At 74.2% G+C, this 56,643-nt stretch carries 53 protein-coding genes and 1 tRNA gene (2 of these 54 only partly in view); 29 read left to right on the top strand and 25 right to left on the bottom strand.

Translation table 11 applies throughout. The annotated features are described in order from the left end of the window. Nucleotides 1-86, bottom strand: partial view of a BLUF domain-containing protein gene (locus tag ACYX4T_RS21255; protein WP_476011251.1) — the beginning only. 385 nt of this gene lie to the left of the window's left edge; only the first 86 of its 471 coding nucleotides appear in the window; the start codon lies at nt 84-86; the stop codon falls past the left edge of the window. Between the two features lie 81 nt (nt 87-167). On the opposite strand from ACYX4T_RS21255, the gene ACYX4T_RS21250 reads away from it, so the two are divergent. Then, the gene (locus tag ACYX4T_RS21250; RefSeq protein WP_476011250.1) at nt 168-581 is read left to right on the top strand and encodes a hypothetical protein; all 414 of its coding nucleotides are present in this window, start codon (nt 168-170) and stop codon (nt 579-581) included. A 109-nt stretch (nt 582-690) separates the two neighbouring features. Continuing rightward, nucleotides 691-4,113, top strand: a complete 3,423-nt coding sequence (lysX, locus tag ACYX4T_RS21245; RefSeq protein WP_476011249.1) for a bifunctional lysylphosphatidylglycerol synthetase/lysine--tRNA ligase LysX — start codon at nt 691-693, stop codon at nt 4,111-4,113. Between the two features lie 545 nt (nt 4,114-4,658). On the opposite strand, the gene ACYX4T_RS21240 is transcribed toward lysX, so the two are convergent. After that, entirely contained in the window at nt 4,659-5,087 is a 429-nt protein-coding gene (locus ACYX4T_RS21240; protein WP_476011248.1) for a DUF3237 domain-containing protein, read from the bottom strand. Between the two features lie 687 nt (nt 5,088-5,774). On the opposite strand from ACYX4T_RS21240, the gene ACYX4T_RS21235 reads away from it, so the two are divergent. Continuing rightward, entirely contained in the window at nt 5,775-6,809 is a 1,035-nt protein-coding gene (locus ACYX4T_RS21235; protein ID WP_476011247.1) for an NADP-dependent oxidoreductase, read from the top strand. A gap of 385 nt (nt 6,810-7,194) precedes the next feature. Here the strand turns inward: ACYX4T_RS21235 and ACYX4T_RS21230 are convergent. Next, a tRNA-Lys gene (locus ACYX4T_RS21230) sits at nt 7,195-7,271 on the bottom strand. A 523-nt stretch (nt 7,272-7,794) separates the two neighbouring features. Here ACYX4T_RS21230 and ACYX4T_RS21225 point away from each other — a divergent pair. After that, nucleotides 7,795-8,352, top strand: coding sequence for a hypothetical protein (locus tag ACYX4T_RS21225; protein WP_476011246.1), 558 nt, complete (start codon nt 7,795-7,797; stop codon nt 8,350-8,352). A gap of 356 nt (nt 8,353-8,708) precedes the next feature. Further along, nucleotides 8,709-9,497, top strand: a complete 789-nt coding sequence (locus ACYX4T_RS21220; protein ID WP_476011245.1) for an ArsR/SmtB family transcription factor — start codon at nt 8,709-8,711, stop codon at nt 9,495-9,497. A gap of 3 nt (nt 9,498-9,500) precedes the next feature. Here the strand turns inward: ACYX4T_RS21220 and ACYX4T_RS21215 are convergent, their stop codons facing one another. Further along, nucleotides 9,501-10,535 (bottom strand): PHP domain-containing protein, encoded by a 1,035-nt coding sequence (locus tag ACYX4T_RS21215; RefSeq protein WP_476011244.1) that lies wholly within the window; start codon nt 10,533-10,535, stop codon nt 9,501-9,503. An 88-nt stretch (nt 10,536-10,623) separates the two neighbouring features. Between ACYX4T_RS21215 and ACYX4T_RS21210 the strand changes: the two genes are divergently transcribed. The 5 genes from ACYX4T_RS21210 (at nt 10,624) to phoU (ending at nt 17,975) form a co-directional block, all read left to right on the top strand. After that, nucleotides 10,624-12,222: a Rieske 2Fe-2S domain-containing protein gene (locus tag ACYX4T_RS21210; RefSeq protein WP_476011243.1), complete on the top strand. Its 1,599-nt coding sequence runs from the start codon at nt 10,624-10,626 to the stop codon at nt 12,220-12,222. An 18-nt stretch (nt 12,223-12,240) separates the two neighbouring features. Then, the gene (gene dusB, locus ACYX4T_RS21205) at nt 12,241-13,359 is read left to right on the top strand and encodes a tRNA dihydrouridine synthase DusB (RefSeq protein WP_476011242.1); all 1,119 of its coding nucleotides are present in this window, start codon (nt 12,241-12,243) and stop codon (nt 13,357-13,359) included. A 240-nt stretch (nt 13,360-13,599) separates the two neighbouring features. Next, complete coding sequence (locus tag ACYX4T_RS21200) at nt 13,600-14,577, top strand: GGDEF domain-containing protein (protein WP_476011241.1); 978 nt, start codon at nt 13,600-13,602, stop codon at nt 14,575-14,577. Nucleotides 14,578-14,811: 234 nt separating this feature from the next. Beyond that, on the top strand, nt 14,812-17,217 hold the full coding sequence (locus ACYX4T_RS21195; protein ID WP_476011240.1) for an LCP family protein: 2,406 nt from the start codon (nt 14,812-14,814) through the stop codon (nt 17,215-17,217). Between the two features lie 101 nt (nt 17,218-17,318). Beyond that, nucleotides 17,319-17,975, top strand: coding sequence for a phosphate signaling complex protein PhoU (gene phoU / locus ACYX4T_RS21190; RefSeq protein WP_476011239.1), 657 nt, complete (start codon nt 17,319-17,321; stop codon nt 17,973-17,975). 132 nt (nt 17,976-18,107) lie between these two features. Here phoU and pstB read toward each other — a convergent pair whose 3' ends face one another. The 6 genes from pstB to ACYX4T_RS21160 form a co-directional block, all read right to left on the bottom strand. Beyond that, entirely contained in the window at nt 18,108-18,884 is a 777-nt protein-coding gene (pstB, locus tag ACYX4T_RS21185; protein WP_476011238.1) for a phosphate ABC transporter ATP-binding protein PstB, read from the bottom strand. A 21-nt stretch (nt 18,885-18,905) separates the two neighbouring features. Beyond that, entirely contained in the window at nt 18,906-19,817 is a 912-nt protein-coding gene (gene pstA / locus ACYX4T_RS21180; RefSeq protein ID WP_476011237.1) for a phosphate ABC transporter permease PstA, read from the bottom strand. Then, nucleotides 19,817-20,788, bottom strand: a complete 972-nt coding sequence (gene pstC / locus ACYX4T_RS21175; protein ID WP_476015334.1) for a phosphate ABC transporter permease subunit PstC — start codon at nt 20,786-20,788, stop codon at nt 19,817-19,819. The genes pstA and pstC overlap by 1 nt, the downstream gene beginning before the upstream one ends. 134 nt (nt 20,789-20,922) lie before the next feature. After that, on the bottom strand, nt 20,923-22,029 hold the full coding sequence (gene pstS, locus ACYX4T_RS21170) for a phosphate ABC transporter substrate-binding protein PstS (RefSeq protein ID WP_476011236.1): 1,107 nt from the start codon (nt 22,027-22,029) through the stop codon (nt 20,923-20,925). 184 nt (nt 22,030-22,213) lie between these two features. After that, the gene (gene mshD, locus ACYX4T_RS21165) at nt 22,214-23,143 is read right to left on the bottom strand and encodes a mycothiol synthase (RefSeq protein WP_476011235.1); all 930 of its coding nucleotides are present in this window, start codon (nt 23,141-23,143) and stop codon (nt 22,214-22,216) included. Nucleotides 23,144-23,211: 68 nt separating this feature from the next. Next, nucleotides 23,212-24,084 carry a winged helix-turn-helix transcriptional regulator gene (locus ACYX4T_RS21160; RefSeq protein WP_476011234.1) on the bottom strand — a complete coding sequence of 291 codons (873 nt, stop codon included), beginning with the start codon at nt 24,082-24,084 and terminating at the stop codon, nt 23,212-23,214. Nucleotides 24,085-24,265: 181 nt separating this feature from the next. Between ACYX4T_RS21160 and ACYX4T_RS21155 the strand changes: the two genes are divergently transcribed. The 6 genes from ACYX4T_RS21155 to ACYX4T_RS21130 all read left to right on the top strand — a co-directional run bounded on the left by ACYX4T_RS21155 (nt 24,266) and on the right by ACYX4T_RS21130 (nt 28,673). Further along, complete coding sequence (locus tag ACYX4T_RS21155; protein WP_476011233.1) at nt 24,266-24,772, top strand: TlpA family protein disulfide reductase; 507 nt, start codon at nt 24,266-24,268, stop codon at nt 24,770-24,772. Nucleotides 24,773-25,059: 287 nt separating this feature from the next. Further along, the gene (locus tag ACYX4T_RS21150; RefSeq protein WP_476011232.1) at nt 25,060-25,902 is read left to right on the top strand and encodes a sulfurtransferase; all 843 of its coding nucleotides are present in this window, start codon (nt 25,060-25,062) and stop codon (nt 25,900-25,902) included. Further along, nucleotides 25,902-26,201, top strand: coding sequence for a DUF1416 domain-containing protein (locus ACYX4T_RS21145; RefSeq protein ID WP_476011231.1), 300 nt, complete (start codon nt 25,902-25,904; stop codon nt 26,199-26,201). Before ACYX4T_RS21150 ends, ACYX4T_RS21145 begins: the two co-directional genes overlap by 1 nt. Before the next feature lie 246 nt (nt 26,202-26,447). Next, on the top strand, nt 26,448-27,110 hold the full coding sequence (locus tag ACYX4T_RS21140) for a heme-binding beta-barrel domain-containing protein (protein WP_476011230.1): 663 nt from the start codon (nt 26,448-26,450) through the stop codon (nt 27,108-27,110). Nucleotides 27,111-27,126: 16 nt separating this feature from the next. After that, nucleotides 27,127-27,762: a 5-oxoprolinase subunit B family protein gene (locus tag ACYX4T_RS21135; protein WP_476011229.1), complete on the top strand. Its 636-nt coding sequence runs from the start codon at nt 27,127-27,129 to the stop codon at nt 27,760-27,762. Continuing rightward, the gene (locus ACYX4T_RS21130; RefSeq protein ID WP_476011228.1) at nt 27,759-28,673 is read left to right on the top strand and encodes a 5-oxoprolinase subunit C family protein; all 915 of its coding nucleotides are present in this window, start codon (nt 27,759-27,761) and stop codon (nt 28,671-28,673) included. Before ACYX4T_RS21135 ends, ACYX4T_RS21130 begins: the two co-directional genes overlap by 4 nt. Nucleotides 28,674-29,573: 900 nt before the next feature. Here the strand turns inward: ACYX4T_RS21130 and ACYX4T_RS21125 are convergent. Beyond that, nucleotides 29,574-30,581, bottom strand: coding sequence for a hypothetical protein (locus tag ACYX4T_RS21125; protein WP_476011227.1), 1,008 nt, complete (start codon nt 30,579-30,581; stop codon nt 29,574-29,576). Nucleotides 30,582-30,710: 129 nt separating this feature from the next. On the opposite strand from ACYX4T_RS21125, the gene ACYX4T_RS21120 reads away from it, so the two are divergent. The 4 genes from ACYX4T_RS21120 (at nt 30,711) to ACYX4T_RS21105 (ending at nt 33,958) form a co-directional block, all read left to right on the top strand. Continuing rightward, nucleotides 30,711-31,163: a Fur family transcriptional regulator gene (locus ACYX4T_RS21120; RefSeq protein ID WP_476011226.1), complete on the top strand. Its 453-nt coding sequence runs from the start codon at nt 30,711-30,713 to the stop codon at nt 31,161-31,163. Next, nucleotides 31,160-32,308 carry a CAF17-like 4Fe-4S cluster assembly/insertion protein YgfZ gene (gene ygfZ, locus ACYX4T_RS21115; protein ID WP_476011225.1) on the top strand — a complete coding sequence of 383 codons (1,149 nt, stop codon included), beginning with the start codon at nt 31,160-31,162 and terminating at the stop codon, nt 32,306-32,308. Before ACYX4T_RS21120 ends, ygfZ begins: the two co-directional genes overlap by 4 nt. Further along, nucleotides 32,305-33,291 carry a threonine ammonia-lyase gene (locus tag ACYX4T_RS21110; protein WP_476011224.1) on the top strand — a complete coding sequence of 329 codons (987 nt, stop codon included), beginning with the start codon at nt 32,305-32,307 and terminating at the stop codon, nt 33,289-33,291. The genes ygfZ and ACYX4T_RS21110 overlap by 4 nt, the downstream gene beginning before the upstream one ends. 94 nt (nt 33,292-33,385) lie before the next feature. Beyond that, nucleotides 33,386-33,958 (top strand): RsiG family protein, encoded by a 573-nt coding sequence (locus ACYX4T_RS21105; RefSeq protein ID WP_476011223.1) that lies wholly within the window; start codon nt 33,386-33,388, stop codon nt 33,956-33,958. A gap of 63 nt (nt 33,959-34,021) precedes the next feature. Here ACYX4T_RS21105 and ACYX4T_RS21100 read toward each other — a convergent pair whose 3' ends face one another. After that, entirely contained in the window at nt 34,022-34,927 is a 906-nt protein-coding gene (locus ACYX4T_RS21100; protein ID WP_476011222.1) for a DUF8083 family protein, read from the bottom strand. A 137-nt stretch (nt 34,928-35,064) separates the two neighbouring features. Between ACYX4T_RS21100 and ACYX4T_RS21095 the strand changes: the two genes are divergently transcribed. Then, nucleotides 35,065-35,253 carry a DUF3073 domain-containing protein gene (locus ACYX4T_RS21095; protein ID WP_476011221.1) on the top strand — a complete coding sequence of 63 codons (189 nt, stop codon included), beginning with the start codon at nt 35,065-35,067 and terminating at the stop codon, nt 35,251-35,253. A 131-nt stretch (nt 35,254-35,384) separates the two neighbouring features. Further along, nucleotides 35,385-35,603, top strand: a complete 219-nt coding sequence (locus ACYX4T_RS21090) for a hypervirulence associated TUDOR domain-containing protein (RefSeq protein ID WP_274235282.1) — start codon at nt 35,385-35,387, stop codon at nt 35,601-35,603. On the opposite strand, the gene ACYX4T_RS21085 is transcribed toward ACYX4T_RS21090, so the two are convergent. From ACYX4T_RS21085 to ACYX4T_RS21060, 6 genes are all read right to left on the bottom strand, one after another. Beyond that, a protein-coding gene (locus tag ACYX4T_RS21085; protein ID WP_476015333.1) for an IS5 family transposase occupies nt 35,600-36,486 on the bottom strand; the annotation gives its coding sequence in 2 pieces (ribosomal slippage) (nt 35,600-36,117 and nt 36,117-36,486; 888 coding nt in all). The two genes, ACYX4T_RS21090 and ACYX4T_RS21085, sit on opposite strands and share 4 nt — an antisense overlap. Before the next feature lie 66 nt (nt 36,487-36,552). Continuing rightward, nucleotides 36,553-37,656 (bottom strand): phosphoribosylformylglycinamidine cyclo-ligase, encoded by a 1,104-nt coding sequence (purM, locus tag ACYX4T_RS21080; RefSeq protein WP_476011220.1) that lies wholly within the window; start codon nt 37,654-37,656, stop codon nt 36,553-36,555. 46 nt (nt 37,657-37,702) lie between these two features. Next, a complete protein-coding gene (gene purF, locus ACYX4T_RS21075) occupies nt 37,703-39,373 on the bottom strand; it encodes an amidophosphoribosyltransferase (RefSeq protein ID WP_476011219.1) in 1,671 nt (556 codons plus the stop codon). A gap of 162 nt (nt 39,374-39,535) precedes the next feature. After that, on the bottom strand, nt 39,536-41,707 hold the full coding sequence (locus ACYX4T_RS21070; RefSeq protein ID WP_476011218.1) for a putative bifunctional diguanylate cyclase/phosphodiesterase: 2,172 nt from the start codon (nt 41,705-41,707) through the stop codon (nt 39,536-39,538). After that, nucleotides 41,700-42,506, bottom strand: a complete 807-nt coding sequence (locus ACYX4T_RS21065) for an SAM-dependent methyltransferase (RefSeq protein ID WP_476011217.1) — start codon at nt 42,504-42,506, stop codon at nt 41,700-41,702. Before ACYX4T_RS21065 ends, ACYX4T_RS21070 begins: the two co-directional genes overlap by 8 nt. Before the next feature lie 76 nt (nt 42,507-42,582). Next, nucleotides 42,583-42,984, bottom strand: coding sequence for a sterol carrier family protein (locus ACYX4T_RS21060; RefSeq protein ID WP_476011216.1), 402 nt, complete (start codon nt 42,982-42,984; stop codon nt 42,583-42,585). Nucleotides 42,985-43,038: 54 nt separating this feature from the next. On the opposite strand from ACYX4T_RS21060, the gene ACYX4T_RS21055 reads away from it, so the two are divergent. Continuing rightward, nucleotides 43,039-43,737 (top strand): SGNH/GDSL hydrolase family protein, encoded by a 699-nt coding sequence (locus tag ACYX4T_RS21055; RefSeq protein ID WP_476011215.1) that lies wholly within the window; start codon nt 43,039-43,041, stop codon nt 43,735-43,737. Between the two features lie 60 nt (nt 43,738-43,797). Here the strand turns inward: ACYX4T_RS21055 and purL are convergent, their stop codons facing one another. Then, nucleotides 43,798-46,113 (bottom strand): phosphoribosylformylglycinamidine synthase subunit PurL, encoded by a 2,316-nt coding sequence (purL, locus tag ACYX4T_RS21050; RefSeq protein WP_476015332.1) that lies wholly within the window; start codon nt 46,111-46,113, stop codon nt 43,798-43,800. A gap of 396 nt (nt 46,114-46,509) precedes the next feature. Here purL and ACYX4T_RS21045 point away from each other — a divergent pair, with 396 nt between their 5' ends. After that, nucleotides 46,510-47,019, top strand: coding sequence for a hypothetical protein (locus tag ACYX4T_RS21045; protein WP_476011214.1), 510 nt, complete (start codon nt 46,510-46,512; stop codon nt 47,017-47,019). Here ACYX4T_RS21045 and purQ read toward each other — a convergent pair. Together purQ and purS are read right to left on the bottom strand one after the other, a co-directional pair. Then, a complete protein-coding gene (gene purQ / locus ACYX4T_RS21040; protein WP_476011213.1) occupies nt 47,003-47,677 on the bottom strand; it encodes a phosphoribosylformylglycinamidine synthase subunit PurQ in 675 nt (224 codons plus the stop codon). The two genes, ACYX4T_RS21045 and purQ, sit on opposite strands and share 17 nt — an antisense overlap. After that, nucleotides 47,674-47,913 carry a phosphoribosylformylglycinamidine synthase subunit PurS gene (gene purS / locus ACYX4T_RS21035; RefSeq protein WP_274235149.1) on the bottom strand — a complete coding sequence of 80 codons (240 nt, stop codon included), beginning with the start codon at nt 47,911-47,913 and terminating at the stop codon, nt 47,674-47,676. Before purS ends, purQ begins: the two co-directional genes overlap by 4 nt. Nucleotides 47,914-47,955: 42 nt before the next feature. Here purS and ACYX4T_RS21030 point away from each other — a divergent pair, with 42 nt between their 5' ends. Further along, complete coding sequence (locus ACYX4T_RS21030) at nt 47,956-48,588, top strand: MBL fold metallo-hydrolase (protein WP_476011212.1); 633 nt, start codon at nt 47,956-47,958, stop codon at nt 48,586-48,588. A 51-nt stretch (nt 48,589-48,639) separates the two neighbouring features. On the opposite strand, the gene ACYX4T_RS21025 is transcribed toward ACYX4T_RS21030, so the two are convergent. From ACYX4T_RS21025 to purB, 3 genes are all read right to left on the bottom strand, one after another. Then, nucleotides 48,640-49,320, bottom strand: coding sequence for a DUF2334 domain-containing protein (locus ACYX4T_RS21025; RefSeq protein WP_476011211.1), 681 nt, complete (start codon nt 49,318-49,320; stop codon nt 48,640-48,642). Nucleotides 49,321-49,415: 95 nt separating this feature from the next. Then, a complete protein-coding gene (locus tag ACYX4T_RS21020) occupies nt 49,416-50,315 on the bottom strand; it encodes a phosphoribosylaminoimidazolesuccinocarboxamide synthase (RefSeq protein ID WP_476011210.1) in 900 nt (299 codons plus the stop codon). An 11-nt stretch (nt 50,316-50,326) separates the two neighbouring features. Further along, nucleotides 50,327-51,757 carry an adenylosuccinate lyase gene (gene purB / locus ACYX4T_RS21015; RefSeq protein WP_476011209.1) on the bottom strand — a complete coding sequence of 477 codons (1,431 nt, stop codon included), beginning with the start codon at nt 51,755-51,757 and terminating at the stop codon, nt 50,327-50,329. Between the two features lie 106 nt (nt 51,758-51,863). Here purB and ACYX4T_RS21010 point away from each other — a divergent pair, with 106 nt between their 5' ends. From ACYX4T_RS21010 to ACYX4T_RS20995, 4 genes are read left to right on the top strand one after another with little or no spacing between them, the layout of a single operon-like run. Further along, nucleotides 51,864-53,069 (top strand): PP2C family protein-serine/threonine phosphatase, encoded by a 1,206-nt coding sequence (locus tag ACYX4T_RS21010; RefSeq protein WP_476011208.1) that lies wholly within the window; start codon nt 51,864-51,866, stop codon nt 53,067-53,069. A 29-nt stretch (nt 53,070-53,098) separates the two neighbouring features. Continuing rightward, a complete protein-coding gene (locus ACYX4T_RS21005; protein ID WP_476011207.1) occupies nt 53,099-54,787 on the top strand; it encodes a sensor histidine kinase in 1,689 nt (562 codons plus the stop codon). Further along, nucleotides 54,784-55,221, top strand: a complete 438-nt coding sequence (locus tag ACYX4T_RS21000) for a response regulator (RefSeq protein WP_274235142.1) — start codon at nt 54,784-54,786, stop codon at nt 55,219-55,221. Before ACYX4T_RS21005 ends, ACYX4T_RS21000 begins: the two co-directional genes overlap by 4 nt. Nucleotides 55,222-55,262: 41 nt before the next feature. Further along, a complete protein-coding gene (locus ACYX4T_RS20995) occupies nt 55,263-56,234 on the top strand; it encodes a threonine aldolase family protein (protein ID WP_476015331.1) in 972 nt (323 codons plus the stop codon). 75 nt (nt 56,235-56,309) lie between these two features. On the opposite strand, the gene ACYX4T_RS20990 is transcribed toward ACYX4T_RS20995, so the two are convergent. Then, a protein-coding gene (locus ACYX4T_RS20990) for a potassium channel family protein (RefSeq protein ID WP_476011206.1) crosses the window boundary here: on the bottom strand, nt 56,310-56,643 show its 3' portion. Its footprint extends 458 nt past the window's final position; the window shows 334 of its 792 coding nt (coding positions 459-792); the start codon falls outside the window, past its right edge — the gene reads right to left on this strand; it ends in the stop codon at nt 56,310-56,312.

The raw sequence follows: 56,643 nt of genomic DNA, 5'->3' as shown, positions 1-56,643 counted from the left end.
GGCCGGTTCTCACGCTCCATGGTCGGGCTGCTGCGGTAGGCCAGGCGGAAGACGGACGCGCCCCTCGGCGCCGTCGTATCGGTCATGTCGTCGCACTCCTTCGCGGGCTCGGGCTCGCCCGGCGTCGACGGGACGGGCGTCGGGGCGTCGCGGCGCGAGACCCGGGCATGCCCCCGCGCCACGACGCCCACACCTGGAGGCGCGCGAGGTTCGGCGCCCGGTCGCTGCTGCGCGCGCTGCCGTCCCTGCGCACCCTGCCCGGCCTCACCGAGGACATCGCGCTGCAGCTGCGGTCCGGGCTCGTGCGCGTGGAGGTCGAGAAGTTCAGCGCGGCGCGACGGGCCGCGGTGACCGCGTGGGTGGACCAGGTGCTGTTCGCCGCCATCGGCTCGGTCGGGCTGCTCGTGTCGGTGGTCCTGCTCGTCGGCGCGGGCGTGGCGGCTCCCCGCCCGGGCACGAGCGCGCAGGTCACCATCGGCTGGATCGGTCTCGTCCTCGCGACCGTGATGCTCCTGCGCGTCGTCGCCCAGATCGTGCGCCGCCAGTCCTCCGCCGGAGCCGACGACCCCCCGGGTGCGTGAGCACGCTACTCAAATCGCTGTATCCGCTCACCCGATCGATCGCCATGCTGACGGCAGGAGCCCGGCCGGGGACACGCGCCGGGGCGCGCGACACCCTCTCGGAGACGACATGGTCGAGCTGACGGCTGACGAGCACCCCGCGACGGGGTCCCGCACGCCGTTGCCGGCGCCCGTCGCGGCGCGCCGGGACGGCACGACATCGGCGAGCCGGTCGGCGTGGGACCGGTTCGCCGACCGGGTGCCGGATCTCCTCGCCGGCTACCTCGCGTTCGTCGCGGTCTTCTGCGCCGTCACGGCGATCGTGCCTCCCCTGCGCGCCCCCCTGGAGTGGCTGCGGACCGCGATCGAGGTCGTGTCGGTCGGGGCGCCGCCGAGCCTGGCCACCGCGACGTTCCTGGGCATCCTCGCCGCCGCCGTGCGCCGGCGGATGCGCGCGGCGTGGTGGTTCGTCGTGGCCTACGTCGTGCTGAGCCACGTGCTGGGCGGCGTCGAGCTCACGATCGACACCGACGCGGACGACCCGGTCACCCTCCTCGTCGGAGGCACGGGGACGTGGCTGCGGCTGGTGTTCGGCGTCCTGGCGCTCGCGATCCTGCTCGTCGCCCGGACGCGGTTCACCGCGCGGACCCAGCGGCACAGCGGGTGGCGCGCGCTGGGGACCTACCTCGCTCTCGTCCTCCTCGGCACCCTGCTCGGCTGGGGCCTGCTGGCGCTGTTCCCGGGCACGCTGAGCAGCACGTCGGACCGGTGGGGGTGGGCCGTCACCTACGTGCTCGGCGGCCTCGGCGACCCCGGAGCGGTGGGCATCGACGGCGCCGGACCACGGGCGGTCACGTTCCTGTGCGGGCTGTTCGGCGCCCTCGCCGTGCTGGCCGCCGCGTACGTGCTGTTCCGGCCCCGGCCGGACCGCCGCCGACTCGACCCCGCCGACGAGCAGCGCCTGCGGGTGCTGCTCGACCAGTACGGCGACGACGACTCGCTGGGCTACTTCGCCACCCGCCGCGACAAGGCCGCGGTGTTCTCGAGGTCGGGCAAGTCCGCGGTGACCTTCCGCGTCGTCTCCGGCGTCAGCCTCGCCAGTGGCGACCCGATCGGCGATCCGGAGGCGTGGCCGGGCGCCATCGAGGTCTGGCTCGACGAGGCGCGCCGGTACGGCTGGTTGCCGGCGGTGATGGGGGCGAGCGAGCGCGGCGCCCGCGCCTACGCGGGCCTGGGGCTCGGCGTCGTCGAGCTGGGGGACGAGGCGGTCCTCGACGTGCGGGAGTTCTCGATGGAGGGGCGGTCGATGCGGGTGGTCCGCCAGGCCGTGAGCCGGGTGGAGCGGGCGGGCCACACCGTCCGTGTCCGGCGGCACGCCGACCTCTCCGCGGACGAGATGAAGGAGGTCGTCGAGCGTGCCGACGCCTGGCGCGACACCGACGCCGAGCGCGGCTTCTCGATGGCCCTCTCCCGACTGGGCGACCCGGCCGACGGCCGGTGCGTCCTGGTCGAGTGCTTCGACGGCGCCGGGGAGCTCCGGGCGCTGCTGTCGTTCGTGCCCTGGGGCCGCCACGGCCTGTCCCTGGATCTCATGCGCCGCGACCGCACCGCCGAGAACGGCCTGACCGAGTTCATGGTCGCCTCGCTCGTCGAGCAGGCGCGCACCCTCGGGGTGGACCGCCTCTCTCTCAATTTCGCGATGTTCCGCGCCGCGTTCGAGCAGGGCGAGCGGATCGGTGCCGGCCCGGTGGTCCGACTGTGGCGGCGGCTGCTCGTGCTGGGGTCGCGCTGGTGGCAGCTCGAGTCGCTCTACCGCGCGAACGCCAAGTACCAGCCGACCTGGACCCCGCGCTACCTGTGCTTCCGCGCGGCCCGCGACCTGCCGCGGCTCGGTCTGGCCGCCGCGGCCGCGGAAGGGTTCCTGACCACCCCGAGCCTGCGGACGCTGCAGCGTCGCGGCCTGGCCGCCGAGGGCGGCCCGGTCGTCGCGCTCCCGGCGCCGTCGCCGGCCGCGGCGGAGGATCCCGTCGCGGCGGAGCTCGCGGCCCGCCGCGCCCGGCTGCCCGAGCAGGTCCGCGTGCGCCTCGCGAAGTACGACCGGATGCTGGCCGCAGGCGTCGACCCCTACCCCGTCGGCCACCCGCGCACCGCGAACCTCGCCGACGTCCGTGCCCGGTCCGGGCACCTCGCGGCGGACGCGGTGACGGGTGAGCGCGTGGCGGTGACCGGCCGGGTCGTGCGCGTCCGTGACTTCGGCGGGCTGTGCTTCGCCGTGCTGCAGGAGGGCGACACCCAGCTGCAGGTCATCCTCGCGGCCGACAGGCTCGGCCGCGACGGCGTGCGCGACTGGGCCCGGCAGGTCGACCTCGGTGACCACCTGGGCGTCACCGGCGAGGTCGGGACGTCCCGCCGCGGGGAGCTGTCGGTGCTGGCCACCACGTGGTCGATCACCGCGAAGTGCCTCCGTCCGCTGCCCGACAAGCGGGGCGGTCTGGCCGACCCCGAGGCCCGGGTCCGGCAGCGCTACCTCGACCTGGTGGTCAACGGCGCGGCCCGCCGCATGCTGCGCCAGCGGTCGGACGCCGTGCACGCGGTACGCGAGTGCCTCACCGACCGGGGGTACCTCGAGGTCGAGACCCCGATGCTTCAGCCGGTGCACGGCGGGGCCAACGCTCGACCGTTCACCACCCACATCAACGCCTACGACATGCGCCTCTACCTGCGCATCGCTCCCGAGCTGTACCTCAAGCGACTCATGGTCGGCGGCGCGGAGAAGGTGTTCGAGCTCAACCGCAACTTCCGCAACGAGGGGGCGGACGCCACCCACAACCCCGAGTTCACCATGCTCGAGGCGTACGAGGCCTACGGCGACTACGACACCATGCAGACGATGGTGCAGGACATGATCCAGCAGGCCGCCCGGGCCGCGCTGGGCGGCACCGTCGTCGTCCACCAGGGTCGTGAGTACGACCTCGGCGGGACCTGGCGCGCGACGACCGTGAACGCGGCCATCTCCGCCGCGCTGGGCGAGGAGATCACCGCCGACACCGGCGTCGAGGAGCTGCGGCGCCACTGCGACCGCGTCCGGGTCCCCTACGACCCGAACTGGGGTCGCGGCGCCGTCGTCCTGGAGCTCTACGAGCACCTCGTCGAGGACCGCACTCTCGAACCGACCTTCTACCGCGACTTCCCGACCGACGTGTCCCCCCTGACCCGCCAGCACCGCGACGACCCGCGGCTGGCCGAGCGGTGGGACCTCGTCTGCTTCGGCGCCGAGATCGGCACCGCGTACTCGGAGCTGGTCGACCCGGTCGAGCAGCGCAAGCGGCTCACCGAGCAGTCGCTCCTGGCCGCCGGTGGGGACGCCGAGGCGATGGAGCTCGACGAGGACTTCCTGCTCGCCCTCGAGTACGCCATGCCGCCGTCCGGCGGGTTGGGCATGGGCGTCGACCGGATGGTCATGATGCTGACCGGCAGCACCATCCGCGAAAGCGTGCTGTTCCCCATCGTCCGGCCGGGACGCGGCACGAGCCGCCTCGCGACGGACGGTTAGAACACGCTTCGACACCTTCTGGGGCGACCACCCGCTCCACTGGGACCGCGACGCCCGCCTCGTCGAACCCGCCGTCTCGCGGCTCAGCGACGCCTACCACCATCACGACTTCTTGGCACTGGCGGAGACGAGAAGCCGCTGACAGCCCCGACATCTCGCCGCCGCTCCGATAAGTAGGGAGCCACGACCTCGCGCAACGCCCGCGCATTCGGCAAGGCCCCACCTCCAGCACCACTGCCATGATGGAGGTCTACTCGGGGAACCTGATCTACCTGGCGCCCAAGGCACTGCGCGCACTCCTCGTCCTGCTCCCCGCGGCGGCTTCTTCGCGTCGCTCGTCGACGGCACGGCTCCATCAACGCGGCAGCACCAACAGCTTTCTCTCGAAAGCACGCGGTGGTCGTGATGATCCCAGCTTCACACGTTGCGCTCGCCGAGCTCGTACCTGACGCTTCTGACCCTCCACGTTTCAAGGAAGTCCATGTCGATGGTCGCGTCCGACACCGCTCGCGGAGGGGGCGCCATGGGAGAACAGGACGGGTGCCCTAGCGCACCTCGTACCACTCGTAGTCGAGAGACAGGTCCTCGTGGACGACTCCCTTGCCGATAGCCTGTATGCGATTGAGCCAGGCGTAGCGTTCGTCGCCAGTCTCGAACCGGGGGGAGACGTAGATCGTGACGGGAGGCTGCAGGCCGTTGGACACGTCGGCGCGGCCGAAGTACTGGGCGTAGATGACGGTGTCATCGTCGGTACGAAAGGTTGCTCTGATGTCGAGGGTGGCGGTGCCCTCGGGGCCGACGATCAGCCAGTCCCCGCTCATGGAGCCCGTCATCTCGCCGCTAAGCCGGTCTCCCTTGAAGGTGCCGCTCTCGGCCTCGAAGATCACCCGTGTGCCGGCCGGCCCAGTGCCGATCTCGGTCGGCGGCCGCAGTTGGATCCGCATGGTGCAGAGCGGTACCAGCTCGATCGTCATTCTGAACTCCTCCCGTCCACTCAAGACGTTTGGTCGATCGCAAGACTCTGAAGGACACGCGGGTTGGCGGGCCTTAATGTGACCGATTCCCTCGCGCGACGTGCGGACTGAGTGTCCAACCAGCGACTTCAGCAGGTGAAGGAAAGGAGAAGCCTTGTCACCCGTCTGCTGGCCGGCCGCCACTCGGTCGGCGGGAGTATTCGACACCTAGACCGACCACTTGGGCGATGGCAAGTGCCCTCTTGGACTGAGTCTTGGCGCACGTAGTTTGATGACACGCCGCGAGCGGGGCGACACGTGGTGCGACACGCGGCCGCAACAAGCGAGGGGCGGCCCACCAGCGACGGCGCCGCGCGCACCATAGCTAGGACCACTATCCAGCCCATCCGCAGTACCGAGCGCAGCAGGCCGAAGGGCGCCCGTGCTGCCTCAACGCTGAATTGGTCACGTTCTAGGCTGCAAAATCGACACTTGATGTCACCGACCTATCGCGCAAGGTGACTGCAGTGAACGTCTCAGTACTCGATACGAGTGGCAGGGGTCGGCGAGAGCCCGTCGCACTGTCACACTTGGCGCTCTCCAAGACACGACCCGCGCCGTGAAGGCTCTACGCCGTTCGTCCTATGGAACTTCTCCTGATCGAGCTCGGACGCAGGTCCTGTCCCAGACCGATCATGTGGAGACGTCATGTCGGCAACAGTGAACCGCGCTTACCGGCTCAAGGGTCGACCCGAGGGCTCGCCAGACGCAGATGACCTCGAGCTCGTCGAAGAGATCGTGCCCGACCCCGAGCCGGGTCAGGCGCTGGTACGCAACTGCTACCTGTCGGTGGACCCCACCACACGCGTGTGGATGAGCGACTACCGCGGCTACATGCCGCCCGTGCCGTTGGGCGAGGTCATGCGCGGGGTCGGCGTCGGGCAGGTGGAGAAGTCTCGTCGCGACGATCTGTCCGAGGGGGCCGTCGTGCTCGGGTGGCCCGGATGGCAGGAGTACTGCCTCACCAACGAGTCCAGCCTGGTCCCGCTCGAGTTCCCGTTCCTGCCCCTGCCCGACCCGCTGCCCGCTCCGCCCTCGGCCTTCGCCGGCGTCCTCGGGCACACGGGACTCACCGCCTACGTCGGTATGGACATCGGCAAGCCCCGCAACGGCGACACCGTCGTCGTCTCCGCCGCCGCCGGCGCCGTCGGATCGATCGCCGGCCAACTCGCGAAGGCGGCCGGCGCCACCGTGGTGGGCATCGCCGGCGGGCCCCAGAAGTGTCGCCACGTCGTCGACACGCTCGGCTTCGACAGCTGCATCGATCGACACGCCCAGGACTGGCGCGAGGACCTCGCCGCAGCCACGCCCCACGGGATCGACCTCGACTTCGAGAACGTCGGAGGCGAGATCATGGACGCCGTCCTCCTGCGCCTCAACGTCGGAGCCCGCGTCGTGTTGTGTGGCATGATTGCCGCCTACAACCAATTCGGCTCAGTTGGTCAGCACGACATCATCCAGTTCGTCATGCAGAGAGCGAGCCTGCACGGGTTCCTCGTGCTCGACCATCTCGACCGCGTCGCGGAGGCCGGTGCCCACCTCGGCGAACTCATCGCTGCCGGCACGCTGCACTACGACGAGACCATCGTCGACGGCCTCGAGAAGGCACCCGCCGCTTTGTCCCAGATCCTCGACGGTGAGAATCTCGGCAAGATGATCGTTCGCGTCAGCGAAACCCGGTAGGCCGGACGTCGACCTACGCGATCAACGTCTCAGGCCGGCACGGAGTGATCTACCGTCGCCGCGGTCCGGGGACTGCGGCGCTCGTCGAGCTGCGTCCCGAGCCGGCGCGCCGCTCTCTCCGCGTCCCGAGCAGCACGCGGACCGGGCGGAACGACCTCGCGCAGGTACATGCGACGGCCGGTGACGGGTCGACGCCAGCGAAGAGGGACACGCGCAACGAGGCGCTCGGCAGCTCCTCGATCGTTCTTCGCCGGGCGCTACGCCGGGCCCTCCCAGCGGCCACAGCGTGGAGCGTACAGCGGGCCGTGCTCCACGATGTGCTCCACGAGAGCCGCGATGGCCGTAGTGACCGAGGTAAGACCGTTTGATACTCGCAGGTCAGAAGTGGTGGGCCCCGTGGGACTCGAACCCACAACCAACGGATTAAAAGTCCGTAGCTCTGACCGATTGAGCTAGAGGCCCGGCGGCCGTGGTGAGCCGCGGAGGGAAGCGTAGCCGCGGGGCACCCGGCGGCCCGGCGAGCGCCCCGGCCAGGACGAGGATTGGTCCGTTCAGCGCATCCAGGGTGGCGTTCGGCGAGCGACCCGGAACGGCGGGCACCCCCACGCGCTCGGTGGTCGTGACCCCACTCGGCGCAGTCGCCCGTCCCGGACGGGTGAGCCGCGGTGACATCCACGGTCGTTTCCCCTGGTCAGTGGCGGAGCTCCCGCCGAGCACCGGGAGAGGCTCGACACGCCGGAGCGAAGCAGCCGGACCAGCTCTGACACACCGTCACCGGATGTCACGGTCGGGTCACTGTCGTGCTGCGAGCCGGAAACGAGTAGGAACAGGAGACGCCGGAGGTCGGACCTCCGGCACGCACGACCGGAGCAGCGGCCGAGCACTCCCCGATCGCACGCCTCGACCGCCGCCACGGAAGCCCGCGGGCCCCGACGGGGCGCTGGACCACCCGGCGCGCCGGCCGCCAGGAGAGGAGGCCACCGAGATGTCGATGGCCGTGGTCATGTCCGAGATGCCCGACGTCTGGCGCAAGGTGCTCGCCGAGCACGTGCCGGACGAGCGTCAGAGCTGCCGCGAGTGCTTCCACGCCGGGGGTCGCGCGAGCTGGCCGTGCCAGACCTACCGCATCGCGCAGGAGGCCAAGTGGGTCGCCGAGGGCGGTCTGCCGGGCACCGGCCCGCACGGCCCGGGCCCGAGCCGGACGCGCATGGCCCCGCCGGAGCCGGAACGCCGCGATGCGACCCCTGACGCGCGGTCTGCGGCGCCGATCGCGCGGCCGTCGCAGGCGCCCCAGGACGCCCCGCGGACCGGGTCGACCACCCTGCCCACGACCGGCGGCTGGGCCGCGCCGTTCCCCGCCTCCGGCGGCTGGGCCGCCCCGGCCGCACCGAGCGCGCTCGACGACCGGCCCTTCGCGGGCGACCCGCGCGGCGAGTCGGCCGGCGCCGCGGTGACCGGCGAGCGTCCCTACGGCTCGACGTTCGACGCCCCGTACGGCGCGTCGTTCGGCGTCGACGACCAGGTGCACGCCGCACGCTGGTAAGTGCCCCGGAGACGGGACGGCCCCCGGAGCATCTTCCCGGTCGCGCGAGCGACCGGGCCCCGACTGGACGAGGGTCGAGGGCTCCGGGGGCTGGTGTCCTGCCTGGATTCGCTGGCCGCCCTGCCGCGGGATCAGTGCCCGCGGACCGGCCATTCCACGGCCTTCGAGCGACTAGCTGACGGACACCTCACGAGTCCTGTCGTTCATCAACGCTGGACCACCTCCTCTCCCGTGTACCTCCACGCTAAGCGCGCCGCGATCACCCCGCAAACGGGTTCCGTCATACCGTTGACGAGCAACCTATAAGTTGCCTATCGTTGCTCGTGCAACCGGATGGTTGCTCGATCGGAGTGGTGATGGACGAGGTCTTCCGCGCCCTCGCCGACCCGAGCCGGCGGGCGCTGCTCGACGCCCTGCACGACCGCGGCGGCCAGTCGTTGCGGGAGCTGGGCGAGGGCCTGGACATGACGCGGCAGGCCGTCGCCAAGCACCTGGGCGTGCTCGAGGCGGCCGGGCTCGTGGTCACCTCGTGGCACGGGCGGGAGAAGCACCACCACCTCAACGCCGCGCCGATCAACGACGTCGCCGACCGGTGGATCCGGCGGTACGACAGGGCGCGGGCACAGACCCTCGCCGACCTGCGACAGGCGCTCGAGGAGACCGAGATGTCCGACGATTTCGTCTACGTGACCTACATCCGCACGACGCCCGAGAAGCTCTGGCAGGCCCTCACCGACCCGGCGTTCATCACCCGGTACTTCGAGGGCGGCGGGCCGAGCTCGGACTGGCGGGAGGGCTCGAAGGTGCTCTGGTCGATGCAGGGCGAGCCCCACCACGACTGGGACCAGCACGTGCTCGAGGCCGACCCGCCGCGGCGGCTCTCCTACACCTGGCACAACTACCAGCCGGAGATGCAGGAGATGTTCGGCTGGAGCGACGAGCGCCTGGCCGAGCTGCAGCAGGAGAAGCGCTCGAAGGTCACCTTCGACATCGAGCCGGCCGGTCGCGCCGTGAAGCTGACCGTCACCCACGACGACTTCGTGCCCGACAGCGAGATGCTGCGCGGGGTCTTGCAGGGCTGGCCGGGGATCCTGTCGAACCTCAAGTCGGTGCTGGAGACCGGCGAGGTGGTCGGCGCCTCGTGAGCGCTACCCCCGGGAGCGCCAGGCGGCCAGGTCGGCGGCGGAGCGGGTGTTGACGATGCGGTCGATCGGCACCTCGCACTCCTCGGCGCGCTCGCAGCCGTAGGGCTGCCAGTCGAGCTGGCCCGGCGCGTGGGCGTCGGTGTCGACGACGAACTCGCAGCCCGTGGCCAGGGCCTGGCGCAGCAGGTCCCGCGGCGGGTCGAGGCGCTCGGGCCGGGAGTTGATCTCGACCGCCACGCCGTTCTCGATGCAGGCGTCGAAGACGGCCTCGGCGTCGAACGTCGACGGCGGCCGGGTGCCGCGCCCGCCGGTGACCAGCCGCCCGGTGCAGTGCCCGAGCACGTCGACCAGCGGGTGCGACACCCCGGCGACCATGCGGGCGGTCATCAGCTCGCTCGGCGCGCGCAGCTTCGAGTGCACGCTGGCGACGACGAGGTCGAGCTCTTCGAGGAGGTCGTCCGGGGCGTCGATGTCGCCGTCCTCGAGGATGTCGACCTCGATGCCCCGCAGCAGCCGGAACGGCGCGAGCTCGGCGTTGACCTCGTCGATGACGTCGAACTGCCGCCGGCGCCGCTCGGGGGTCAGGCCGTTGGCGACGGTGAGGTTCTCGGAGTGGTCGGTGAGCACCATCCACCCGTGGCCGAGGTCGCGGGCGGTGCGGGCCATCTCGAGGATGTCGCTGCCGCCGTCGGACCAGGTCGAGTGCGTGTGGCAGTCGCCGCGCAGGGCCGCGCGGATGCCCGCGCCACCGGCGATCGGCTCGGCGTGGCGGGCCTCGAGCTCGGCGAGCGTGGCCGAGGTGCCGCCGTCGAGGACCTCGGTGACCACCGCGGCCGTCTTCTTGCCCACACCCTTGAGGTCGGTCAGCGTGCCGTTGCGGGCGCGGGCGGCGACGTCGTCGGGGTCCAGCTCGGCCAGCCGTTCGGCCGCCGAGCGGTAGGCCTTCACCCGGTAGGTCTCGGCCCGCTCACGCTCGAGGTAGAAGGCGACGGCACGCAGTGCGGCGATCGGGTCACCATCGACGGGGAGGGCGGTCACGTGGTCAGGGATACCCCACCCGAGGCGGCCGTGGGCCACGCCACCACGGACAATCGGTGATGAGCGACGTCATGGAGGTGGTCTGCTCGTGCGGGTGACCGGAGTCGGGCACGCGGGAATGCGCTTCGACACCACGGCCGGCAGCGTGCTGTGCGACCCGTGGGTGAACCCGACGTTCTTCGCGTCGTGGGTGCCGTTCCCCGACAACACGCAGCTGGACTGGGACGCGCTGGGCGACTGCGACTACCTCTACGTCTCCCACCTGCACCGCGACCACTTCGACGCGGACAACCTGCGCAACCACGTCTCGAAGGACGCGCGCGTCCTGCTGCCGGACTACCCCACCGACGAGCTCGAGCACGAGCTGCGCGCGCTGGGGTTCCGGCACTTCATCCGCACCGAGACGGGCGTCCCGCAGGAGCTCGACGGCGGGCTGCGGTTCATGATCACGTCGCTGAAGGGTCCCGGCGACGGCCCGATCGGCGACTCCGCGCTCTCGCTGGACGACGGCACCGCGCGCATCGTCAACCAGAACGACGCGCACCCGCTCGACATCCCGAAGCTCTTGGAGTTCGGCGCCTACGACGCCCACTTCACGCAGTTCTCCGGCGCGATCTGGTGGCCGATGGTCTACGACCTGCCGAAGGCCGCCAAGCGCGAGTTCGCCCGCCGCAAGCGCATCGGCCAGGAGGACCGGGCCATGCGCTACATCCGCGAGGTCGGGGCGCCGCACATCTTCCCGACCGCGGGCCCGCCCTGCTTCCTCGACGACGACCTGTTCCGGTGGAACGGCCTGGGCTACGAGGGCGTCGAGGGCGAGTCGATCTTCACCGACCAGTGGGAGTTCCTGGGGCGGATGCGGGAGCTGGGCCACTCAGCCGGGAGCGATCAGCAGGGCCACCTGCTGCTGCCCGGCACCACCGCCGAGATCGGCCACGGGACCGTCGAGGACCTGACGCACCCGATCAGCGACGCCGAGATCGAGACGATCTTCGATGACAAGGAGCGCTACCTGCGCGACTTCGCCGAGCGGGTGCGCCCGGCGATCGAGGCGCAGAAGGCGCGGTGGGCGGCCCCGCAGCCCGACATCCTGCGCCAGCTCAAGGAGTGGATCGAGCCGCTGATGAAGCGCGCCGACCACATGTGCGACGGCATCGGCGGCGTCGTGCGCATGGACCTGCAGGGCATGCCCGACGACACGCCCGGTGTCGACGAGGACGGCACGCTCCCGCTGGCCTTCGACTTCGCCGGCCGGGAGATCCGCGTCTGGAACGGCGAGTCGGCCCGCTACCGCTGGGGCGTCCCCGCGACGCTCGTGCAGACGAACATCGACACCGGCGAGGTCGACTGGTCGAACTCGCTGTTCCTCTCGGTGCGGTTCTCCGCGACGCGCGTCGGCCAGTACAACGAGTACCTCTACACGTTCTTCAAGTGTCTGTCCGAGGAGCGGATGGACTACGTGGAGAACTGGTACGACGCGCAGAACGACGACGGCCGCGACATCGAGCTCGACGGCTGGCGCGTCCAGGCCCGCTGCCCGCACCTGTCGGCCGACCTGTCGAAGTTCGGCGCCGTCGACGGCGACGTGCTGACCTGCACGCTGCACAACTGGAAGTTCAACCTGAAGACCGGTCGCTGCCTGACCTCCGCGGGCCACGAGATCCGGGCCAGCAGGATCGACGACTGAGCTGGGAGAGTTGACGTCGTGCTCCGCATCGGTCCCCTCGAGCTGCCGACGCCGGTCGTGCTCGCGCCGATGGCGGGCATCACCAACGTCGCCTTCCGCCGCCTGTGCCGCGAGCAGGGCGCGGGGCTCTACGTCTGCGAGATGATCACCGCGCGGGCGCTGGTGGAACGCCACCCCGGCACCGCCGAGATGATCGCGTTCGACGCGGACGAGTCCCCCCGCTCGATGCAGCTCTACGGCGTCGACCCGGTGACGATCGGCCGGGCGGTCGACCGCATCGTCGACGAGGACCTCGCCGACCACGTCGACCTCAACTTCGGCTGCCCGGTGCCCAAGGTGACCCGCCGCGGCGGCGGGGCGGCGCTGCCCTACAAGCGGCGGCTGTTCGGCTCGATCGTGCGCGCCGCCGTCGAGGCCACGCGCCGGGGCGGGCTCCCGCTGACGGTGAAGATGCGTGTGGGCATCGACGACGACCACGTGACGTTCCTCGACGCCGGACGGATCGCCGCCGACGAGGGCGCGGCGGCGGTCGCCCTGCACGCGCGCACCGCCTCGCAGCGCTACTCGGGGACCGCCGACTGGGACCGCATCGCCGAGCTCCGCGACGCCCTGCCGGCCGCGACGCCGGTGCTGGGCAACGGCGACATCTTCGCCGCGGCCGACGCCGTCGCGATGATGGAGAAGACCGGCTGCGACGGGGTTGTCGTCGGCCGCGGTTGCCTCGGGCGGCCGTGGTTGTTCGGCGAGCTCGAGGCGGCGCTGGCGGGGCGTCCGATCCCGACGCCGCCGACGCTCGGCGAGGTCGCGGCGGTCATGCGCCGACACGTCGAGCTGCTCATCGCCCACCACGGCCCCCACAAGGGCGTGCGCGACTCGCGCAAGCACATGTCCTGGTACCTGCACGGGTTCGCGGTCGGCTCGGAGCTGCGCCGCGAGCTCGGGATGATCGACGGGCTGGACCGGCTCGACGAGCTGCTCGCCCGCCTCGACCACGATCTCCCTTTCCCCGCCGACGCCGACGGCCCGCGCGGCCGCCAGGGCTCGCCGGCGCACGTCACGCTGCCCGAGGGCTGGCTCGACGACCCCGAGGACGACACCGTCCCCACGGCCGCCGACGTCATGCACTCCGGCGGCTGACACCCGCCCAGGGCGCTACTCTTCGTACTCGGTCCGGCGGATCACGTCGATCTCACATCACCGGCGGCACCCGCCGTCCCCGCAGGACCACCGGCGCGGGCGACTCAAGGTGGGCCGAACGTGTCGAGGCGGGATCCGTCTACGCAGCGTCACCTGCGCCGGACGACTGAAGTTGGCGGCGACGCGGCGAATCACCGTTACACGGCGGCGGTCCGGGGCGACACTGGAGGTGGAACGGAGGTGGTGTGTGTGCGGCTGGCCGGGCTGCGTGCGGGACGCGCGAGCGCCGCGGTGACGAGCGTGGAGTCGGCGCGCGACGGGGACGTCGCGGCGCCCGAGACGCACGCCGTCACGCCCGAGACCGTCGTCACCTGCGGTTTCCCCACCTCCCCGATCGTCGGACTCGAGGCGGTGCCCGCCGGCGGCCTCACGCCCGACGGCCGCGCCGACCAGGCGCGCGCCCACGAGGCGGCCGCCGAGGTCCTCGCCGACCGGGGCGACTGGCGCCGCGCGTACCAGCACATGAAGGCCGCCGTCTCGCTCGTGCGCGACGAGCGGACGCTGCCGGCCGGAGTGCCCGATCAGTTACGCGTCGAGGTCGATCGTCTCCGCCGCGAGCGGGCGGAGGCCCGCGAGCAGAGCCGTCGCGACAGCCTCACGGCGACGTGGAACCGGCGCTACCTCGACGAGCGCCTGAGCACGTTGCGTCACGACTCGTCGAACGCCGGCGCGGTCTGCGTGGCGCTCGCCGACGTCGACCACTTCAAGCAGGTCAACGACACCCACGGCCACGCCCTCGGCGACGAGGTGCTGCGGCGGCTCGTCGACCTCATGAGCGAGGAGCTGCCGCCCGACGGTTTCTGCGCCCGCTACGGCGGCGAGGAGTTCGCGCTCGTCCTGCCCGGGCTCGAGCCCGCGGACGCGGTGCGGGTGTGCGAGGAGGCCCGGGCGCGCGTCGACGCCTACCCGTGGCACGAGGTCGCCGAGGATCTGCGGGTGACGGTCAGCGTCGGCGTCGCCTGCCTCGGCGCCGCCGACAGCGGCCGGCCCGGCTCGCCGGGGCTCGACGCCGCGGACGCCCTGCTGTACGTGGCCAAGCGCGCCGGGCGCAACGCCGTCGCCCACCGGGACGGTGAGGGCACCGTCCGTCTCGCCGGTGCGGCCGCCGCCCGGCGCGGCATCGCGGCCGCCGCCCGGCGCGCGTTCCCGACCGGCTGACCGGTCGATCCCCAGGTGGCCGACCGGGTCGGTCGTGTCGCCCGGTCGTGTGGCGACCATCCTGTCCGTCTTGTGCCCGGGTGTCCGCGTGGCGTAGTGGACCCCGCGCCCGGAGGCCCGGGCTACGCCGTAGTATCCCGCTGCTGACCAGCCCGGACCCTGCCCGGACCCCTGCCCGGACGCCTGCCCGGATCACCGTGGGCGACGGCCGGGGTGCCACCCTCGAGGAGATGCGTGACCGACGACCGCGCCGGTGATCCGGTCCGGGGCTCCCGCCCCGTGACGGCCGGTGGCGACGCGGTCCGTCCCCCCGTCTCCGGGCCGGCCTCGGCGCCCTTCCGCATCCCGGGCGCGGCGCCGCACCACGGCCGTCGCCCGACGATGGTGCCGCTGACGCGCCGACGCGGTCCGCGCCTGGGGCTGCGGCCGCCGGGCGCGGCGCTGGTCACCGCGCCGACGGCCACCGCCGGCTCCGGCTCGCCGCCCCCGGCCCCGAGCACGCCCTCGTCCGGTATCCCGTCGCCGGCGGCCGCCGACCCGCCGTCGACACGGTCGCCGGTCGACGCCGTGACCCTGCCCGCCGGCCGGGTGCCGGTCCGGCGCGTGCCGGCGCAGGTCCGCGAGCCCGGTCCCCGGAGCGGGGAGCACGACGAGCCGGAGCCGACGCCGGCCGTGGCGACGGCCGCGACGCCGACCCTGACGCCGACCGCGGCCGGGGCGGCGGACACGTCGGTGCCCCCGACGCGACCGGTGCCGCCGGTCCCGTCGGTCACCCCGGCTGCGCCCGGGCGACCGGCCGCACCCGGGGCCACGTCGCCGGCGGCCCCGCCGGCACCGCCCGCCCCGGCACCGCCCGCCCCGGCACCGCCCGCCCCGGCACCGCCCGCCCCGGTCCCGCCGACCCCGTCGGTGGCCCCGGCCGCGCGCGACGCCGATCCCGACGAGGCGCCCGCCCCGGCCGGCGACCGCAGGCGCGCGGTCGTGGCGCCGGCGCGCGAGGCCGACTGGGCGGCGACGTCCGCCGTGCTCGCCGCCGCCGGCTCGCGGTTCGCGACCTGGCGCCGCGGCTGGACCTGGTCCCGGGTCGCGCGGCTCGCGACGGCCACGTGCGCGGTGCTCGTCGTGGTGGTGTGCGGGCTGGGGTGGGGCGCGGCGTCGTGGGTCGAGGCCGCCGTGCGCCAGATCGGCGCGCTCGACCCGAACTCGTCGGCCATCCGGGACGCCGCGGCCCAGGTCGGAGACCAGAACTTCCTCGTCGTCGGCTCGGACACCCGCGCCGGCGCCCCGGCCTCGGAGGACGCCGGCGACACGGCCGACGTCCCGGGGGCCCGCACCGACACGATCATGGTCGTCCACGTCCCCGAGGACCGCTCGGGCGTGATCGTGGTGTCGTTCCCGCGCGACCTGGAGATCACCCGCCCGGCGTGCGAGCGCTGGGACCCGATCACCGGCGCCTACGCCCCGCAGATGCTCCCGCCCGCCCCGCGGGTCAAACTCAACTCGGCGTACGCCGCCGGTGGCCCACGCTGCGTCACCCGCGCCGTGCAGGAGCTCTCGGGCCTCGCGATCAACCGCTTCCTCGGCGTCGACTTCCAGGGCTTCCAGGGCATGGTCGACGCGGTGCGGGGCGTCCCGATCTGCACCGAGCGCCCGGTGCGCGACTCGGTGCTCGGCGAGATCATCCCGCAGGCCGGCCCGACGGTGCTGACCGGTCAGCAGGCGCTCGACTACGTCCGCGCGCGGCACGTGGAGGGTGACCCGTCCAGCGACTACGGCCGCATCCAGCGCCAGCAGCGGTTCCTCGGCGCGCTTCTGCGCTCGGTGCTCTCGGCGGGCACGCTGCTCGACCCCAGCCGCCTCGAGGGCCTGGTCGCGGCGGTGTCGCGCTCGACGTTCGGCGAGAACATCGGCTCGGACCAGCTGCTGACGCTGACCCAGTCGCTCGGCAGCCTCGACCCGCGGGCGGTCACCTTCGTCACCGTGCCCACCACGGGCATCGCCAACGACCGGGGCAACGAGGTACTGCGGCCCGGCGAGGAGCGCGCGCTGTTCTCGGCGATCATCGAGGACCGCCCGCTGCCCGGGGCTCCGGGCGCGCCCGGAGCCCCGGCGCCGGTGGCGGCCCAGGTGCGCCTCGTCGACGCGCGCTCGGCGGACGACGCGGACGACGAAGAGAGCGCCGACGTGCGGTCCGGGGACGGCTCCGACGGTGGCTCGGACGACGAGGGCGACGAGGGCTCCGACGGCGAGGGCTCCGACGACGGGAACTCCGACGACGGCGGCTCCGACGACGACGGGCGCAGCGACTGGGCGGCCGCCGGACCGACGGCCCTGTCGATCGCCGAGCGACTCCGCTCCGCGGGCTTCGGCGTCGTCACCGAGACCGCCGGCTCCGCGATCCCCACCGGCGGCGCGACGACGATCCGGTACTCGCCCGACCAGGCCGTCGCGGCTCAGACGCTCGCCACCACCGTGCCCAGCGCGACGCTCGAGCCGAGCGCGTCGGGCACCGGCACCCTCACGCTCGTCCTCGGCGACGACTTCGACGGTCGCGTGCGCTCCGGCGAGGGAGCGACGGCGACCACCCCGGGGCCCCCGGTCAACCCGACCATCACCGCCGCCGACGCCTCCTGCGCCTAGGACCGGGGTCACGCCCTCGACGGGCCCCGCCGTGATCGCGTTCATCCCTGGTTCACGTCGCGGTCGGATGAGCGACGGCGGCTCCGCGTAGGTTGCGCGGTATGCGCACGGCCTATCACGAGAAGCTCGACGCCCTGTCCGGGGAGCTGGCCGAGATGTCCCTCATGGCCGGCGAGGCCATGAAGAAGGCGACGAGTGCCCTCCTCGAGGGCGACCTCGACCTCGCCGAGGAGGTCATCTCGGACGACACCAAGATCGACGCCCTGCGCAGCGCCGCGGAGGAGCAGGCCTTCGGCCTCCTCGCGCTCCAGGCTCCGGTCGCGGGCGACCTGCGGTCCGTCATCGCCGCGATCCACTCCGCGGGCGACCTCGAGCGGATGGGCGACCTCGCGCTGCACGTCGCCAAGGCGGCCCGCCGCCGTCACCCGCAGAAGGTGCTGCCCGAGGACGTCGCCCCCTACTTCGCCGAGATGGGCCGCGTGGCCCTCGACCTCGCGCAGGACGCCCGCCAGGTCATCCTCACCCGCGACGTCGAGCTCGCCTTCACCATGGAGTCCGACGACGACGCCATGGACGACCTGCACCGCCACCTGTTCACGCTGCTGCTGAGCAAGGAGTGGCCGAATGGGGTCGCGCCCGCGATCGACGTGACGCTGCTGGGCCGCTTCTACGAGCGCTTCGCCGACCACTCCGTGGCCGTCGCCCGCCGCGTCGTCTACATGGTGACCGGCAAGATGCCCAACACCCCCGAGGCCTGAGCGCCCGGACACGCGAGAGCCCCTCCCGCACGGTGCGGGAGGGGCTCGCGTGTGTCTGTGCCCCGTGATCGACGGGGACTTTGCGCGCGTAGACGCAGCGAACAGCGCGTTCGCTGCATCCACGCGAGCCGGTCAGCCGAAGCGGCCCGAGATGTAGTCCTCGGTGGCCTGCTCGGTCGGATTCGAGAAGATCTTCTCGGTGTCGTCGATCTCGACCAGGTGGCCCGGCTTGCCAGTGGCCTCGAGGTTGAAGAACCCCGTCTGGTCGCTCACCCGCGCGGCCTGCTGCATGTTGTGGGTGACGATGACGATCGTGTACTGCTTCTTGAGGTCCGCGATGAGGTCCTCGATCGCCAGCGTGGAGATCGGGTCGAGGGCCGAGCACGGCTCGTCCATGAGGAGCACGTCGGGCTGCACCGCGATCGCGCGGGCGATGCAGAGCCGCTGCTGCTGACCACCGGAGAGGCCACCGCCCGGCTTGTCGAGCCGGTCCTTGACCTCCTTCCAGAGGTTGGCGCCGCGCAGCGAGGCCTCGGCGACCTCGTCGAGCTTCTTCTTGTCCCGCACGCCCTGCAGCTTCAGGCCCGCGACGACGTTGTCCCGCACGGACATCGTCGGGAACGGGTTCGGCATCTGGAACACCATGCCGATGGTGCGGCGCACGGCGACGGCGTCGGTGCCGCGGTCGTAGATGTTCTCGCCGTCGAGCAGGACCTGACCCTCGACGCGCGCCCCGGCGATCTCCTCGTGCATGCGGTTGAGCGTGCGCAGCACGGTGGACTTGCCACAGCCCGACGGTCCGATGAAGGCCGTGACGCTGCGCGGGATCACCGTCAGGTTGACGTTCTGCACGGCGTGGAAGGCGCCGTAGTAGATGTCGACGTCCTTGAGGTCGATGCGCTTGGCCATCGCTGTCCTGCCCGCCCGTTTCTACTTGGGGATCGCGGAGAAGCGCGAGATCAGGCTCGCACCCACCTGGAAGATCATGATGATGATGATGAGGGTCAGTGCCGCGCCCCAGATGCGGTACTCGCCGGCGGCCTCGGGGTTCGAGAGCTCGCTGTACATCAGCAACGGCAGCGAGGCCATGTTGCCCTCGAAGGGGTCGTAGTTGATCGCCCGCGAGTACCCGACGAGCACGAGCACCGGCGCGGTCTCCCCCATGATGCGCGCGATCGCCAGCATGACGCCCGTGACCGTGCCCGAGAGGGCGGTCGGCAGGACGATGCGCAGGATTGTCTTCCACTTCGGGATGCCCAGCGCGTAGGCCGACTCGCGCAGCCGGTCGGGCACCAGCCGCAGCATCTCCTCGGTGTTGCGGATGACCACCGGGAGCATGAGCAGCACGAGGGCCAGCGACACCATGAAGGCGCTCTGCGGCGCCCCGAGGATGGAGATGAACGCGGCAAAGACGAACAGCGCGGCGACGATCGACGGGACGCCGGCGAGGATGTCGACCATGAAACTCGTGGTCCGGGCGAGCGCGCCGCGGCCGTACTCGACGAGGTAGATCGCGGCCATGATGCCGATCGGCACCGCGATGAGCGTCGCGATGAGCGCCTGGACCAGTGTGCCGTAGATCGCGTGGTAGACGCCGCCCTCGTACTCCTCGGGGAGGATCCCCGACAGCGACGTCCCCCACCAGTCCGCGGAGAGGATGGCCGGCGCGCCGCGCGCGATCACCGTCACGAGCACCCACACGAGGGGCACGACGGCGATGAGGAAGGCGATGCTGACGAGCACCGTGGCCGCGTTGTCCTTGATCCGGCGGCTGGTGCTGACGCGCCGCGTCGACGGCTCGGAGGCGGGCCGCTCGAGGTCGGTCCCGGTCGCGGTGGTCATCAGCCGTTCACCTTCCCGCCGGCGATGACGCGCGCCAGCGCGTTGACGACGAAGGTCAGGACGAAGAGCACGAGGCCGGCGGAGATATAGGCGCCGGTCGGCAGCGGCTGGCTGAACTCCGAGGCCGCCGAGGCGATCAGCGACGCGAAGGTGTAGCCGCCGTCGAAGAGGCTGAAGGTCATCGGCGAGGTCGAGGCGCGGATGACGATGAGGACCGCGATGGTCTCGCCGAGCGCGCGACCGAGGCCGAGCATCGAGCCGGCGATGTAGCCACTGCGCCCGTAGGGCAGCGTGGCCATCCGGATGACCTCCCAGCGCGTCGCACCCAGGGCCTTCGCGGCCTCGATCTGGAACCGCGGCGTCTGTGCGAAGACCTCGCGGCTGACCGCGGTGATGATCGGCAGGATCATGACCGCGAGGACGACGCCGCCGGTGAAGATCGTGCCCGAGAGCACCGGCAGGTTGCCGTCGGAGAACAGGAAGATCCAGCCGAGGTTGGTGTTCAGCCACTCGGCGATCGGCTCGATCGCGGGCGCGAGCACGAGGATGCCCCAGAGGCCGTAGATGATCGACGGCACCGCGGCGAGCAGGTCGACGACGTACGCGAAGGGCCGAGAGAGCTGCTTCGGCGCGTAGTTCGTGAGGAACAGTGCAACGCCGAGGGCGACCGGCATGGCGAGCACGAGCGCGAACACCGACGAGAACACCGTGACCAGGAAGAGGTCACGGATGCCGAACCGCAGGTTCTCGGGGTCACCGGTGCTGAACTCGGGCGAGGTGAAGAAGTTGGCGTTGTTCGCCATCAGCGACGGGACGGCCTGGATCAGGAGGAACAGGCCGATCAGCGCGATGGCCGCGACGACGAGGACGCCAGAGCCGGAGGCGAGGAACCGGAAGACGGACTCGCCGCGACGGCTCGGCGGGGACCGCCACGGGGTGGGCCCGGGCTCGGGGCTCGACGAGGGGACGATGTGCTCCTCCTCGCCCTCGGAGCCGGGAGCTCGTTGCTCGATGCGCTCGCTCACGCTCGCATACCCTTCTCGGTTCTGTGCGGGCGACGAGGCCGCGACCCGCCGGGATCACCGGCGGGCCCGCGGCCGTCACGTCACTGGATCGCGTTGACCGCGTCGGTCAGACGCTGCTTGAAGCGATCTGGCAGCGGGACGTAACCCGCCTCCGGCAGGCCCTGCTGAGCCTCCGGCGAGAGCGCCGTGGTCAGGAAGCCCCGCACGGCCTGGCCGGTCGCGTCGTCCTGGTAGTCGGAGCAGACGATCTCGTAGGTCGCCAGCGCGATCGGGTACGCGCCAGGAGCCGAGGCCGCATAGAGGCTGTCCAGGTTGAGGGTCAGGTCGTTGCCCTGACCCTCAACCTGGACATTGTCGATCGCGACGCCGACCGACTCGGGGCTGAGCGGCACCGGCGCCCCACCCCCCGAATTGATGATCTGGGCCATCCCGAGGTTCGCCCGCTGGGCGAACGAGGCCTCGACGTAGGTGATCGAGTTCGGGGTGTTGCGAGTGGCGTCGGCGACGCCCTGGCTGCCACGCGCACCGGCGCCGACACCACCGTTGAAGGCGTCGGCCGCCTCCTGCGTGTAGGTGCCGTTCGACGCGGTGTTCAGGTAGGTCTGGAAGTTCTCGGTCGTGCCGGACTCGTCGGACCGGAAGTTGACGATGATCGGGGCGGCCGGGAGCTGCTTGCCCGGGTTCAGCGCGGCGATCGCCGGGTCGTTCCAGGTGGTGATGCCGCCGTTGAAGATGCGACCGACGGTCGGACCGTCGAGCACGAGGTCGGTCACGCCCTGAAGGTTGTAGGCGATCGCGATGGGTCCGAAGACCAGCGGCAGGTTCCACGCGGGCGACCCGCAGCGCTGCTGGGCACGCTGGGGCTCGTCATCGGACAGCGCCGAGTCCGAGCCCGCGAAGTCGGTCTGCCCGCCGATGAACTCGCTGCGCCCGGCGCCCGACCCGCTCGGGGTGTACGCGACCGTCTTGCCCTCACATGCCTGCTCGTAGGCGGTGACGAACCGGGTCATCGCGTTCGCCTGGGCCGAGGACCCGCTGGCGCGCAGGTTCTGCTTGCCGGCGCACGCCGGGTTCTCGGCCGCCTGCTCCCCGCCACCGCCACCGGCGTTGTCGCTGCCGCAGGCGCTGAACAGGAGCGCTCCGGCGGCGATCAGACCGACCGTCGCTGCGCGCCGCTGATACCTCACAGGGATCCTCCGTGTCTGGGTCGTGCCCCCCGCGACCGGTGTGGACCGTGGTGGGCCGTCGCAGCGCCGCTGTCGACGCCGGACGCGGACCCTAAGGAGACCGGGGGAACGCCCGGAGCTGCGCATGTGAACGCGAGGTGAACAGGGTCGTTGACGAGAGCATCATCACGCCCCGCCGCCGACGTCAGCGCTGGTAGGAGACGTCCACCGCGTCGCGCTCGAAGCCCAGGGCCCGGTATGTGGCGATGGCCGCAGCGTTGTCGCCCTCGACGTAGAGGATGGTCGTGCGCAGCCCGCGGTCGACCAGGTGGTGCAGCCCGGCGAGCGTGAGGGCCTTCCCGAGCCCGCGGCCCTGGGCGGACGGGTCGACGCCGACGACGTAGACCTCGCCGAGCGGCTCGGCGACCGTCGCGGACACCCCGTGCACCTTCGTGAAGTGGAAGCCGAGGAGCTCCTCGGTGGCCGTGTCCCACGCGAGCAGCACGCCGGTCGCGTCGAACCACGGCTCCGCCTCGATCTCGGCGATGTCGGCGGTGGTCCAGCCACCCTGCTCGGGGTGCCAGGAGAACGCGCGGTTGTTGACCGCGACGACGGCGTCCTCGTCGCGCCCGACCCGCAGCGGGCGGATGACGGTCCCGTCGGGGACGACGAGCCCGGGCAGCGGCGGCGCCTCGTGGCCGGGGGCGGGCCGGCGCATCCGCCAGAGCTCGCGGACCCGGCGGCGTCCGACGCGCTCGGCCAGGCGCGCGGCCCCCGGGTGGTCGCCGTGCGCCCAGAACCGCGCCTCCGGGGCCTCCTCCACGACGGCGTCCACGAGCACCGCCCCGACGCCCTCCCGTCGCCGCGCGGGGACGACGGCGAGCTCGGCGACCGGGTCGTCGGGGTGCTCGGTGTCCAGCAGCGCGTGGCCCACGAGGGCGTCCTCCTCGTCGTGGACGAGCAGGTGCCGCGTGCCGGGACGACCGCCGCCGGAGCCCAGCGCCGCGATGTCGCGGCGGGCCGGTTCGGCGTAGGCGTCGACGCCGTCGGCGGCGGCGACCGCACCGACGAGGGCGCGCACGGCGTCGGCGTCCGCCGCGCCGGCAACTCCCGTGGTCCACCGGCTGGTCAGCACGGAGCCGACGGTAGCGGGCCCGCCCGCCGTCGTGCGGGCCCGCTCCGAAACGCTCACCGGCGGTGTGTCTACAGGCCGCGGGCCCAGGCCGCGGGCCGCACGACCCGCGCCTCGTCCCACGACCTGGTCGACCGCGGCACGGGCGTGGCGGGGGTCCGGGAGGCCGGCGCGCCCGGTGCCTCCTCCTCGTCGGGCTCCGCGCTCCCCGTGGTGCTCCCCGTGCGCTCGGCGCCGGCCTCGTCGCCCGCGGTGGCGCGGGAGGTCCCGAGGACGCCCCGCATCGGGCGGACGAACTTGTAGCCGACGTTGCGCACGGTGCCGATGAGCTGCTCGTGCTCGGAGCCGAGCTTGGCCCGCAGGCGCCGGACGTGGACGTCGACGGTGCGGGTGCCACCGAAGAAGTCGTAGCCCCAGACCTCCTGCAGCAGCTGGGCGCGGGTGAAGACGCGGCCCGCGTGCTGGGCGAGGTACTTGAGGAGCTCGAACTCCTTGTAGGTGAGGTCGAGCGGACGCCCGCGCAGGCGGGCGGTGTAGGTGGACTCGTCGATGACGAGCTCGCCGAGCACCAGCGCACCCTCGGCCCCCGCACCGTCGGAGGCGCGCCGGGCCCGCAGCAGGCGCAGGCGGGCGTCGATCTCCGCCGGGCCGGCACCGGGCAGCAGCACCTCGTCGACGCCCCACTCCAGCGAGACGGCGACGAGACCACCCTCGGTGAGGACGGCGATGACCGGCACGTCGAGGCCGGTGGAGCCCAGCAGGCGGCAGAGGCTGCGGGCGGCGGCGAGGTCGTGCCGGGCGTCGACCAGCACGGCGTCGTGCGGGCCGGCATCGAGCAGGGCCGCGACCTCGGGGGCCGCGGTCCGGAGTCCGTGGGGTAGCAGGGCCAGCGACGGCAACACTGACGTCGGCTCGGGGTCGGCGGTGAGCAGCAGCAGCTCCACGCGTTTCTCCCTCCGCGATCGTGAGGAGGACGATAGACCAGTTCACCGCGCCGTCACCCGCCCGCGCGTTCCATGTCACGTTGGTGCCCGGCGCGCCCGTGTCGACCACCCCCCGGCTACGCTGCGCGAACAGGGCGCGGGGAGGCCGCAGTGGCCCTCGGGGGGCCGTCGGGAGGATCGGGTGTCGGGCTGGGTGCTCGTGGCCGTGGTGGCCCTCGTCGTCGTGCTCCTCGCCGGCCTCGTGCTCGTGGTCCTGCGCGGGCGGCGCCGTCGGGCCGACGCGGACGCGTCCGACCCGCTCCCGTTCGACGACCCCGGCCCCGAGGGCACCCGCCGCGACCTGCGACCGGTCGCGGCCCGCCCCGGCACCCCGGTCGGCGGCGTGCTGCCGCGCGACCTCGTCGCCCCGCCCGGCGGCCTCGCCCTCCTGCAGCTGTCCTCGCAGTTCTGCGCCGACTGCCGCGCGTCGCGCGCCGTGCTCACCGACGTCGCCTCCGAGCACCCGGGGGTCACGGTGCGCGAGGTGGACGTGGCGATGCGCCCGGAGCTCGTCCGGCTGCTGGGCATCCGGCGGACGCCGACGACACTCGTCGTCGACCCCGCGGGCGTCGAGTTGTCCCGCACCGTCGGCGTCCCCCGCCGGGCCGACCTGCTCGGCACGCTGGCGCCGTTGCGCCGCACGGGCTGACCACCGGGAACGGAGGGGCGACATCATCCCCGGCCGGCGCTCGGTCCGCGGCCGATTCTTCGGTAGCGTGACGCCCGTGGACGGAGGGCTCACCCAGCGGCGCGCGATCGACCTGTGCCGCGTCGACTCCAGCCTCTGTCGCTGACCCTCCCGGACGACCTCGCGTCCCGGACCGTCCACCACGCCGCTCTCCCTCGACGGGTCAGCCGGCCACGGGTGCCGGTCGCGTGCGTCGCCGTGTCGCAGGACCCCGTCATCCCGAGAAGAGCACCCGAGGAGTACCGCACATGAGCCGCCAGGACGCCCTGGTCAGTGCCGACTGGGCCGAGCAGAACCTCGACGCCCCGAACACCGTCTTCGTCGAGGTCGACGAGGACACCACCGCGTACGAGGGCGGGCACATCCCCGGCGCGGTCAAGCTCGACTGGAAGACCGAGCTCCAGGACCCGGTGCGCCGCGACTTCGTCGACAAGGCCGGCTTCGAGAAGCTGCTGTCGAGCAAGGGCATCGGCAACGACGACACCGTCATCCTCTACGGCGGCAACAACAACTGGTTCGCCGCCTACGCCTACTGGTACTTCAAGCTCTACGGGCACCAGGACGTCAAGCTGCTCGACGGCGGCCGCAAGAAGTGGGAGCTCGACGGGCGCAAGCTCGACACCGAGGTCCCGCAGCGGTCGCAGACGCAGTACTCGGCCAAGGAGCAGGACACCTCGATCCGCGCCTTCCGCGACGAGGTCGTCAACGCGATCGGCACCAAGAACCTGGTCGACGTCCGCTCGCCCGACGAGTTCTCCGGCAAGCTCCTCGCGCCCGCGCACCTGCCGCAGGAGCAGGCGCAGCGCGGCGGCCACATCCCCTCGGCGCTCAACGTGCCGTGGTCGAAGGCCGCCAACGAGGACGGCACGTTCAAGTCGGACGACGAGCTGCGCGCGCTCTACTCCGAGCAGGGCCTGGACTCGTCGCGCCCGACCATCGCGTACTGCCGCATCGGTGAGCGCAGCTCGCACACCTGGTTCGCCCTCCACGAGCTGCTGGGCGAGACCGACGTCAAGAACTACGACGGCAGCTGGACCGAGTACGGCTCGCTGGTCGGCGTGCCGGTCGAGACGGGGGATGGCAGGTCCTGATGTGCAGCGCTCCGCAGCAGTCCGCCGAGCTGCCCGCCGGTACCGACCTGTCCAAGGAGTCGGTGCTGGTCGGCAAGGTGACCAGCGACGGCTCGCCCGTCGGCGGCGCCTACGTCCGGCTCCTGGACGGCACCGGCGAGTTCACCGCCGAGGTCGTCTCGTCCGCGTCCGGCGACTACCGCTTCTTCGCCCGCCCGGGCACCTGGACCGTCCGCGCGCTCTCGCGCTCGGGCAACGGCCAGACCGAGGTGGCCGTCGGCGGGCCCGGCCTCTTCACCACCGAGGTGTCCGTCGCCTGACGCGTGTCAGCGAAGTGCCCTTGCTGACACTCAACGTCCGTATCGGTACTTCGATCACTCGATGACCACGCCGCCCGCTCGTCCCGCCCGTCGCGGCGGGGCGGGCGGGCGGTGTCGTTAGGGTGGCCGGGTGGCGTGGTTCTACACGGTCCTGCTCGCCGCGTGCAGCGCCGGCATCCTCGGCGGCGGCGTCGTGCTGACCCGGCGGCTGTTCCGCGACGAGCTGCTCACGGTCGAGGAGGAACGATGAGCGACGCCCCCTTCGCCGACGAGGGCGGCGAGGTGCCCGAGGGCACCAGCGGCAACGAGGCCATCCGGGCCGCGAGCGAGCGCGCCCAGCACACGCGCGATGCCAACCTGCCGGCGTGGCCGGACCTGCCCGTCGAGAACGACACGGCGAACCTGCGGCTCGGTCCCGACCTCAACGACGCCCTCCTGGGCCTGCTCCCGCTGGTCGGGGTGTGGCGCGGGGAGGGCGAGGTCGTCTACCCGACGATCGACGGCCCGTTCCACTTCGGCCAGCAGATCACCGTGGCGCACGACGGGCGGCCGTTCCTGTCGTGGGAGGCGCGCTCGTGGATCCTCGACGGGCCGGGCGGCGCGGTCGTGCGCCCCGCGGCGCGCGAGGTCGGCTGGTGGCGCGCGCAGCCCGACGGGACGATCGAGCTCCTGCTCGCCCACCACACCGGGATCATCGAGCTCTACTACGGCGCGAGCCGCACCCAGACGTCCTGGGAGCTGCAGACCGACGCCATCGCCCGCACCTCCAGCGCCAAGGAGGTCAACGGGGCGACGCGGCTCTACGGCATCGTCGAGGACGGCGACCTCGCCTACGTCGAGGAGCGCGCCATGGAGGGCCAGCCGCTCCAGCCGCACACCTCGGCCCGGCTGCGCCGCGTCGTCGGCTGAGGCAGCTGAGGGGCTGGTGGACGTCCGGCCGGTGGGCCCGGAGGCGCTGGTCGTCGACCTCGACGGGCTCGACCAGGTCGCCGTGGCCGGCGCCGCGCTGCGCGAGGCCCTGGACCGCGGCGACCTCCCGGGCGTCGTCGACGTCGTGCCCGCCGCCCGGACCGTGCTGGTCACCGCGCCGGGGGCGCGCGACGTGCTGCGGGCGGTCCGCGCGCTGCTCGACGGGACCGACCTGACCGCCACCCCCGACCGTCACGCGGCGGGCACCGTGGAGCTGCCCGTGCACTACGACGGCGAGGACCTCGAGCTCGTCGCCCGGGACGCCGGCTGGTCGACCGCCGACGTCGTCGCCGCCCACACCGGCGCCGAGCTCACCGTCGCGTTCGGGGGCTTCGCGCCGGGCTTCGCCTACCTCACGGGCCTGCCCGAGGCCCTGCACCAGCCGCGGCTCGACACCCCCCGCCCCCGCATCCCCGCCGGCGCGGTGGGGGTGGCCGGCGAGTTCGGCGGCGTCTACCCGCGCACCTCCCCCGGCGGCTGGCGACTCATCGGCCGGCTCACCGAGGACGCGCCGACCCTGTTCGATCCCGACCGCGACCCGCCCGCCCTGCTCGTCCCCGGCACCACCGTGCGCTTCCGGGACGCCGGGTGAGCCGCGAGCTCGAGGTCACCGCCGTCGGGCCCCAGGCGCTGGTGGTCGACCGCGGCCGGCCCGGCTGGGCGCACATCGGGGTGCCACCCGCCGGCGCGCTCGACGGGCCCGCCCACGCGCTCGCGCAGCGCCTCGTCGGCAACGGACCGGAGGACGCCGGGCTCGAGGTGCTGCTCGGGGGGCTCGCCCTGCGGGTGGGCGCCGCCGCCACCGTGGCGCTGACCGGCCCGCCCGGCGGCCTGCGTGTCCGGCGCGCCACGGGCGGCGAGCGGACCGCGCCGTCGCACCAGCCGGTCCACGTAGCCGCCGGCGACGAGGTGGTCGTGCCGTCGCCGACCTCCGGCCTGCGCGGCTACCTCGCGGTCGGCGGGGGGGTCGCCGTCGACCCGGTGCTCGGCAGCCGCAGCGCCGACACGCTCTCGGGGCTCGGGCCGGCGCCGCTCGAGGTCGGCACGCGCCTGCCTCTCGGCCCGCCGACGACGGTCCCGCCGGTGGGCACCGGGGCGCTCGGCGTCTCGGCCGCGCCCGACGCGGTGAGGGTGCGCGTGCACCTCGGGCCGCGGGCCGACTGGGTCGACGACGCCGCGGGACAGCTGCGTGCGGGCACGTGGACGGTGGCGCCGACCGGCGACCGCGTCGGCGTGCGCCTCGAGGGCCCGGCGCTGGAGAGGGCCGCCGACCGTCGGGGCGAGGAGCTGCGCAGCGAGGGCCTGGTCGGCGGGGCGGTCCAGGTGCCGCCGGACGGGCAGCCTGTCGTCTTCCTCGCCGACCACCCGACGACCGGCGGCTATCCCGTCGTCGGCGTGGTCGACCCCGCGGAGCTCGCGGTGTTCGCCCAGCTGCGGCCGGGGTCGTCGGTGCGGTTCTCGCCGGTGGCGACGCCGCCGCCCGGGGCCCGATCGGACGCCTGATCGGCCGGGAGCAGCCCGAGGCCCCGCGCGACGACCGTCGCCAGCACGCGCTCGTCCACCCCGACCAGCCGCGCGACCTGCGCCGGGGTCAGACCGGCGCGCAGCAGCGCGGTGACGTCGCCGCCGCCATGACCGGTTCCATCGCCGCTGCCGTCGCCCGGCGAGGCGGCGAGCGCGCTGACGGCGGCCTGCGGGTCGCGCAGCAGCACGCCCAGCAGGCGGTCCTTCGCGGCCTCGGTGGCGGGGGCGTCCGTCCCGGTGGCGGGGGCGTCGTCCGGCGTGGCGTGGCGCGGGCGGTGGGGGGCGGGGTCGTCGGGCGCCGGTTCCGCGGCGCCCGGCTCGGAGCCGCTCGGCGCCGGTCTCGGCGCGGCAGCGGTGTCGTCGACGTCGACGACGGTGCCGGCTGGGGCCTCGCCGCTGCCGGTCGGGGCCTCGCCGCTCCCGGTCGGGGCCTCGCCGCTGGTGTCGGGACCCTCCGCCGGGTCGTCCCGCGCCGGCTCGGCGGCGAGGCGGGCGCGGATGGCGTCGACGTCGAGCGGGGACGTGTCGGGCTCGGTGTAGGCCGCGGCCGCGGCCTCGGGACGCTCGGAGACGTTCGACACCGGGGTACGCACGCCGACGTGCACGCGGGCGGCCTCGGGCACCGGTCCCGTCCAGGGCGCGTCGGGGTCGGCCCGGCCGGCCTCGAGGGCCGGGGGCGGCCAGGCGGCGGCCGCGGCGGCGCGGCGGGCCCGCCGGCGGCGGAGCGCGGAGAGCACGAGCAGCACCACCGCGACGACCACGAGGACGGCGGCGACGACGATCCACGTGATCGGGGACTCGAGCACGCCCATGCCCGGAGACAGTACGCCGACCGGAGGCGTCGGGCCGGGCGTCCTGGTCACGGACCGTCGGACGGGTTCACCCGTCTGCCGCACGCTCCGGGGTCGCCGGGGCGGCGCGCGCCGTCCGGTCGGACGAACCGTCGTCGGCGACGTCGGCGGTGGTCTCGCTCGCCGTCCCGGTCGCGGGGGTGTCGACGGCCTCCACGGCGGCGGTGTCCGCCGTGGTGTCCGCGGTGGTGTCCGCGGTGGTGTCCGCGGTGGAGTCGGCCGTCGGGTCCGCCGCGGTGTCGGCCGGCGTGTCCGCGGCGGTCTCGACGCCGCCGTCGAGGGCCGCCGGAGCGACCGTGACCGTGTCCTCGGCCGAGGCCTCGGGTCCGGCGTCCTGACCCCCGGCGACGGCGTGCGGCGCCGCGCCGTAGGGCCCGTGGGGGCGGGGGCCGGGCGACGGCGGGCCAGGCGGGCGGCCCGGGCCGCGCCACGGACCCGCCGGTCCGACGGGCCCGCCCTGCGGCGGGCGGGGCGGGCCGGGCGGCGCCGACGGGCGCACGGGGCCGGAGACGATCTCGTCGAGGCGCCCGCGCAGGCGCACCAGCTCGTCGACGACGGCGTCGCGCTGCGCGCGCAGGTCGGCGAGGGCGGCGCGGGACTCGGCGTGCTCGGCCAGCAGCGACTCGGCGGCCTTGCTGCGCACGAGCTGGGCCTCCTGCTCGGCGGCCTGGAGGATGCCGCGCAGGCGGTCGTTGAAGGCGCCGACCATGTCGGGGCCACCGGACGGCTGGCCGCCCCCCGGCGCGCGGCGCGACTCCGGGATGGTGTCGGAGAGCCGGCCCTCGAGCGCCGACGACGCGGACGACGACGTCGACGACTCCGCGGCACCGCCGCGCCGGCGCTCGCGCACCGCGAGCTGGGCCCGCAGCTGGGCGTTCATGCGGCGCAGGCCCGCGACGTGCTCGTCCACCTGACGGCGGTCGTAGCCCCTCAGGACGACGTCGAAGTGCGGGCCGGGACTGTCCTCCTCGACACCCGAGAGATCCAGGTAGTGCTCGGCGTCGGGCGGTGTGCGTCCCTGCTCACCGGTGGTCATCGTCACCTGCCTGCTGCCGGGGCCTCTCCGGCGCCGTCCGGTCCGGCGCGGAAGTCTCCGATCGTAGGGACCGGCGCCGCCCCGCGCACGGAGCCGCACCCGCTCGGCGGGGTGGTCGGGGCGCCTACCATGGACGGGGTGGACACCGAACTGCGGCAGACCCTGCACCGCCGCGGTCTGCGCATGACCCCGCAGCGCCAGCTGGTGCTCGACGCCGTCGCGGAGCTCGGGCACGCGACGCCCGAGGCGGTCTGCACGCGGGTGCAGGAGACGGCACCGGCGGTCAACATCACCACCGTCTACCGGACGCTCGACCTGCTCGAGCAGCTCGGGGTCGTCCGGCACACCCACCTCGGGCACGGCGCGCCGACCTACGCGACGTCCGAGCACGAGCACGTCCACCTCGTCTGTCACCACTGCGGCCGCGTCGACGAGATCGACGTCACCGCTCTGGACGACCTCGCCGGCGTCCTGCGGGAGTCGCACGGCTTCCGCCTGGACGCCACCCATGTCGCGCTGTCCGGCACCTGCCGCGACTGCGCGGACCGCGCCGACGCCGAGCTCGCGGAGGACGCACCGTGACCACCTCTCCCTTCGACGAACCGGGCGCCGTCGCCCCGGTGGACGCCGACGACGCCGCCACGAACACCGACGCGGCCGTCCCCGCCCACTTCGGCGACCCGTTCGGCGAGCAGCGCGCGATGACCCGCCGCGCCGGCGTCGTCGACCGCTCCCACCGGGGCGTCCTGCGCGTCACCGGCCCCGAGCGGCTGAGCTGGCTGCACCTGCTGCTGTCCCAGCAGGTCGCGGACCTGCCCGACGGCGCCGGCACCGAGGCGCTCGTGCTCGACGCGCAGGGCCGCGTGGAGCACCACGCCGTCCTCGCGCACGTCGACGACACGGTGTGGCTCGACGTCGAGCCCGGCCGGGCCGCCGCGCTTGCCGACTACCTCGACCGCATGCGCTTCTGGTCGCAGGTCGAGGTGGCCGACGAGACCGACGCGTGGGCGCTGCTCTCGGTCGTCGGACCCGCGGTGGACGAGGTGCTCACCAGCGCCGGCGTCCCCGCCCCGCACGGCGACCACGCGGCGGCCGCGCTGCCCGGCGGCGGGGTCGTGCGCCGCATGCCCTGGCCCGGCCCCGACGCGGAGGCCGCGGTCGACCTCGTCGTGCCGCGCGCCGAGCTCGGGGCCTGGTGGTCGCGGCTGCGCGGCGCCGGGGCGCGGGCGGCCGGTCACGACGCCTACGAGGCCCTGCGGGTCGCCGCGCTGCGCCCGCGCCTCGGCATCGACACCGACGAGCGCGCGATCCCTCACGAGATGGGTTGGATCGGCGCCGCGGTGCACCTGCACAAGGGCTGCTACCGCGGGCAGGAGACGGTCTCGCGGGTCGCGAACCTCGGCCGCCCGCCGCGCCAGCTCGTGCTCCTGCACCTGCAGTCCGGCGACGACCCGCTGCCCCCGCCCGGCACGCCGGTGCTCGGCGAGGAGGGCGGGCGTGCGGTCGGCCGGCTCGGCTCCGCGGTGCGCCACCACGAGCTCGGCACCGTGGCCCTGGCACTGCTCAAGCGCTCGGCGGTGACCTCCGGCCCCGGGGGCGACCCGCTGTGGGTGGCGCCGGAGTCCGAGGACCTGGTCGCGGGCCCCGCCTCCGTCGACCCCGACTCGATCCCGCCGGACACCGGCGAGCCGCCCGGGCGCGCGGCGATGCGCCGCCTGCGGGGATGACCGACCCCGCGCGACCGGTGTCCCTGCTCGGCGCCGACGACGTCGTCGCGGCCGCGGCGGTGCTCGACGGTGTGGCCGTCCGTACCCCGGTCACGGAGCTGGCGCCGGGCTTCGCGATCAAGCGCGAGGACCTCCAGCCCGTCGGCGCGTTCAAGGTGCGCGGCGCCTTCCACGCCGCGAGCCGGCTCGCGCCCGAGCGGCAGGCGGCCGGGCTCGTCACCCACTCCTCGGGCAACCACGGCCGCGCGCTCGCCTGGGTGGCGCGCCGCCTCGGCGTTTCCTGCACGGTCGTGGCCCCCGACGACGCCGTCGAGGCCAAGGTGGCCGCGATGGCGGAGCTCGGCGCGCGACTCGTCCGGGTACCCGCCGACGAGCGGGAGTCGGCGGCCGACGCCGTCGTCGCCGAGACCGGCGGGACACTGATCCCGCCCTACGACCACCCGCACGTCATCGCCGGTCAGGGCACCGTCGGCGCCGAGATCCTCGCCGACCGCCCCGACGTCGAGCAGGTCGTGGTGCCGATCGGGGGCGGCGGGCTGATCAGCGGCGTCGCCGCGGCGCTGCGCGGGTCCGGGGTGCGGGTGATCGGCGCCGAGCCGGAGCTCGCGGGCGACGCCGCGGCGAGCCGGCGGGCCGGCGAGCGCGTCCGCTTCCCGCGCGAGCAGGTGGCCGCCACCGCCGCCGACGGCCTGCGCGCCACCGTGCTCGGCGAGCTGACCTGGCCGCACGTGCGCGACCTCGTCGCCGACGTCGTCACCGTCGACGAGGAGGCGATCGCCGACGCCACCCGCCGCCTGCACGCCGCCGGCGTGCCGTGCGAGGCGAGCGGCGCCGTCGCCACCGCCGGGTGGCTCGCCCTGCCGCCCGCCGACCGCGCCCGGCGCACCGTCGCCGTGGTCAGCGGCGGCAACGTGGACCCCGCCTGGCTGGCCCGCGTGCTCGCCGACCAGCACGAACGCTCGCCGGTGCCGACGTTCGGGTGAGGCGGGTGACCGGCGCGCGCGCGACACGCACCTCTCGACGCGCCGACCCGGACGCGGGATGACACCGCCCCGTCGCGGCGCGCACCATGACCACATGATCGAGTTCCGGCAGGGTGGCCGTCGACGCCTCGACCGCGTGCTCGACCCCGCCTTCCTCGCGGACCTGGCGACCTGCCCGATGGACGACGTCCGCGCCAAGCGCGACGACGCCGCCCAGGAGGAGACCGACCTGTCCTACCTGCGGCGCCTGCTGCACGCGCGGATGGACATCGTCCGGTTCGAGCGGCGCCGGCGCGAGGCGGAGGCCCGGGGCGAGGACGGTCCGTCGCTGGTCGACGAGCTGCCCCGCATCCTCGCCGACAACGCGCTCGGCCCGGCCGCGGGCCGCGGGCGTCACCACACCGTCCAGCCCTCCCGGGCCGAGTCGCACCGCCGGCACGTCGAGGCGCTCCTCGCCGACACGGGCCTGTCCGACGTCGCCACCCTCTCCGAGGACGACCTCACCGCCGCGGCCGAGGCCTACGCGCAGGAGGAGGCGTCGGTCTCGGAGCACCGCGGGCGCGTGCAGCAGGTCATGGACGCCTGCAACGACGAGATGGGCCGCCGCTACCGCGACGGCTCGGCGTCGGTGGACGACCTGCTGCGCCGCGAGCGCGAGGGCGCCTGACGGCATGTGAGCACTTTCCGGTGCTATAGCACCGGAAAGTGCTCACGAGCGGCGGAGCCGCACCTAGTTCGCGCGCTGGTGGACGGCGATGCCGGCCCAGAAGTCGCGCAGCCGCCGGTAGCTCGCCATCGCCCGCTCGGCGTCACCGGCCCGGAGCGCCTCGAGCGCCTCGGCGACGTCCTCCGCGGAGGTGTCGGCGGCGAGGGTCTGGTCGTCGAGCAGCGCCACGATCCCGCCGTAGTCCAGCTCGACGAGCGAGCCCGGGTCGAAGTGGCGCAGCCAGCGGGCGGTGTCGCGCAGGACGTCGGACGGGCCGTCGTCCCCGAGGGTGTCGGCGAGCAGGTCGGCACCGGCGTCGGCGCGGGCCAGCGCGTCGGCCATCGGGACGCGCCAGTAGCAGCGCCGGGCCGGCGCCTCGGGCGCGGTGACGGCGTCGTCGCTGGGCAGGACGAGGATCCGCTCGGCGGGCTCGACCAGCGCGAACCACGGCAGCGGCACCGTCCAGGTCGCCGAGACGATGTGGGTGGCCGAGTCGCCGAGCTCCGCGACGACCGCCTCCGCGCGCGAGCGCACCACCGACTCCTCGGCGGTCAGCGCGGCCGTGCGCAGCACCGGGGTCTCGCTGGACAGGAAGCCGACGAGCGCGGCCGCCGCCCGCGGCCGGGTCTCCAGCGGGCAGACGAGCGTCTGCGGCCCCACCGGCTCCTGACCCGCGGCCCCGCCCGGGCCGTCCGCGAGCAGGACGTCGGCGGGGGACTCGATGGCGGTGCCGTCGATCCGCTCGCCGGGCAGCAGCCGCGGCGGGACGCCCAACTGTGCCCGAAGACACACCTCGCGATCACGCCGCCCCGCATCGGCCACCGGGACGGCTCCACGAGCCAGTCCGGCCCGCACCCGCTGGGCCAACGGTCCGGCCAGCGCCCCGAGCGGCTCGTAGACGCGCAGGTAGCAGACGAAGGGGGCGGGCACGGGCGCCGATCGTGCCATGTCACGTCGCGACCCCGATCGGACACACGGTATTGTCGGGAACACGAGAGTTACCTCAGATTTCAGGGGGCCGCCGGAGATGCTCCGGCCGCCCCCGCCCTGTGCGAGGGGGTCCAGCCATGGGACGCGGACGAGCCAAGGCCAAGCAGACGAAGGTGGCCCGAGAGCTCAAGTACAGCTCCCCGAACACGGACTTCGATGCTCTGCAGCGTGAACTGGGCAGCGGCGACGACCGTTTCGCCGCCCGTTCCGACGAGGACGACCAGGTCGACGCACGCTGGGGCGAGTACAGCTACGACGAGCGGTGACGCCCGCTCGCCGTCGATCCGCCCGCTGACACGGTCGACCCGCCCGGGGACGAGCACGCTTGGTCGTCTTCCGGGCGGGTAACCGCGCGCACCGGTCGCTCACCCCGAGCGACCCCGCGCGAGGAGCGATCGTGGCGAAGACGTTCAACAAGGGTGACGACGTCAAGTGGAACTGGGGCAACGGCCAGGCCGAGGCCTCGGTGAAGGAAGTGCACACCGAGCGGGTCGAGCGTCAGATCGACGGCAAGAAGCAGACCCGCAACGGTTCCGAGGACAACCCCGCCTACGTCCTCGAGCAGTCCAACGGCCAGACGGTGCTCAAGCTCCACTCCGAGCTGATGCCCGACTAGGGCCTGTCCCGTGGATCTTCTCGTAGCCATAGGACGATGGCGGCGATGGTGATCTCGGCTCGGTAGTAGGCGGAGCGTTTGGCGTAGCGGGTGGCGAGGTCGCGGAACTGCTTGAGGCGGTTGAAGCATCGCTCGACGACGTTGCGTCCGGCGTAGATCGCCTGGTCGAAGGCTGGTGGGCGGCCGCCGCGGGTTCCTTTGCTCTTGCGGTGGGCGATCTGGTCGCGGCGCTCGGGGCAGGTGAAACTGATTCCGCGAGCGCGCAGCGCGTCGCGGGTCGAGGGGTGGGAGTAGGCCTTGTCGGCCACCACTCGGGCGGGACGTTGCCGGGGTCGGCCGGGTCCGTCGCGGTGCACGCTGACCTGGTCGAGCAGCGGCAGCAGTTGCGGGTTGTCTCCGCCTTGGCCGGCTCCGAGCACACAGCTCATCGGCAGCCCGCGCCCGTCGACGGCGAGGTGAATCTTGCTGGTCAGTCCGCCGCGGGATCGTCCGAGGTGTTCCCCGTCGACGGCGAGGGCTTCGACAGCGGCACTGCAGCCCCCTTTTTCCGGGCTCCAGCCGCGTGCTGGTGGGCCCGCACCGAGCTGGAGTCGACACTGAAGGTCCACTCCACGGCGCCGACGGCGTCGTCCTTGACGATCACGTGCTCGAGGATGCGGTCCCAGGTGCCGTCCGCGGTCCATTTCCGCAGGCGTTCATGGGCGGTCTTCCAGGGCCCGTAGCGCTCGGGCAAGTCGCGCCACGGCGCCCCGGTCCGCAGCTTCCACAGGATTGCGTTCACCACCTGGCGGTGCTCACGCCAACGTCCCCCGCGGCCACCGGCCGCGGGCAGCAGCGGTTCGATCCGCGCCCACGCCGCGTCGGTCAGCTCTCCTCGCCCCACCACGAGAAGATCTTCACCGACAACCCCTCACATGATCCGCAGGACACGCCCTAGTCGCCCCGCCGGTCAGAAGCGGGGGTGGTCGCCGCGCAGAACCGCATGGCCGGCGTCGGCGGGCGCCTCGTCCGCCTCGGTGGTCGCGCGCACCTCGCCCAGCACCCACGACGGCACGTGCTTGGCGGTGAGCACCGCCATGGCCCGGTCGACGTCCTCGGGCGGCAGGACGACGACCATGCCGACGCCCATGTTAAAGGTCCGCTCCATCTCCTCGCGGGTCACGCGGCCCCGCGCGGCGATCAGCTTGAACACCGGTGCCGGGGTCCACGTCGTGCGGTCGAGCTCGGCGGTCAGGCCCGCCGGCAGGACGCGGGCGAGGTTGGCGCACAGCCCACCGCCGGTGACGTGCGCGAACGTGCGGACGTCGGTCTCGGCGGCGACGGCGAGGCAGTCGCGGGCGTAGATGCGGGTGGGCTCGAGGAGCTCGTCGCCCAGGGTCCGCCCGAACTCCTCGACGTGGCCGTCGAGCGACATCCGCCCGATCTCGAGCAGCACCTGGCGCGCCAGCGAGTAGCCGTTGGAGTGCAGGCCCGACGACGCCATCGCGACGACGGTGTCGCCGGGCCGCACGCGGTCGGGCCCGAGCATCGCGTCGGCCTCGACGACGCCGACGCCGGTGGCGGAGATGTCGTAGTGGTGGGGCTCCATGACGCCGGGGTGCTCGGCGGTCTCCCCGCCCAGGAGGGCGCAGCCCGCGAGCCGGCAGCCCTCGGCGACGCCCGAGACGATCTTCTCGACCTTCTCCGGGACGAGCTTCCCGATCGCCAGGTAGTCCTGGAGGAACAGTGGCTCGGCCCCGCACACGACGAGGTCGTCGACGACCATCGCCACGAGGTCGCGGCCCACGGTGTCGTGCCGGTCGGCGGCCTGCGCGACGGCGAGCTTGGTGCCGACGCCGTCGGTGGACGCGGCCAGCACCGGCTCGCGGTACTTGCCGGTGCGCAGCGCGAACAGCCCGGCGAACCCACCGATGCCGCCGAGCACCTCGGCGCGCGACGTCGACTTCGCGAGCGGCTTGAGCCGGTCGACCGCGCGCTCCCCGGCCTCCACGTCCACCCCGGCCGCGGCGTAGCTGGCGTGCGGGCCGCCGGGCTCGGCGGAGGCGTCGGTCATCGGTGGGGTTCCTCGCGGGACGGGGGTCGGCGGCGGTGCGGGACGGTCAGGGACGGCTCAGGGCGTCCTCGGCACCGTATCCCGGGCTCCCCAGCGGCAGGCCGCCAGCGTTCACCCGGCCGGCGTGCACCACCGGTCCGCCGGCGTCCCCGCCGTCGCCGCAGCTCGCGCCCGTGACGTCCTCGAGCAGGTGCTTGCCGACCATCGCGTCCTCGGGCAGTGCGATCGGGTACTCGCCGGAGAAGCACGCCGTGCACAGCCGCGAGCGCGGCTGGTCGGTAGCCGCGACGAGGCCCTCCTGCGAGATGTAGCCCAGGCTGTCGGCGCCGACCGAGCGGCGCACGCCCTCGTCGTCGAGGCCGTTGGCGATGAGCTCGGCCCGCGAGGCGAAATCGATGCCGTAGAAGCAGGGCCAGCGCACCGGCGGGCTCGCGATTCGCACGTGCACCTCGACCGCGCCGGCCTCGCGCAGCATCCGCACCAGCGAGCGCTGGGTGTTGCCGCGGACGATGGAGTCGTCGACGACGACGAGGCGCTTGCCCCGGATGACCTCGCGCAACGGGTTGAGCTTGAGCCGGATGCCCAGCTGGCGGATGGTCTGCGAGGGCTGGATGAACGTCCGGCCCACGTAGGCGTTCTTGACCAGGCCCTGGCCGTACGGGATGCCCGACGCCTCGGCGTAGCCGATCGCGGCGGGCGTGCCCGACTCGGGCACCGGGATGACGAGGTCGGCCTCGGCCGGGTGCTCGCGGGCGAGCCGCCGGCCGATCTCGACGCGCGCGGAGTGCACCCCGCGGCCGGCGATCGTGGTGTCGGGCCGGGCGAGGTAGACGTACTCGAAGATGCAGCCCTTGGGCTCCGGCGCGGCGAAGCGGGAGCTGCGCAGGCCCTCGGCGTCGATGGCGATGAGCTCGCCGGGTTCCACCTCGCGCACGAACGAGGCGCCGACGATGTCGAGCGCCGCGGTCTCCGAGGCCGCGACCCAGCCGCGGTCGAGCCGGCCGAGCACCAGCGGGCGGACCCCGTGGCGGTCGCGGGCGGCGTAGAGCGTGGTCTCGTCGCAGAACACGAGGCTGAAGGCGCCCTGGAGGTCGGGCAGCAGGCGCAGCGCCGCCTCCTCGACCCCGAGGTCGGCGGCCGAGTCGGCGAGCAGGCCGGTGACGACGTCCGAGTCGGTGGTCGCCCCGTCCAGGGCGGAGCGGGGACGGCGGTTGCCGGCGCCGTTGCCCTGGTGCCCGTTGCCGTGCTGGCCGGCACCGGCCGCCGTGTCGCGGCGGCGGACCAGCTCGGCGGTGTTGACCAGGTTGCCGTTGTGGCCGAGGGCGAGGCCCGTGCCGGCCGCGGTGGTGCGGAACGTCGGCTGGGCGTTCTCCCACGTCGGCGAGCCCGTGGTGGAGTAGCGGGTGTGGCCGACCGCGAGGTGGCCGCGCAGCGAGGACAGCGACTGCTCGTCGAAGACCTGGCTGACCAGCCCGAGGTCCTTGAAGACCACGATCTGCCGGCCGTCGCTGACCGCCATCCCGGCGGCCTCCTGACCGCGGTGCTGCAGCGCGAAGAGCCCGAAGTAGGTGAGCTTCGAGACCTCCTCGCCGGGCGCCCACACGCCGAAGACCCCGCACTCCTCCTTGGGCCCCTCGTCGACCGCGGGCGGCGCGGGCGGGGGCTCGGGAGAGGGAGTGGGTGACGTAGGTCGAGGGTCGTTTCCGGCTGGGTCCACCGGGACGGCTCCTTGTCGACGGTGTGCCACGAGTCGTGCCGCTGGCCAGCCTACGCGCCCCTCCGGGCCCGTAGGGCCGCTCGGGGCCGGACGCGCCGTGACGCGGGTCCCCCTCGTCGGGCCGGGAGATCGGACCGGAGATCGACTCCGGACGGGCCCGGGTCAGGCGCCGAGCAGGTCTCCGGGCCGGGGCCCGAGCGGGGTGCCCCGGCGCAGGATGCGGGCGATGTCCGCCGAGGGCAGCGCGGGCGCGAACAGCCACCCCTGCCCCTCGTCGCACCCGAGGGTGCGCAGCCGCGCGGCCTGCGCGGCGGTCTCGACGCCCTCCGCGGTGACGGTGAGGTCGAGGGCGTGCCCGAGCGCGACGAGGGTGCCGACGATGCGCTCGTCGACCTCGTCGGACAGCTCCTCCTCGCGCAGCCCCTCGCCGAACGACCCGTCGAGCTTGATGACGTCGACGGGGAGTTTGCGCAGGTAGGAGAGGTTGGAGTAGCCGGTGCCGAAGTCGTCGACGGCGATGCGCACGCCCATGGCGCGCAGCCCGTCGAGGGCCTTGAGCGGGGCACCCTCGTCGATGGTCAGCGCGCGCTCGGTGAGCTCGACCTGCAGGCGGTCCGACGGCAGCCCGGTGCGGTCGAGCAGCGCCGCGACCTCGGCCACGAGGCCCGGTTCCTGGAGCTGGCGCGGCGCCACGTTGACGCTGACGAACGGCGCGGCGGGGCCGAACTCCTCGTACCAGGCGCGGGCGTCGCGGCAGGCGTGCTCGAGCACCTGGCGGCCCAGCGCCACGATGATCCCGGTCTCCTCGGCCGGCCCGATGAACAGTTGCGGCGACAGCACGCCGAGCCGCGGGTGCTGCCAGCGCACGAGCGCCTCGACCCCGCGGACGCGCTGGTCGGCGAGGGACACCAGCGGCTGGTAGAGCACGAAGAACTCGTCGTGCGCCACCGCCGACGGCAGCGCCGCCGACAGCGTGAACCGCGCGGTCTCGGCCTCGTCGCGCGACGGGTCGTGGACGGCCCAGCGTCCCCGGCCCTCGTTCTTCGCCGTGTAGAGCGTGATGTCCGCGGCGCGCATCAGCTCCGACGCCGTGGTCTCGGTGACCGCCTGCTCCACGACCCCGATGCTCGCGCCGACCACGAGCTCCTGGCCGGCCAGGCGCAGCGGCGTCGCGAGGGCGGCGAGGAGCCGGTCGGCGAGCTCGACGAGACGGTCGACACCGTGGGAGTCCTCGACCAGCACGACGAACTCGTCACCGCCGGTGCGGGCGACCAGCTCGCCGTCGGTGACGCACGCGGCGAGCCGGCGGGCCACCTCCTGGAGCATGGTGTCGCCGACACCGTGACCGAGGCTGTCGTTGATGGTCTTGAAGCCGTCCAGGTCGAGGAAGCAGACGCCGACGCGGCGGTCCGGATCCGGCCCGGCCTCGGCGAAGACGCGCTCGAGGCGCTCGGTGAACCGCGTGCGGTTGGCCAGCGTGGTCAGCGGGTCGTGGTAGGCCTGGTAGGCCAGGTGCTCCTGCAGACGGTGCCGTTCGGTGGCGTCCTCGAGCATCGCGAGCTGGTAGGCGGGGCGGCCCTCCCCGTCGCGCACCAGCGACAGCGTCAGGTGCCCGACGATCTCCTCGCCCGTGCGCCGGAAGAAGCGCTTCTCGAGGCGGAAGTTGTCGATCTCCCCGCGCAGCAGCCGCTCGTAGAGCCGCCACACCGACGGCGCGTCGTCGGGGTGGGTGAGGTCGCCGACGGTCAGGCGCGAGAACTCGTCGGCGGTGTGCCCGAACATCCGCGTCATGGCCGGGTTGACCTCGATGATCCGGCCCTCCATGTCGCCGAGGCCGATGCCGATCGCGGCCTCGTGGAACATGGCGCGGAACCGGGCCTCGCTCGCGTGCAGCGCCTTCTCGGTGTGGTGGCGCGCGGCGAGCACCGCGCGCCGTATCGCCTCCTGCTCGTCGAGCGTGCGGTCGCGCAGCGCCTCGGCGTAGCCGGCGGCGAGCGTCCCGGTGAGCGACGTCACGGCGGGCAGGACCGCGGCGCCCCAGACCGCGGGCACCCGGCGGGCGAGCAGCAGCACGGTGCGCTCGAGGGTCGCCGGACCGGTGAAGTGGGCGGCGACGAGGCGGCGGCCGACCTCGGCGCCGACCTCGGGCCGCGGCGGGTCGGCCAGGACGCCGTCGACGACGAGCCCGGCGAGCGCGCGCAGGTGCGCCTGCAGCTCGTCGGCGGCCATCGGGACGTAGCTGGTGCCCTCGACCTCGGCGGCCCAGGCCGCGGCCAGCGCGTCGACGGGGTCGTCGGGACCGTCGTCGTCCACGGGCGCCCCGGGCTCAGTCACGACGACCCACGGCGGCGTAGCCGGTGAAGCGTTCGGGGTGCGCGGGTGCCGCGGCCGGGTCGTCGGGACGCCACTCGGGCAGGAACACGAGGCCGGGCTCCTCGAGCGTGAACCCGTCGAGCAGGGCGGCCACCTCGTCGCGCGAGCGCATCGTCATCGGCGTCGCGGTGCGCCGGTAGAGCGACTGGTGCTCGCCGGCGCGATCCGGCGCCCCGTCGGCGCTGGCGTGGCTGACGACGAGGAAGCTGCCCGGCGCCATGGCCTCGCGGTAGCGCGCGAGGACCTCGGCGGGGCGGCGCTCGTCGCCCACGAAGTGCAGCAGCGCCACCACGAGCACGCCGACCGGCCGGGACAGGTCGAGCAGCGAGCGCGTCACGGGGTCGTCGAGGATCGTGGCCACGTCGCTGAAGTCGGCCTGGACGACGCCGGTGCGCGGGTCGTCGGCGAGGATCGCCCGCGAGTGGGCGACGGCCACGGGGTCGATGTCGACGTACACCACGCGCGCGTCGGGGTCGGCCGCCTGGGCGACCTCGTGGACGTTGCCGACGGTCGGGATGCCCGACCCGATGTCGAGGAACTGGTCGATGCCCTGCGCCGCGAGGTGGCGCACCGCCCGGCGCAGGAACGCCCGGTTGGCCTGCATGATGCGCGGCAGCTCGGGCCAGTCCGCGACGGCGCGGGCGGCCATCGCCCGGTCGACCGCGAAGTTGTGGAGACCACCGAGGTAGTGGTCGTAGACCCGGGCGGCGCTGGGCCGATCGATGTCGACCTCGTCGGGAGCCCAGCTCGGCCGCTGCACCCGGCCTCCCTCCGCATCCACCCGCCGGTCCGTCACCGTCCGGTGATGGTCATCGTACGGGCGCAACCGGGACGGATCAGCTGTTCTCACACGTTCGATGAATGTCCACCACCGGGAGCCATCGCGCGATCTCCGCCGCGCGGTGGCCCGACGCCGACACGCGGTCGGCGGCGGCGTCCCACGTGAGCACCCCGAGGGCGAGCCCCAGCCACGTCGCGGCGTCGGTCTCGACGACGTTGGGCGGGCTGCCGCGGGTGTGGCGGGGCCCCTCGACGCACTGCACCGCGCCGAACGGCGGCACGCGGACCTCGACGCTGTGGCCGGGCGCGGTGTGCTCCAGGGTGCGCAGCGACGACCGGACCGCGGCGGCGAGCAGCGGGCGCGCCGGGCGCTCGTGACCATCGGGGTCGCGGACCCAGCCGGCGACCGCGAGCAGGTCCTCGCGCACCTGTGCGGGGTCGGGGGCTCGCTTCGGCACGGTCGTCCAGGGTAGTTGCCGCGACCGCGGGCGCCGTGCGGCTAGCGTGACCGGGTGCCGCGCGCCCGCTTGATCGTCCTCTCCGGCGTGCTCGGCCTCGTCGCCTGGCAGGCCCGCCGCCTGTGGATCGCGACGACCATGGAGACCGACCACGCGGCCTACTGGCGCCGCCGCCGGCGCAGCCCGGGCGACGTGCTGCTCGTGGCGCTCGGCGACTCGCTCGCCCAGGGCCTGGGCGCCGTGCACCCGGAGCGCTCCTGGGCCGGGCGGCTGGCCGATGCGATCGAGGCGCGCCAGGGCGTCCGGGTGCGGGTGGTGAACCTCGGCGTCGTCGGGGCGACCGTGGCCGACGTGCTCGCCGGGCAGCTGCCGGCGGTGCCCGACGGCTGGGACGGCCCGGACGCCGTGGTCGCGGTCGCGGTCGGCACCAACGACGCCGCGCAGGACACGCCGGTCGAGGACTTCCGCCGCGACCTCGACGCGCTGTGCGCGGCGCTGCCGGCGGGCGCGCTCGTCGCCGACGTCCCCGACCTCCAGCGCGGCGTGGTGCAGCGGCGCGGCCGGGTCCTGTCGGCGGCCGCGCGCGAGGTGATCGCCGCCCACCCGCGCCTGCGCCCCGTCGCGCTCGAGGCGGCGACGCACGACATCAACCGTCTGCTCGACAGCGGACCCGACCTCGCCCACCCCAACGGCCGCGGCTACCGGCGCTACGGGCGCGCCTTCGTGGCCGCGCTTTCCTCGCCCACCCGGTAGCAGCGAACGCGCTGTTCGCTGCGCTAGAAGCAGCGAGCAGCGCGTTCGCTGCGATCCCGGTCAGTCCAGCGCCGCCGGCAGGGTCGCCTCCCACAGCGACCGGAGCTCGGCGAGCGGGAGGTCGTCGACCCCCTCGATCGCGACCGCGTCCCCGCCGACCTCGCCGAGCCGCGCCGCCGGCTGGCCGGCGTCGGCGCAGCGGCGGGCGAGGTCGGCCTCGTCGCCCGGGGCCACGGTGACCAGCATTCGCGCGCCCGACTCGGAGAACAGCACGGTGGCGGCGTCGAGACCCCGCGGGCCCGACGGCAGCGCGACCCGCGCTCCCCGCCCGGTGCCCAGCGCGGCCTCCACGAGCGCCTGCGCGAGCCCGCCGTCGGAGAGGTCGTGCGCCCCGGAGAGCAGGCCCTCGGACGCGGCGCCGGCCACGAGCGCGGCGAGCCGGGCCTCCGCGGCCAGGTCGACCTGCGGGGGCCGCCCGCCCAGGTGGTCGTGCACGACGCCCGCCCAGGCCGAGCCGTCGAGCTCGTCGCGGGTCTCGCCGAGCAGCCACACCGCGTGACCCTCGGACCCGAGACCGTGCGGCACCGCCCGCGTGACGTCGGAGAGGATGCCCAGCACCCCGACCACCGGCGTCGGCAGGATCGCCGTGCTGCCGGTCTGGTTGTAGAAGCTGACGTTGCCGCCGGTCACCGGCAGCCCCAGCGCCGCGCAGCCCTCGGCCAGGCCGGCGACGGCCTCGGCGAACTGCCACATCACCGCCGGGTCCTCGGGCGAGCCGAAGTTCAGGCAGTCGGTGACCGCCACCGGCACCGCGCCCGAGGACGCGACGTTGCGCACCGATTCGGCGAGGGCCAGCTGCGCGCCCGCCCGCGGGTCGAGCTGGCAGAAGCGTCCGTTGGCGTCGACGGAGATCGCCACCCCGCGCCCGGTCTCCTCGTCGACGCGCACCACGCCCGCGTCGGCCGGGGTCGCGGACGTGGTGTTGCCGCGCACGTAGCGGTCGTACTGCTCGGTGACCCAGGCGCGCGAGGCCAGGGCGGGCGAGGCGACGAGGGCGCGGATCTGCTCGGCGATCTCGCCGGGCGCCGAGGGCCGCGGGCGCCCGGCGACGGTGTCGGCCTGCAGCGCGTCCTGCCACGGTGGGCGGGCGTAGGGCCGCTCGTAGACCGGGCCGTCGTGGGCGACGGTGCGCGGGGGCACGTCGACGACGGTCGCGCCGTGGTGGGTGATGCGCAGGCGGTCGCCGTCGGTGACCTCGCCGATCACGGTCGCCGTGACGTCCCAGCGCCGGCAGACCGCCATGAACGCGTCGACGTTCTCCGGGGTCACGACCGCGCACATCCGCTCCTGCGACTCGCTGGAGAGGATCTCGGCGGCGGTCATGTCCGCGGCGCGCAGGGGGACGGCGTCGAGGTCGACGTGCATGCCGCCGTCGCCGGCGCTGGCGAGCTCGGAGGTCGCGCAGGACAGCCCGGCGCCGCCGAGGTCCTGGATGCCGACGACCAGCCCGGCCCCGAACAGCTCGAGGCAGCACTCGATGAGGACCTTCTCGGCGAACGGGTCGCCGACCTGCACGCTCGGGAGCTTCTTGCGGCTCGGCGCCTGGGTGGGGTCCGCGGCGTCGAACGTCTCGGAGGCCAGCACCGACACGCCGCCGATGCCGTCGAGTCCGGTGCGGGCGCCGAACAGCACGATCTTGTTGCCGGTGCCCGACGCGAAGGCGAGGTGCAGGTCCTCGTGGCGCAGCACCCCGACGCACAGGGCGTTGACCAGGGGGTTGCCGGCGTAGGTGGGGTCGAAGACGACCTCGCCGCCGATGTTGGGCAGGCCCAGGCAGTTGCCGTAGAAGCCGACGCCGGAGACGACGCCGGGCAGGACCCGCGCGGTGTCCGGGGCGTCGAGCGGGCCGACCCGCAGCCCGTCCATCACCGCGACCGGCCGCGCGCCCATGGCCATGATGTCGCGGACGATCCCGCCGACGCCGGTGGCCGCGCCCTGGTGCGGCTCGACGTAGGACGGGTGGTTGTGCGACTCGATCTTGAAGGTGACGGCCCACCCGTCGCCGACGTCCACCACGCCCGCGTTCTCCCCGATGCCGGCGAGCAGCCGCGCCCGCATGGCCTCGGTGGTGGTCTCGCCGAACCGGCGCAGGTGGACCTTCGACGACTTGTAGGAGCAGTGCTCCGACCACATCACCGAGTACATGGCCAGCTCGGCCTCGGTGGGGCGGCGCCCGAGGATGTCCCGGATGCGCGCGTACTCCTCGTCGCGCAGGCCGAGCGCCGCGTGGGGCTGGGCCTCCTCGGGCGTGGTGGCGGCGCGCTCGACGGTGTCGACGGGCGGGGCCGACGAGGGCGCGGGCGGGGAGGACTGCACGGGGGTCGGATCGGCCGCGAGGGCGTCGACGGGACGGGGATCGACGGGGGCCGGACCCTGGGGGACGGTCACCCCGACGAGGGTAGGCGCCCCGCGCGGGTGGCCGTCGGGGCCGTGCGCAGGGCCGCAGCGGACCGGCAGCGGGTGGTCGCGCGCGGTGAGCGCGCCGCTACCCACGACGTGCGGTCGACAAACCCACCCGTCGTCACGTCACCGACTCCATCGACCGCCATACGCCACACGCCCACCGTGTGCACCACCACTCGCGGGAGCGTTCTGCGCTGTTCGCTCGATCGGATGGCCGTTCATGGTTCCGTAGGGTCATTTCGCCGCGACACGGCGTTGGCGTGTCGGCCAATACCCGGGAGTGTCGGACCCTCGATACATCATGGAGCCATGACCACCGCCTCCGTCTCCTCGGCGACCGGCACCGCGACCGGCGACGACGCCGCCTCGGCGTCCACGCCGGGTGCCGGCGACGTCCTCGCGCAGCTCCCGCTGGTGCTCGACCGGGAGCTGCTCGGGGTCCGACGCCACGCCCTCGAGCTCGCCGGCCGCGTCCCGCAGAGCGTCCTCCCGCACGTCGACGCGGCCGCGGGGATGCTCGAGTTCCTGGTCGACGACGGCTCCGGCGGCGTCGTCGTGCTCGCGCTGGCCCCCGGTGCCCGCGGAGACACGGTCGTACCCCTGCTGCCGGCGGCCCAGCCGAGCGAGCCGGGCGGCCACGACGTGTCGGTGGAGGCGCCGTTCGACGAGGTCGTGGGCGAGGCCGTCGAGGACGTGTCGCGCCTGCTCACCCACGTCGACCGGCCCGACGAGATGCGCGGGCTCGTGCTGCACCTCGGCGGGCGGATGCTGCTCGTCTACGCCGACCTCTGGGAGCTCCGCGTCACGCTGCTGCCGTGAGCTGCGAGATCACGGAGGTGAAGAGGCCGAGGCCGTCGGTGCCCGGGCCCGTCAGCACGTCGATGGCGTGCTCGGGGTGCGGCATGAGCCCGACGACGCGGCCGTCGGCGGAGCTGATGCCGGCGATGTCGCGCAGCGCGCCGTTCGGCGCGGGCTCGGTGTAGCGGAAGACCACGCGCCCCTCGGCCTCGAGCGCGTCGAGGGTCACGGCGTCGGCGACGTAGCGGCCCTCGCCCGACTTCAGCGGCACCCGGATGTCCTGGCCGACGGTGAAGCCCGAGGTCCACGCCGTCTCGGCCTCCACCCGCAGGCCCACCTCGCGGCACACGAAGCGCAGCCCGTGGTTGCGGACGAGCGCGCCCGGGAGCAGCCCCGCCTCGCAGAGGATCTGAAATCCGTTGCAGATGCCGAGCACGGGCATGCCCGCGCGGCCGGCCTCGACGACCGGGCCCATCACCGGCGAGCGCGCGGCGATCGCGCCGGCCCGCAGGTAGTCGCCGTAGGAGAACCCGCCGGGCACGACCACCGCGTCGACGCCCTGCAGGTCGGCGTCGTCGTGCCACAGGGCCACGGGCTCGGCGCCGGCATAGCGCACGGCGCGCGCCGCGTCGACGTCGTCCAGCGTCCCGGGGAACGTGATGACCCCGATGCGGCTCACGACGGCACCCTCCGCACGACCCACTCCTCGATCACGGGGTTGGCCAGCAGCGACCCGGCGATGCGCTCGAGCTCGGCGTCGTCGACCGAGTCGTCGACCTCGAGCTCGAAGTGCTTGCCCTGCCGCACGTCGGCCACCCCGCTGACCCCGAGGCGGCCCATGGCGCGAGCCACCGCCTGCCCCTGCGGGTCGAGGATCTCGGCCTTCGGGAGCACGTCGACGATCACGCGAGCCACGCCGTCCAGGTTACCGGGGCGCCGGAGGGGAACTCGGGTGGCGTGGAACTCGTGCACCTCGGCCATGCGTGCGTGGTCGCCGACACCGGCTCGGCGCGCATCCTCATCGACCCCGGCGCCTTCTCGTCGGGCTACGAGACCCTCGAGGGCCTCACCGCGATCCTCGTGACCCACCAGCACGTCGACCACCTCGACCTGGACAAGCTGCCGGCGCTCCTCGGCCAGAACCCGGGCGCCGAGCTGGTCGTCGACCCCGGCACCGCCGAGCAGCTCCGCGAGCGCGACATCGCCCACACCGTCCGCGAGCCGGGCGAGACGTTCACCGTCGGCGGCGCGCAGATCGAGGTGATCGGGGGCGACCACGCGGTGATCCATCCCGACATCCCGGGGATCGCCAACAACGGCTACCGGATCGACGACAGCGTCCTGCATCCCGGCGACGCGTTCACCGTGCCCGACCGCACCCCGGACGTGCTGCTGCTGCCGACCGCCGCGCCGTGGCTCAAGGTCTCCGAGGCCGTCGACTACCTGCGGGCGGTCGCCCCGCCGCTCGCGGTGCCGATCCACGAGGCCGTGCTGGCGAACCCCGACCTGCACTACACCCTCTTCGCGAACCTCGCCCCCGAGGGCACCGACGTCCGGATCGCGCCCCGTGGGGTGGCTTTCGCCGTGTGAGCACTTTCCGGGGCTATAGCCCCGGAAAGTGCTCACGAGCACGCAGGGCACCTACGCGGTGATCGACCAGTGCTCCGGGTCGCCGGCGGCGCCGCGAGGGCGCGGGGCGTGGCGCGGCACCAGCTCGGCGGCGCCGAGCGGCGTGGCGCCCGCGGCGAGGGCCCGGTCGACGAGCTCGCCGGCCGTGCCGGGCGGGAGGCCCGCGGGCAGGGCGAGGTGGACGAGGTCCGGCTCGACGCGACGGCGCGCCGGGCGGGCCCGTCGCGGCTGTGGTCCGGCGACGGGGCCCGCCCACGACGTGACGAGCGCGCCGCCGAGACCCAGGCGGTGCACGCCGCCGTCGTCGAGGAGCAGGCCGATGCCGGCCGTCGCGAGCGCGCTCCGCATGCCGGGCGAGGCGGCCCAGCCCGGCGCCGCGAAGCCGTCGACGGCGAGGCCGAGCGCGTCGCGGCTGCGCAGGGCGGCGGCGAGCCGCAGGCCGGCCTCGTGCGCGGGCAGGCGGCGGTAGGGCCGGCCCGGCCCGACCTCGGGATGCGTGCCGTGCAGCAGCACGGTCTCGCCGAGGCCGCGGCGCGCGGTCGCCCAGGCCGCGACCTCCGGGTGCGGGCGCGGGCCGGCGAGCCACGTCACGGGTACGCGACGGGCGTCGAGGGCGTCCGCGAGCGCCACGGCGGCGGCCAGCGGCGCGCCGGGCCCGAGACCGGCGACCGAGACGAGCAGGCGGGGACTCACGCCACCCATGAGGCCAGGCGGAGATGCCGGGCGGGCGACCGCCGGGTGAACACCGCGGCTCGGCCGGGCGACGGCCGTCCGCCCCCGTCCCACGGTCACATCGCGGGCGGCCACTCCCGGCCGGTCAGGCGCGTGTACGCCTCGATGTAGCGCGCCCGCGTGGCCTCCACGACGTCGTCGGGCAGCGGCGGCGGCGCCTCGCCGGAGTGCCGGTCCCAGCCCGAGGCGGGCGAGGTCAGCCACTCGCGGACGTACTGCTTGTCGAAGCTCGGCTGCACCGCGCCCGGCGCGTACCCCTCGGCCGGCCAGAACCGCGACGAGTCCGGCGTGAGCACCTCGTCGCCCAGCACCAGCGTGCCGTCCGGGGAGCGCCCGAACTCGAGCTTGGTGTCGGCGAGGATCAGGCCCCGCGAGGCGGCGTAGGCGGCACCGCGGGCGTACACGGCGAGCGTCTGGTCGCGCAGCGCGCCGGCGAGGTCGCGCCCGACGGTCTGCGCGACGACCTCGAAGCTGACGTTCTCGTCGTGCTCGCCCCGGGCGGCCTTCGTCGCGGGCGTGAAGATCGGCGTCGGGAGCACGCTGGCCTCGGTGAGGCCGTCGGGCAGCGGGACGCCGCAGATCGCGCCGTCGCGGCGGTAGTCGGTGGTGCCCGAGCCCGCGAGGTAGCCGCGGGCGACGCACTCCACCGGGATCATCTCCAGCCGGCGCACGAGCAGCGCCCGGCCGCGCACCTCGTCGGGGATGCGCTCGTCCCGCGCCGCGATGAGGTGGTGCGCGATCGGCGGGCTCGCGACGTCGGGCCCGCCGAGCAGCTCGAACCAGAACACGCTCATGGCCGTGAGCACGCGGCCCTTGTCGGGGATCGGCGTGGCGAGGACGTGGTCGAAGGCCGAGATCCGGTCCGACGCGACGAGCAGCAGGGTCTCCTCGTCGACCTCGTAGAGGTCCCGGACCTTGCCGGAGGCGAGATGTGAGTAGTCCCCGAGCGACGCCACGGCCGCGCAGGCTAGAGGATCGGGGCCGGCGTGTACGCCGCCGCGTCGGGCCGGTGCGCGACGATCGCGTCCACCTGCCGGGTGATCTCGGCGACCTGGGTCCCGGCGGCCCCGACGAAGGCGCGCGGGTCGCCGACGGCGGCGTCGAGGTCGGCCGACGAGAGGCCGAGGCGGGCGTCGCCGCCGAGGCGGGCGAGCAGGTCGTTGCCCTCGGTGCCCTTCTCGCGCATGTCGAGGGCGACGGCGCGGGCGTGCTCGGAGACGATCTCGTGCCCGGTCTCGCGGCCCACCCCGGCACGCACGGCGGCCATGAGCACGGCCGTCGTCGCGAGGAAGGGCAGGTAGCGGTCGAGCTCGCGGGCGATCACCGCCGGGTAGGCGCCGAACTCGTCGAGGACGGTCAGGATCGTCTCGAGCAGCCCGTCGACGGCGAAGAACGCGTCGGGCAGGGCGACGCGGCGCACGACCGAGTCGGAGACGTCGCCCTCGTTCCACTGCCCGCCGGCCAGCTCGGCGACCATCGCCGCGTTGCCGCGCAGCACGACCGCGAGGCCGTTGACGCGCTCGCAGGAGCGGGTGTTCATCTTGTGCGGCATGGCGCTGGAGCCGACCTGACCGGCGCGGAAGCCCTCGGTGACCAGCTCCTGGCCGGCCATGAGCCGGATGGTCGTGGCCAGCGACGACGGCCCGGCGGCGAGCTGCACGAGCGCGGAGAGCACGTCGTGGTCCAGCGAGCGGGGGTAGACCTGCCCGACGCTGGTGAGCACCTCGGTGAAGCCCAGGTGCTCGGCGACGCGGCGCTCGAGCGCGGCGAGCTTGTCGACGTCCCCGCCGAGCAGCCCGAGCATGTCCTGCGCGGTGCCGACCGGGCCCTTGATCCCCCGCAGCGGGTAGCGCTCGACCAGCTCGCCCAGCCGGCGGTACGCGACGAGCGTCTCGTCGGCCGCGCTCGCGAACCTCTTGCCCAGCGTCGTGGCCTGGGCGGCGACGTTGTGGCTGCGCCCGGCCATGACGAGCTCGGCGTGCTCGGAGGCGCGCCGGGCCAGGCGCGCGAGCACCGCGACCGTCTTGTCCGCCACGAGCCGCAGCGAGTCGCGGATCTGGAGCTGCTCGACGTTCTCGGTGAGGTCGCGGCTGGTCATGCCCTTGTGGGCGTGCTGGTGGCCCGCGAGCGCGTCGAACTCCTCGATGCGCGCCTTGACGTCGTGGCGGGTCACCCGCTCCCGGGCCGCGATGGACGCCAGGTCGACGCGGTCGACGACGGCGCGGTAATCCTCCAGCACGCCGTCGGGTACCTCGACGCCCAGCTCGCGCTGCGCGGTGAACACGGCGATCCACAGCTCGCGCTCGAGCACGATCTTGCGCTCGGGCGACCACAGCGCGGTCAGCTCGGGCGAGGCGTACCGGGCGGCGAGCACGTTCGGGACCGTCGGGGCACTCACTCGGCCGAGCCTACGGGCACGGTCGGCGCAGGAGGGGCGGCCGGACCCCGTCGAGGAAGCGCGAGCGACTACGGTCGTGGGACCCGTGAGCAGGGAGGGAGGACGCATGGAGCCGGTGGAGCCGGACGCGTCCGCGCCGCTGCGGGTGCTGCTCGTGGAGGACGACGACGCCGACGCCCTCCTCGTCACCGAGCACTTCGCTGACGCCGACCTCGCGGTCGAGCTCGAGCGCGCCGCGTCGCTCGCCGACGCCGAGGCCGTGCTCGGGGGCAGCGCCGACGGCGACGGGACGGACGGGCCGGACTGCGTGCTGCTCGACCTGGCCCTCCCCGACGCACACGGTTTCGAGGGCCTGCGCCGCGTGCTCGCCGCCGACGGCCCCGCCGTCCTCGTCCTCACGGGGCGGCGCGACGAACGGCTCGGCGCCGACGCGGTGGGGGTCGGCGCGCAGGACTACCTGGTCAAGGACGCCGTCGACGGCCCGACGCTCGCCCGCGCCGTGCGCTACGCCGTCGAGCGCCGCCGCAGCGACCGGGTCCGCCGGGCCCTGCGCGACGCCCAGCTGCGCGCCGACGAGAACTCGCGCCTCGAGCGCGGCCTGCTGCCCTCGCCGCTGCTCGACGACCCCGCGGTGCGCATCCTCGCCCGCTACGAGCCCGGCACCGAGCAGACGCTGCTCGGCGGCGACTTCTACGACGTCGTCGAGGACCGCGACGGGCAGCTGCACGCGGTCATCGGCGACGTCTGCGGGCACGGGCCCGACGAGGCCGCGCTCGGGGTCAGCCTGCGCATCGCATGGCGCACGCTGGTGCTGTCGGGCATCGACCCCGACCGCGTCCTGCCGACGATGCACGAGCTGCTCATCAGCGAGCGCAACCACCCGACGCTGTTCACCACGCTCGCCGCGGCGACGGTCGACCCGACGCGCCAGCGCCTGACGCTGCGCCTGGCCGGCCACCCGCCGCCCGCGCTGGTCGGCGAGGGCGACGACACCCGCCTGCTGTCCACCGAGGCGCTCGGCCTGCCGCTCGGCGTCGGCAACGGGACGACGTGGCGGTCGCTGGACGTCGAGCTCCCGCCCAAGTGGTCGCTGCTGCTCTACACCGACGGGCTCATCGAGGGCCGCCAGGCGACGGGCGACGTGCTGTGGACCGACGGCCTGCAGGCGCTGCTGCGGGAGGTCACCGCGGGCCCGGTGCCGTGGCGGGACGACCCGGCGACGATGCTGGACGCCGTGATGGAGCGCGTGCGGTCGCTGTCGACGGCCCGGCCCGACGACGTCGCGGCCGTGCTGCTGGTGTCGGACACGTGAGCGCGCCGACGACCGACGCGGCCGGAGCCATGACCGAGACCTCCACGCCCGACCCGACGGGGCCCGCGCCCCTCGTCCCGCCGCGCCGGCGGCGGCGGACCGGGCTGGCGCGCTGGTCGCTCAAGCGGCTCCTCGTCGTCACCGGCGCCCTCATCGCGGTCCTGCTCGTCGCGGCCGCCGTCGTCGGCGCCGCCTCCCTGTCCGCGCTGGACGAGCGGCGGACCGCGCTGATCGACCGGCTCGACCCGGCGCTCCTGGCCGCCCAGCGCCTCGACGCGGCCACCGTCGACCAGGAGACCGGGGTGCGCGGCTACGCCCTCTCCCGGACGCCGGACTTCCTCGCGCCCTACGAGCGCGGGCGCGCCGACGAGGCGCAGGCGCTCGCGGCTCTGCGCGCCGCCGCCGGCGGGGATCCGGCCATCCTCGCGGACCTCCGGTCCGTCGAGGACGCCCTGGGACGCTGGCGGGCGGTCTACGCCGAGCCCGCCGTCGCCGCGATCGCGCAGGGCGGCGCGCCGCCGTCGGTGGAGCAGGGGCGGGCCGCGTTCGACGAGGTGCGCGACGCCCTCGAGGTCCAGCGCGGGCGGCTCGTGGCCCTGCGCAACGACGCCCGCGACAACCTCGACGGCGCCGCCACCATGCTCGCCGTCGTCGGCGCCGTCACCCTGCTCGGGCTCGCGCTCGGCATCGCCGGGCTGCTGCTGTGGCTGCGCCGCGTCGTCGTCGTGCCGACGCACCGGCTCGCCGCGGAGGTCCGCCAGGTGGCCGACGGGGACCTCGAGCACGAGGTCGAGCCCGCCGGACCGCGCGAGATCACCCAGCTCGGCGAGGACGTGGAGGCGATGCGCCGGCTCATCGTCCGCGAGCTCTCCGACACCGAGCAGGCGCGCCAGGAGCTCGACGCCCGCAGCCGGGACCTGGCGCGCTCGAACTCCGACCTCGAGCAGTTCGCCTACGTCGCCTCGCACGACCTGCAGGAGCCGCTGCGCAAGGTGGCGAGCTTCTGCCAGCTGCTGCAGCGCCGCTACGCCGGCCAGCTCGACGAGCGCGCCGACCAGTACATCGAGTTCGCCGCCGACGGCGCCAAGCGCATGCAGGTGTTGATCAACGACCTGCTCGCGTTCTCGCGCGTCGGGAGGCAGGGCGAGCCGATGCGCCCGGTGGATCTCGGCGAGCTCGTCGACCAGGCCACCGAGAACGTGGCGCGGGCGCTCGAGGAGTCGGGCGGGACCGTCGAGCGCGGCGAGCTCCCGCAGGTGCTCGGGGAGCCGGCCCTGCTCACCACGGTGTTCCAGAACCTGCTCGGCAACTCGCTGAAGTTCCGCGGCGAGGAGCCCCCGCACGTCCGGATCGACGCGCAGCGCGACCCGGACGACGACGGTCGCTGGCTGCTGCGGTTCCGCGACAACGGCATCGGGATCGACGCCGAGTACGCTGACCGGATCTTCGTCATCTTCCAGCGGCTGCACGCCAAGGACGCCTACCCCGGCACCGGGATCGGGCTGGCGATGTGCCGCAAGATCGTCGAGCGCCACGACGGCTCGATGTGGCTCGAGCCCGGCGCGGACGACGACCCGGGTCCGGGCACGACGTTCGTCGTCGCCCTGCCCGTCCTGTCCAGCACGACCACCGCAGCGACCCGTGCCGCGAACCCTGCCGCGACCCCTGCCGCGACCCCTGCCGCGGCGCCCGAGAGCCCCGTGGAGGCCGTCCCGTGACCGATCCCCTGCACGAGATCGACGTGCTGCTCGTCGAGGACGACCCCGGTGACGTCCTCATGACGCAGGAGGCGTTCGAGCACCACAAGCTGCGCAACCAGCTGCACGTCGTCGCCGACGGCGTCGAGGCGCTGTCGTTCCTGCGCCGGGAGGGCGAGTACAGCGACGCGCCGCGGCCCGGGCTGATCCTGCTCGACCTCAACCTGCCGCGGAAGGACGGGCGCGAGGTGCTGGAGGAGGTCAAGAACGACGAGACGCTGCGCAGCATCCCGGTCGTCGTGCTGACCACCTCGCAGGCCGAGGAGGACATCCTGCGCAGCTACAACCTCCACGCCAACGCCTACGTCGCCAAGCCGGTCGACTTCGAGCGGTTCATCGAGGTCATCCGCCAGATCGACGACTTCTTCGTGTCGGTGGTGAAGCTGCCGCGGTGATCGATCTGCGCTCGGACACGGTCACGCGGCCGTCGGCGGCGATGCGCGACGCGATGGCCTCGGCCGAGGTCGGCGACGACGTCCTCGACGGCGACCCGACCCTCGGGGCGCTGCAGGAACGCGTGGCCGACCTGCTCGGCGTCGAGGCGGCGCTGTGGACCCCGACGGGGTGCATGGCGAACGCGATCGCGCTGATGGAGCACCTGACACGCGGTGACAGGTTCCTCGCGCCGACCGGGGCGCACGTGCTCGAGGCCGAGCTGGGCACCGCGGCCTGGCTCGCCGGCGGCATGCCGGCCCCGCTCGCGCACGACGCGGGGCCCGGACGCCCGACCCCGGCGGCGGTGACCGCGGCCGCCGGGGGCGCGGGGCCCTACTTCGGGCTGCGCACCACCCTGCTGTGCCTGGAGAACACGCACAACGGGGCCGGTGGGGCGGTGACCCCGGTCGACGAGCACCGCGCGCTGGTCGCCGCGGCGCGCGAGGCCGGGCTGGCCGTGCACCTCGACGGGGCGCGGATCTGGCACGCGGCCGCGGCGCTCGGCGTGGCGCCCGCCGCGCTGGCCGAGGGCGTCGACACCGTGTCCGTGTGCCTGTCCAAGGGTCTGGGCGCGCCGATGGGCTCGGTGGTGGCCGGGTCGGCGGCGTTCGTCGACCGGGCCTGGCGGCTGCGCAAGATGCTCGGCGGCGGCATCCGCCAGGGCGGCGTCGTCGGCGCCGCGGGGCTCGTGGCGCTCGACCAGGCCGGCGACCTCGCCGCCGACCACGCCCGCGCCGCCCGCCTCGCCGAGGGGCTGGAGGGGCTGGGCTGGCCGGTGATCGCGCCGGACACGAACATCGTCCTCGTGCCGACACCCGACCCCGGCACGCTCGTGGCGTCGCTGGCCGGGGTCGACGTCGCCGCCGTGCCCTTCGGCCCCGGCGTGCGGTTCGTGACCCACCGCGACCTCACCGACGACGACGTCACCGCCACCCTCGACCGCGCCGCCGCCCTCCCCGCCCCGACCACCTGACGAGCGATGCGGCATCCCTGGCGATGAAGGCCAGGATCGCCACACCCTCGGCCGCGCGACACGCCGAGGCGCGCGTCAGCTCGGCGCGCGGGTCGACTCCGCCCCGTCGGGAGCGCTCTCCAGCACGTCGAGCCGGCGGCGCAGGTCGCGCAGCTCGGTGAGGAGCTCGTCGTGGCGGACGTCGGCGGGGTCACGGCGCGGGGCCGCCGACGACACCGCCTCCGAGGCGTCCCGGGCGCCGATCTGCTCCAGGAACCAGGTCGCGATCGCCGCGGTGACCGTACCGAGCACGGCGATCCCGGCGATCATGAGACCGGAGGCGACCAGCCGTCCCTGCACCGTCGTCGGGTAGAGATCGCCGTAGCCGACGGTCGTGATCGTCGTGAGCACCCACCAGAGCGCGTCGCCG

Source organism: Actinomycetospora sp. ABD4_176, assembly GCF_056311855.1.
The sequence above is the reverse complement of the archived record's forward strand: the minus strand, read 5'-3'. Positions and strand labels throughout refer to the sequence as shown.

Excerpts from the sequence above, each read along its gene's own strand:
- ACYX4T_RS21250 (WP_476011250.1), top strand. The coding sequence starts at position 168 with ATGCCCCCGCGCCACGACGCCCACACCTGGAGGCGCGCGAGGTTCGGC.
- lysX (WP_476011249.1), top strand. The coding sequence starts at position 691 with ATGGTCGAGCTGACGGCTGACGAGCACCCCGCGACGGGGTCCCGCACG.
- ACYX4T_RS21240 (WP_476011248.1), bottom strand. The coding sequence starts at position 5,087 with ATGACGATCGAGCTGGTACCGCTCTGCACCATGCGGATCCAACTGCGG.
- ACYX4T_RS21235 (WP_476011247.1), top strand. The coding sequence starts at position 5,775 with ATGTCGGCAACAGTGAACCGCGCTTACCGGCTCAAGGGTCGACCCGAG.
- ACYX4T_RS21225 (WP_476011246.1), top strand. The coding sequence starts at position 7,795 with ATGTCGATGGCCGTGGTCATGTCCGAGATGCCCGACGTCTGGCGCAAG.
- ACYX4T_RS21220 (WP_476011245.1), top strand. The coding sequence starts at position 8,709 with ATGGACGAGGTCTTCCGCGCCCTCGCCGACCCGAGCCGGCGGGCGCTG.
- phoU (WP_476011239.1), top strand. The coding sequence starts at position 17,319 with ATGCGCACGGCCTATCACGAGAAGCTCGACGCCCTGTCCGGGGAGCTG.
- pstB (WP_476011238.1), bottom strand. The coding sequence starts at position 18,884 with ATGGCCAAGCGCATCGACCTCAAGGACGTCGACATCTACTACGGCGCC.
- pstA (WP_476011237.1), bottom strand. The coding sequence starts at position 19,817 with ATGACCACCGCGACCGGGACCGACCTCGAGCGGCCCGCCTCCGAGCCG.
- ACYX4T_RS21150 (WP_476011232.1), top strand. The coding sequence starts at position 25,060 with ATGAGCCGCCAGGACGCCCTGGTCAGTGCCGACTGGGCCGAGCAGAAC.
- ACYX4T_RS21145 (WP_476011231.1), top strand. The coding sequence starts at position 25,902 with ATGTGCAGCGCTCCGCAGCAGTCCGCCGAGCTGCCCGCCGGTACCGAC.
- ACYX4T_RS21140 (WP_476011230.1), top strand. The coding sequence starts at position 26,448 with ATGAGCGACGCCCCCTTCGCCGACGAGGGCGGCGAGGTGCCCGAGGGC.
- ACYX4T_RS21125 (WP_476011227.1), bottom strand. The coding sequence starts at position 30,581 with ATGACCACCGGTGAGCAGGGACGCACACCGCCCGACGCCGAGCACTAC.
- ACYX4T_RS21120 (WP_476011226.1), top strand. The coding sequence starts at position 30,711 with ATGGACGGGGTGGACACCGAACTGCGGCAGACCCTGCACCGCCGCGGT.
- ACYX4T_RS21110 (WP_476011224.1), top strand. The coding sequence starts at position 32,305 with ATGACCGACCCCGCGCGACCGGTGTCCCTGCTCGGCGCCGACGACGTC.
- ACYX4T_RS21105 (WP_476011223.1), top strand. The coding sequence starts at position 33,386 with ATGATCGAGTTCCGGCAGGGTGGCCGTCGACGCCTCGACCGCGTGCTC.
- ACYX4T_RS21095 (WP_476011221.1), top strand. The coding sequence starts at position 35,065 with ATGGGACGCGGACGAGCCAAGGCCAAGCAGACGAAGGTGGCCCGAGAG.
- purM (WP_476011220.1), bottom strand. The coding sequence starts at position 37,656 with ATGACCGACGCCTCCGCCGAGCCCGGCGGCCCGCACGCCAGCTACGCC.
- ACYX4T_RS21045 (WP_476011214.1), top strand. The coding sequence starts at position 46,510 with ATGACCACCGCCTCCGTCTCCTCGGCGACCGGCACCGCGACCGGCGAC.
- ACYX4T_RS21010 (WP_476011208.1), top strand. The coding sequence starts at position 51,864 with ATGGAGCCGGTGGAGCCGGACGCGTCCGCGCCGCTGCGGGTGCTGCTC.
- ACYX4T_RS21005 (WP_476011207.1), top strand. The coding sequence starts at position 53,099 with ATGACCGAGACCTCCACGCCCGACCCGACGGGGCCCGCGCCCCTCGTC.
- ACYX4T_RS20995 (WP_476015331.1), top strand. The coding sequence starts at position 55,263 with ATGCGCGACGCGATGGCCTCGGCCGAGGTCGGCGACGACGTCCTCGAC.